General features: G+C 65.3%; 50 protein-coding genes and 1 pseudogene (1 of these 51 running past the window's edge). 20 read left to right on the top strand and 31 right to left on the bottom strand.

Going from position 1 to position 57530, the window contains the following annotated elements:
- Together BM118_RS14360 and BM118_RS14355 are read left to right on the top strand one after the other, a co-directional pair.
- On the top strand, positions 1 to 151 hold the final stretch of the coding sequence (locus tag BM118_RS14360) for a polyprenyl synthetase family protein (RefSeq protein ID WP_027542175.1). Its footprint begins 773 nt before the window's first position; only the last 151 of its 924 coding nucleotides appear in the window; the start codon falls outside the window, past its left edge; it ends in the stop codon at positions 149 to 151.
- A 7-nt stretch (positions 152 to 158) separates the two neighbouring features.
- A complete protein-coding gene (locus BM118_RS14355) occupies positions 159 to 845 on the top strand; it encodes a DUF1345 domain-containing protein (RefSeq protein WP_092186225.1) in 687 nt (228 codons plus the stop codon).
- Between the two features lie 54 nt (positions 846 to 899).
- Here the strand turns inward: BM118_RS14355 and BM118_RS14350 are convergent, their stop codons facing one another.
- Together BM118_RS14350 and BM118_RS14345 are read right to left on the bottom strand one after the other, a co-directional pair.
- Positions 900 to 2717 carry a caspase family protein gene (locus BM118_RS14350; protein WP_092186224.1) on the bottom strand — a complete coding sequence of 606 codons (1818 nt, stop codon included), beginning with the start codon at positions 2715 to 2717 and terminating at the stop codon, positions 900 to 902.
- 175 nt (positions 2718 to 2892) lie between these two features.
- Positions 2893 to 3321, bottom strand: coding sequence for a GFA family protein (locus tag BM118_RS14345; protein ID WP_177234314.1), 429 nt, complete (start codon positions 3319 to 3321; stop codon positions 2893 to 2895).
- A 93-nt stretch (positions 3322 to 3414) separates the two neighbouring features.
- On the opposite strand from BM118_RS14345, the gene BM118_RS14340 reads away from it, so the two are divergent.
- From BM118_RS14340 to BM118_RS14330, 3 genes are all read left to right on the top strand, one after another.
- A complete protein-coding gene (locus tag BM118_RS14340; protein ID WP_092186222.1) occupies positions 3415 to 3789 on the top strand; it encodes a nuclear transport factor 2 family protein in 375 nt (124 codons plus the stop codon).
- Positions 3790 to 4016: 227 nt separating this feature from the next.
- The gene (bla, locus tag BM118_RS14335; RefSeq protein WP_092186221.1) at positions 4017 to 4898 is read left to right on the top strand and encodes a class A beta-lactamase; all 882 of its coding nucleotides are present in this window, start codon (positions 4017 to 4019) and stop codon (positions 4896 to 4898) included.
- A 45-nt stretch (positions 4899 to 4943) separates the two neighbouring features.
- Positions 4944 to 6554 (top strand): Na+/H+ antiporter, encoded by a 1611-nt coding sequence (locus BM118_RS14330; protein ID WP_092186220.1) that lies wholly within the window; start codon positions 4944 to 4946, stop codon positions 6552 to 6554.
- Positions 6555 to 6660: 106 nt separating this feature from the next.
- On the opposite strand, the gene BM118_RS14325 is transcribed toward BM118_RS14330, so the two are convergent.
- The 6 genes from BM118_RS14325 to BM118_RS14300 all read right to left on the bottom strand — a co-directional run bounded on the left by BM118_RS14325 (position 6661) and on the right by BM118_RS14300 (position 13004).
- Positions 6661 to 7488, bottom strand: coding sequence for an N-acetylmuramoyl-L-alanine amidase (locus BM118_RS14325; protein ID WP_177234313.1), 828 nt, complete (start codon positions 7486 to 7488; stop codon positions 6661 to 6663).
- A gap of 3 nt (positions 7489 to 7491) precedes the next feature.
- On the bottom strand, positions 7492 to 8829 hold the full coding sequence (locus BM118_RS14320; protein ID WP_092186219.1) for a Rieske 2Fe-2S domain-containing protein: 1338 nt from the start codon (positions 8827 to 8829) through the stop codon (positions 7492 to 7494).
- A 73-nt stretch (positions 8830 to 8902) separates the two neighbouring features.
- Positions 8903 to 9799: a TauD/TfdA dioxygenase family protein gene (locus BM118_RS14315; protein ID WP_177234312.1), complete on the bottom strand. Its 897-nt coding sequence runs from the start codon at positions 9797 to 9799 to the stop codon at positions 8903 to 8905.
- A gap of 264 nt (positions 9800 to 10063) precedes the next feature.
- Positions 10064 to 11347, bottom strand: a complete 1284-nt coding sequence (ispG, locus tag BM118_RS14310) for a flavodoxin-dependent (E)-4-hydroxy-3-methylbut-2-enyl-diphosphate synthase (RefSeq protein ID WP_092186217.1) — start codon at positions 11345 to 11347, stop codon at positions 10064 to 10066.
- 143 nt (positions 11348 to 11490) lie between these two features.
- The gene (locus tag BM118_RS14305) at positions 11491 to 12474 is read right to left on the bottom strand and encodes a DMT family transporter (protein ID WP_244550155.1); all 984 of its coding nucleotides are present in this window, start codon (positions 12472 to 12474) and stop codon (positions 11491 to 11493) included.
- Between the two features lie 35 nt (positions 12475 to 12509).
- Positions 12510 to 13004 carry a Fur family transcriptional regulator gene (locus BM118_RS14300; RefSeq protein WP_092186216.1) on the bottom strand — a complete coding sequence of 165 codons (495 nt, stop codon included), beginning with the start codon at positions 13002 to 13004 and terminating at the stop codon, positions 12510 to 12512.
- A gap of 155 nt (positions 13005 to 13159) precedes the next feature.
- Here BM118_RS14300 and BM118_RS14295 point away from each other — a divergent pair, with 155 nt between their 5' ends.
- The 3 genes from BM118_RS14295 to BM118_RS14285 are packed head-to-tail and all read left to right on the top strand — an operon-like array spanning position 13160 to position 16377.
- On the top strand, positions 13160 to 13642 hold the full coding sequence (locus BM118_RS14295; protein WP_092187000.1) for a MarR family winged helix-turn-helix transcriptional regulator: 483 nt from the start codon (positions 13160 to 13162) through the stop codon (positions 13640 to 13642).
- Positions 13635 to 14798, top strand: coding sequence for an HlyD family secretion protein (locus BM118_RS14290; RefSeq protein WP_092186215.1), 1164 nt, complete (start codon positions 13635 to 13637; stop codon positions 14796 to 14798). The genes BM118_RS14295 and BM118_RS14290 overlap by 8 nt, the downstream gene beginning before the upstream one ends.
- 22 nt (positions 14799 to 14820) lie before the next feature.
- Positions 14821 to 16377, top strand: coding sequence for an MDR family MFS transporter (locus tag BM118_RS14285; RefSeq protein ID WP_092186214.1), 1557 nt, complete (start codon positions 14821 to 14823; stop codon positions 16375 to 16377).
- 222 nt (positions 16378 to 16599) lie between these two features.
- Here the strand turns inward: BM118_RS14285 and BM118_RS14280 are convergent, their stop codons facing one another.
- From BM118_RS14280 to pcaF, 6 genes are all read right to left on the bottom strand, one after another.
- Complete coding sequence (locus BM118_RS14280) at positions 16600 to 17691, bottom strand: phosphotransferase (protein ID WP_092186213.1); 1092 nt, start codon at positions 17689 to 17691, stop codon at positions 16600 to 16602.
- Between the two features lie 49 nt (positions 17692 to 17740).
- Positions 17741 to 19432 (bottom strand): methyl-accepting chemotaxis protein, encoded by a 1692-nt coding sequence (locus BM118_RS14275; protein ID WP_092186212.1) that lies wholly within the window; start codon positions 19430 to 19432, stop codon positions 17741 to 17743.
- Between the two features lie 261 nt (positions 19433 to 19693).
- Positions 19694 to 20296 (bottom strand): protocatechuate 3,4-dioxygenase subunit alpha, encoded by a 603-nt coding sequence (pcaG, locus tag BM118_RS14270; RefSeq protein WP_092186211.1) that lies wholly within the window; start codon positions 20294 to 20296, stop codon positions 19694 to 19696.
- Positions 20297 to 20998, bottom strand: a complete 702-nt coding sequence (gene pcaH / locus BM118_RS14265) for a protocatechuate 3,4-dioxygenase subunit beta (protein WP_092186210.1) — start codon at positions 20996 to 20998, stop codon at positions 20297 to 20299.
- Between the two features lie 128 nt (positions 20999 to 21126).
- On the bottom strand, positions 21127 to 22020 hold the full coding sequence (locus BM118_RS14260) for a dioxygenase family protein (protein WP_092186209.1): 894 nt from the start codon (positions 22018 to 22020) through the stop codon (positions 21127 to 21129).
- Between the two features lie 116 nt (positions 22021 to 22136).
- Complete coding sequence (gene pcaF, locus BM118_RS14255) at positions 22137 to 23345, bottom strand: 3-oxoadipyl-CoA thiolase (protein ID WP_092186208.1); 1209 nt, start codon at positions 23343 to 23345, stop codon at positions 22137 to 22139.
- A gap of 322 nt (positions 23346 to 23667) precedes the next feature.
- Here pcaF and mutS point away from each other — a divergent pair, with 322 nt between their 5' ends.
- Positions 23668 to 26406 (top strand): DNA mismatch repair protein MutS, encoded by a 2739-nt coding sequence (gene mutS / locus BM118_RS14250; protein WP_092186207.1) that lies wholly within the window; start codon positions 23668 to 23670, stop codon positions 26404 to 26406.
- Between the two features lie 143 nt (positions 26407 to 26549).
- Here the strand turns inward: mutS and BM118_RS14245 are convergent, their stop codons facing one another.
- From BM118_RS14245 to BM118_RS14215, 6 genes are all read right to left on the bottom strand, one after another.
- Entirely contained in the window at positions 26550 to 28226 is a 1677-nt protein-coding gene (locus BM118_RS14245) for a methyl-accepting chemotaxis protein (protein WP_092186206.1), read from the bottom strand.
- Between the two features lie 370 nt (positions 28227 to 28596).
- Entirely contained in the window at positions 28597 to 29427 is an 831-nt protein-coding gene (locus tag BM118_RS14235) for a hypothetical protein (RefSeq protein ID WP_092186205.1), read from the bottom strand.
- Between the two features lie 176 nt (positions 29428 to 29603).
- Positions 29604 to 30113: an OsmC family protein gene (locus BM118_RS14230; protein WP_177234311.1), complete on the bottom strand. Its 510-nt coding sequence runs from the start codon at positions 30111 to 30113 to the stop codon at positions 29604 to 29606.
- A 55-nt stretch (positions 30114 to 30168) separates the two neighbouring features.
- Positions 30169 to 30954 (bottom strand): ABC transporter ATP-binding protein, encoded by a 786-nt coding sequence (locus BM118_RS14225; protein WP_092186203.1) that lies wholly within the window; start codon positions 30952 to 30954, stop codon positions 30169 to 30171.
- Positions 30955 to 30958: 4 nt separating this feature from the next.
- Positions 30959 to 31804, bottom strand: coding sequence for an ABC transporter permease (locus BM118_RS14220; protein WP_092186202.1), 846 nt, complete (start codon positions 31802 to 31804; stop codon positions 30959 to 30961).
- Between the two features lie 140 nt (positions 31805 to 31944).
- Positions 31945 to 32916, bottom strand: coding sequence for an aliphatic sulfonate ABC transporter substrate-binding protein (locus BM118_RS14215; protein ID WP_177234310.1), 972 nt, complete (start codon positions 32914 to 32916; stop codon positions 31945 to 31947).
- Positions 32917 to 33104: 188 nt separating this feature from the next.
- On the opposite strand from BM118_RS14215, the gene BM118_RS14210 reads away from it, so the two are divergent.
- Complete coding sequence (locus BM118_RS14210) at positions 33105 to 35894, top strand: [protein-PII] uridylyltransferase (RefSeq protein WP_092186200.1); 2790 nt, start codon at positions 33105 to 33107, stop codon at positions 35892 to 35894.
- Between the two features lie 151 nt (positions 35895 to 36045).
- On the opposite strand, the gene BM118_RS14205 is transcribed toward BM118_RS14210, so the two are convergent.
- Entirely contained in the window at positions 36046 to 36582 is a 537-nt protein-coding gene (locus tag BM118_RS14205) for a methylated-DNA--[protein]-cysteine S-methyltransferase (protein WP_092186199.1), read from the bottom strand.
- 39 nt (positions 36583 to 36621) lie between these two features.
- Between BM118_RS14205 and BM118_RS14200 the strand changes: the two genes are divergently transcribed.
- Positions 36622 to 37035 carry a DUF1304 domain-containing protein gene (locus BM118_RS14200; RefSeq protein ID WP_177234309.1) on the top strand — a complete coding sequence of 138 codons (414 nt, stop codon included), beginning with the start codon at positions 36622 to 36624 and terminating at the stop codon, positions 37033 to 37035.
- A 204-nt stretch (positions 37036 to 37239) separates the two neighbouring features.
- On the top strand, positions 37240 to 38466 hold the full coding sequence (locus tag BM118_RS14195) for an ABC transporter substrate-binding protein (RefSeq protein ID WP_092186198.1): 1227 nt from the start codon (positions 37240 to 37242) through the stop codon (positions 38464 to 38466).
- Between the two features lie 137 nt (positions 38467 to 38603).
- Here BM118_RS14195 and BM118_RS14190 read toward each other — a convergent pair whose 3' ends face one another.
- On the bottom strand, positions 38604 to 39029 hold the full coding sequence (locus BM118_RS14190) for a DUF1330 domain-containing protein (protein WP_092186197.1): 426 nt from the start codon (positions 39027 to 39029) through the stop codon (positions 38604 to 38606).
- Positions 39030 to 39197: 168 nt separating this feature from the next.
- Between BM118_RS14190 and BM118_RS14185 the strand changes: the two genes are divergently transcribed.
- The gene (locus BM118_RS14185; protein WP_092186196.1) at positions 39198 to 41411 is read left to right on the top strand and encodes a transglycosylase domain-containing protein; all 2214 of its coding nucleotides are present in this window, start codon (positions 39198 to 39200) and stop codon (positions 41409 to 41411) included.
- 202 nt (positions 41412 to 41613) lie between these two features.
- A pseudogene (locus tag BM118_RS14180) lies at positions 41614 to 41880 on the top strand (hypothetical protein); the annotation flags it as partial.
- A gap of 161 nt (positions 41881 to 42041) precedes the next feature.
- Here BM118_RS14180 and BM118_RS14175 read toward each other — a convergent pair.
- The 4 genes from BM118_RS14175 to BM118_RS14160 all read right to left on the bottom strand — a co-directional run bounded on the left by BM118_RS14175 (position 42042) and on the right by BM118_RS14160 (position 46316).
- Positions 42042 to 42881: a M48 family metallopeptidase gene (locus BM118_RS14175; protein WP_092186195.1), complete on the bottom strand. Its 840-nt coding sequence runs from the start codon at positions 42879 to 42881 to the stop codon at positions 42042 to 42044.
- A 217-nt stretch (positions 42882 to 43098) separates the two neighbouring features.
- Entirely contained in the window at positions 43099 to 44427 is a 1329-nt protein-coding gene (locus tag BM118_RS14170; protein WP_092186194.1) for a polyhydroxyalkanoate depolymerase, read from the bottom strand.
- A gap of 121 nt (positions 44428 to 44548) precedes the next feature.
- Positions 44549 to 45367, bottom strand: coding sequence for an ABC transporter permease (locus tag BM118_RS14165; protein ID WP_092186193.1), 819 nt, complete (start codon positions 45365 to 45367; stop codon positions 44549 to 44551).
- Between the two features lie 145 nt (positions 45368 to 45512).
- The gene (locus tag BM118_RS14160) at positions 45513 to 46316 is read right to left on the bottom strand and encodes an ABC transporter ATP-binding protein (RefSeq protein WP_092186192.1); all 804 of its coding nucleotides are present in this window, start codon (positions 46314 to 46316) and stop codon (positions 45513 to 45515) included.
- Positions 46317 to 46421: 105 nt separating this feature from the next.
- On the opposite strand from BM118_RS14160, the gene BM118_RS14155 reads away from it, so the two are divergent.
- Both BM118_RS14155 and BM118_RS14150 read left to right on the top strand, forming a co-directional pair.
- Complete coding sequence (locus BM118_RS14155; protein ID WP_092186998.1) at positions 46422 to 47744, top strand: ActS/PrrB/RegB family redox-sensitive histidine kinase; 1323 nt, start codon at positions 46422 to 46424, stop codon at positions 47742 to 47744.
- Positions 47745 to 47847: 103 nt separating this feature from the next.
- The gene (locus tag BM118_RS14150; protein WP_177234308.1) at positions 47848 to 48402 is read left to right on the top strand and encodes an ActR/PrrA/RegA family redox response regulator transcription factor; all 555 of its coding nucleotides are present in this window, start codon (positions 47848 to 47850) and stop codon (positions 48400 to 48402) included.
- A gap of 182 nt (positions 48403 to 48584) precedes the next feature.
- Here the strand turns inward: BM118_RS14150 and BM118_RS14145 are convergent, their stop codons facing one another.
- Positions 48585 to 49076: an MmcB family DNA repair protein gene (locus BM118_RS14145; RefSeq protein WP_092186190.1), complete on the bottom strand. Its 492-nt coding sequence runs from the start codon at positions 49074 to 49076 to the stop codon at positions 48585 to 48587.
- Positions 49077 to 49245: 169 nt separating this feature from the next.
- Positions 49246 to 50847, bottom strand: a complete 1602-nt coding sequence (locus BM118_RS14140; RefSeq protein ID WP_092186189.1) for an alpha-amylase family glycosyl hydrolase — start codon at positions 50845 to 50847, stop codon at positions 49246 to 49248.
- Between the two features lie 172 nt (positions 50848 to 51019).
- Here BM118_RS14140 and BM118_RS14135 point away from each other — a divergent pair, with 172 nt between their 5' ends.
- Positions 51020 to 51712, top strand: a complete 693-nt coding sequence (locus BM118_RS14135) for an MBL fold metallo-hydrolase (protein ID WP_092186188.1) — start codon at positions 51020 to 51022, stop codon at positions 51710 to 51712.
- Positions 51713 to 51716: 4 nt separating this feature from the next.
- Here the strand turns inward: BM118_RS14135 and BM118_RS14130 are convergent, their stop codons facing one another.
- On the bottom strand, positions 51717 to 52085 hold the full coding sequence (locus BM118_RS14130) for a winged helix-turn-helix transcriptional regulator (RefSeq protein ID WP_092186187.1): 369 nt from the start codon (positions 52083 to 52085) through the stop codon (positions 51717 to 51719).
- A 194-nt stretch (positions 52086 to 52279) separates the two neighbouring features.
- Here BM118_RS14130 and BM118_RS14125 point away from each other — a divergent pair, with 194 nt between their 5' ends.
- Positions 52280 to 52582: a hypothetical protein gene (locus tag BM118_RS14125; RefSeq protein ID WP_244550154.1), complete on the top strand. Its 303-nt coding sequence runs from the start codon at positions 52280 to 52282 to the stop codon at positions 52580 to 52582.
- Between the two features lie 198 nt (positions 52583 to 52780).
- Here BM118_RS14125 and BM118_RS14120 read toward each other — a convergent pair whose 3' ends face one another.
- Together BM118_RS14120 and BM118_RS14115 are read right to left on the bottom strand one after the other, a co-directional pair.
- Positions 52781 to 53953 (bottom strand): extracellular catalytic domain type 1 short-chain-length polyhydroxyalkanoate depolymerase, encoded by a 1173-nt coding sequence (locus BM118_RS14120; protein ID WP_177234307.1) that lies wholly within the window; start codon positions 53951 to 53953, stop codon positions 52781 to 52783.
- Positions 53954 to 54082: 129 nt separating this feature from the next.
- A complete protein-coding gene (locus BM118_RS14115) occupies positions 54083 to 55495 on the bottom strand; it encodes an MFS transporter (protein ID WP_092186184.1) in 1413 nt (470 codons plus the stop codon).
- Positions 55496 to 55653: 158 nt separating this feature from the next.
- Here BM118_RS14115 and sthA point away from each other — a divergent pair, with 158 nt between their 5' ends.
- Both sthA and BM118_RS14105 read left to right on the top strand, forming a co-directional pair.
- On the top strand, positions 55654 to 57045 hold the full coding sequence (gene sthA / locus BM118_RS14110; RefSeq protein ID WP_092186183.1) for a Si-specific NAD(P)(+) transhydrogenase: 1392 nt from the start codon (positions 55654 to 55656) through the stop codon (positions 57043 to 57045).
- A gap of 259 nt (positions 57046 to 57304) precedes the next feature.
- On the top strand, positions 57305 to 57530 hold a 226-nt coding region (locus BM118_RS14105; protein ID WP_143099468.1), incomplete at its 3' end, for a DUF4372 domain-containing protein.

Below are 57530 nucleotides of genomic sequence, written 5' to 3'. Positions count from 1 at the left end.
GACCACCTTCGTCACTCAGCTCGGCATCGAAGGCGCCAAGCAGCGCGTGCGCGACCTGCTCGCGCGGGCCGACAGCGCAGTCTCGATCTTCGGCGATCGCGCCGCCGTGCTGCAAGCCGCCGCGCGGTTTGTCGCCGAGCGCAAGAACTGACAGTGCGATGACGGGCATCGACAAAGACGATCCCGTCCTCGCGCGCTTCCAAAAAATGTCGCGGCCGATGCGCGTGATCTACGCGCGGCCGCGGACATTCATATCACTCGGCTTCGGCATTCTGGTCTTTCTGTTGCTGCCCGGCTCGCTGCGGCTGGCGACGCGGCTCGTGCTCGGCTGGGATGCGCTGATCGCGGTCTATCTGGTGCTGGTCTACGTGATGATGCTGAACAACGACCACCAGCAGATCCGCCGCAACGCTGCGATGCAGGACGACGGCCGCTTCGTGATCCTGCTGGTGACGGCGATCGGCGCGTTCGCGAGCATCGCGGCGATCGTCGCCGAGCTCGGCGCCCATCGCGGCGCCGCGGAGCTGACGATCGCGATCACCACCATCGCACTGTCATGGGCCGCCGTGCACACCACCTTCGCGCTGCATTACGCCCACGACTATTACCGTCACCCGCCGGGCGGCTTGCAGTTTCCGAGCGGCGACAAGGAAGACCACGCCGACTATTGGGACTTCGTCTATTTCTCCTTCGTGATCGGCATGACCGCGCAGGTCTCCGACGTCGGCATCACCGACAAGACCATCCGCCGCACGGCGACGGCGCACGGCATCGTGTCCTTCATCTACAACACGGCGTTGCTGGCGCTGACGGTGAACATCGCGGCAAGCGCGATTGCGACGTGATCTCCCGACATTGCCCCGGCTAAGCCAGGACGATGTCGGGAAGCAGTAGCCTTCTCAGTTGCAGACCTCGGCATTGGCATCGACGTGAGGGCCGCCGCCACCGCGATATACGAGGTGGCAGCCGGGCCTGACCGGCCGGCAGAGGAGATCGTTGCAAAAAATCCGACCGCCGCCGCCCGAGGCGCGACCCGCGCCGGCCGCCGCAGCGGCACCATAGCCGCCCGCCGCACCAGCAGCCGCGCCGCCGGACTGACGACCCTGCCGTGCGGGACGCTCATCGCCGTCGTCGCGCTTGGCCGTCGTCGGCTTGGCCGTTGCGGGCTTGGCGGCACGCTGCTTCTCGCACTCATTGTCGTCGTTGACCGCATAGCCGTCTCGACAGACGATCTTGCTGCATTTGTCGCCATCGGCCTTGAAGCCGTGCTCGCAGACCAGCGGACAGACGCGCGACGGTTTCGACTTGACCGCATCGAGCGCATCGGTGCTCGCCACCTTCACGTCGAGCTTGGTGCCGGCATAGCGATTGAACTGCGACAGCGACCGCTGCGAGGACGTATTCCAATTGCCGTCGGCCTGCCCGGAGAAGCAGCCGACGCGGCCGAGTTCGGTCTGCACCGAGCGGCTGAGATCGGCCGGCGCAGTCGCGGGCGTCAATGACGCGACGTTGGTGCCGGCCGGGCTCGCCGTGCTGGCCGGCGCAGCGTCCGGGGCCGTGGCGGCAAGGTTGACGCGCTGCTGCTCGGCAGCGGCCGCCTGCTGCTGCGCCTGCTCCTTCGCCTTCTGGGCGGCAAGCTGCGCCTGCTCGGCGGCCTTCGCGTCGGCCGCCGCCTTGGCCTGCGCATCCTTCTGCGCACCGAGGGCGGCAAGACGATCGCGCTCGGCCTCGGCCTGCTTGGCCTTCTCGATCGCGGCCACATGGGCCTGCTCGGCGCCGATCTTCTCGAGCTGGAGCTTGGCGAGGCTGGAATAGAAGCCGTCGGGATGCTGGGCGAGGAAGGCGTCCCATGCCGCCCTGTTGCCGACCTGGAGCGCGAGCTCGTAGTCGCGGCGGATGTCGGCCTGCGGGTTCGCCACGGGCGACGCTGCAGCCGCCACCTTGACAGGCACCAGCGGGACGTCGTCGCCGCCAAGCGAGCCATAGACGAACGGCTCCTGCTTGTTGCCGGTCGACTTGAGCACGTCGTCGCGCACGAAGCCGAAGGCGCGCCGGACATCGAGGCCCGGCGTCGTCAGGTGCTTCGACAACGCAACGGTAAACGGGCTGTTGGCACCGTCGCCGTCCTGGGCCGTGAAGCCGGCCTTGGCCGAATAGGCAATCAGCGTGTTGGGACTGGTCGGCTCGACCTGGGCGAGGCCCCGGCCGATGCCGCGCGAGGCCACCGTGCGCTTCATGGTCTTGCCGAACGGGTTGTCGCGGCAGGCATCCAGGATCACCAGGCGGAGCAGCTTGGCGGGTTCGACGGCGACCAGGACGCGGTCGAGCGAGAGTGCTTCGTCATAGACGTCGGTATCGCGCTCGAGCTTGGCGTCAACGGGGATCAGATAATTGGAGCCTTCGACCTCGATGCCGTGACCGGCGTAGTAGACCACGGCGATGTCGGCATCGCGGGTCGCGTCCGCGAAGTCGCGCAGCGCGCGCCGCGTATCCAGGGCCGACAAATCGTGCCGGTAATCGACAGCGTCGAAACCGGCATCCTTCAGCGTCTTCGCCATCACCGAACCGTCATTGACAGGGTTGGTGAGTGACGGCGCATGCTGATAGGCCGAATTGGCCAGCACCAGCGCCACGCGCTTTCCGGCAAAAGCAGGTTCGGCGCCGAACAGCAGCGCGAGGGCGAGGAGAAGCGGGCAGAGTCTGAGCAAATTGCGCATGACACGACTTCCGAAAGTTCAGGGCCGTTCGCGCCCTTTGGGATCGTTCTAGCAGGCTCCAGCGCTGGTGCTTGGGATGGAGGTCACGAAGGCGGCGCCGACGACAGACCCGATGCCTCCTTTGATTTGTCGCGCCAGCGCCGTCGCGGTTCGCTGAGGCGCAGGCCGGGTTCCCTCATCCATCCCCGACGTGCCCCCGATATTGCGGCAGATTGTCCGTAATCTCATGCCAGGGTGCCTTCGAGCCGACGAAAATATGGGCGCTCGGCCGGATCGAGGGGGCATCGACCAGGGTTCCCATGGCGACATGGACCCATTTTCCGGCGCGCACCCGGGAATAAAGCAGCGAGCCGCAACGGGCGCAGTGGGCATCATGGGTGGTGTCGTCCCCGAAAATGATCCGCTGGTCGTCGCCTTGGACGATGCGGAGCTTCTCTTGCGCAATGCCGGCGAACGGCTTGAAAGCGGAGCCGGTGGTGCGACGGCAGTTCGAACAGTGGCAGTTCATTGCGTAAGAGAATTGGTCCGCTACCTCGTAGCGCACGGCGCGGCAGTAGCATTCGCCGGTGAGGATACGAGCGTTCGAGTTTTCTGATCCGGTCATGGCAACGCCTGCGCGCAAATGGCTGACACACCCATAGCGCATTTTGATGCGTACGACTAAATTCCCCCAAGCCATCATGCAAAGGGATGACCCATGAGCCAGAATCGTTCGAGCGTCGAAGCCGTCGTGCAATCCTATTTTGACGGGCTCTACGAGGGCGATGCCGAAAAGCTCGGCGCCATATTCCATCCCTCCGCCGATCTTCGCTGGGTCGAGAAGGGCGAGCTTCAGGTACTGACCGTGCTTGATTGGCTCGACCGCGTGCGCAAGCGTCCCTCCGGCAAGGCCGAAGGCAAGCCGCGCGAGGATTTCATCGTCACCATCGACCGTTCGGACGACAAGACCGCCTTCATCAAGGTCCGGTGCCAGCTGCCGCCACGGTTTTTCACCGACTACCTGGTGGCGATGAAGCTCGCCGACGGCTGGCAGATCGTGTCGAAATCGTACCGGTATGACCTGAGGGAGTGAGATCTCAACCTTCCGCTGCCCGAAATCGGCACATTCGCTTCCCATCGTCCGTCATTACGAGCGCAGCGAAGCAATCCAGAATCTTTCGGCAGAGACAGGCTGGATTGCTTCGCTGAGCCTGTCATCGGGCCGCGCTTTGCGCGGACCCGTTGGCTCGCAATGACGGCGTGGGAACATCCAGCGCGACATTCCCCTTCCTCTTATTCCATCTTGTCCATAGGTCCCCCATGCATCTCGACCGCCGCTCCCTGCTCGCCTCGCTGTGCTGGATGGCCGCTTCTCCCGCGCTTGCCGCCGCCGCGCCGCCTGAGCTCGAAGCCTATGAGCGCGAAAGCGGCGGACGGATCGGGCTCTATGCGGAGAACCTTGCAACCGGCGCGAAGATCGCCTGGCGCGCCGACGAGCGGTTCGTCATGTGCTCGACATTCAAGGCCTCGCTTGCGGCCTGCGTGCTGGCGCGGGTCGATCGCGGCCAGGAGCAACTCGCGGCCATGATCCCTTACGGCCAGGCCGACCTGCTGAGCTACGCGCCTGCTGCCAAGCAAAATCTCGCGGCCGGCAAGATGTCGGTCGCCGAGATGTGCAAGGCAATCGTCGAGCTCAGCGACAACACCTGCGCCAATCTGCTGCTGGCGCGGATCGGCGGGCCGGCCGCCCTCACCGCGTTCTGGCGATCGCTTGGCGACACCACCTCACGGATCGACCACAACGAGCCTGAGGTCAACCGCTCCCCGCCCGGCGATCCCCATGACACCACGACGCCGGCGGCGATGGCCGGCAATCTGCGGCGGCTGGTGACCGGCGAGGCGCTGTCGCCGGCATCGCGTGCCCAGCTCATCGAGTGGATGGTGGGCTGCAAGACCGGTGCGAACCGGCTGCGCGGCGGTCTGCCGGCGCGCTGGACCATCGGAGACAAGACCGGCAACAACGGCAAGGACGCATCGGGCGATATCGCGGTCGTCTGGCCCAAGTCCGATATTAAGCCCGACACTAAGTCCGATGCGCCGATCCTGATCGCGGCCTATACCCAGGGCGGCAGGCCGAGCGCGGCGCAGATCGAGGCCGCGTTCGCGCGCATCGGACGCATGGTGGCAGGGCGCCTGGCGTAAGGCCACCGCATTGACCTCTTGGCCGCTTCCGGGCGAAGACAGGCCATGATCGCAGCGAAATTCCAGACCTTCCTGATCCTGCTCGCCGTGCTGGCGGGCACCGCGCTCGTCGCCCGCCGTTTCAACATCGCGCCTGCGATCTTGCTGATGCTGTCCGGCGTCGGCCTCGCCTTCGTGCCGGGCATGCCGCCGGTGGAACTGCCGCCGGAGCTGGTGCTGCTGATGGTGCTGCCGCCGCTGATCTACTCGGCGAGCGTCGCCATGAGCTGGCGCGAGTTCCGGAACAATCTGCGCCCGATCGTGCTGCTCGCGGTCGGCGCGGTGATCTTCACCGCGGCGATGGTGGCGGCCGCCACACACTATTTGATCGGCCTCCCATGGACCATCGGCTTCCTGCTCGGGGCCATCGTCGCGCCGCCCGACGTGGTGGCACCGCTCGCGATCGCGCGACGGCTCAACATACCGCGCCGCCTCCTGGTCATACTCGAAGGCGAAGGGCTCGCGAATGACGCCACCGCGCTGATCCTCTACCGCTTCGCGCTCGCCGCCATCATGGTCGGCCATTTATCGCTGCCGCTGGCTGCCGGCGAGTTTGTCCTCATCGTCGCCGGCGAGATCGCCTTCGGCATCGGTGTCGGCTGGCTCTCCCTCCGCTTCCGCAAATGGTCCCGGGATCCGCAGGTCGAGCTGACGCTGTCGCTGATCACGCCTTACGTCTCCTACTGGCTGCCCGAGCATGTCGGCGGCTCCGGCGTGATCGCCACCGTCGCCTGCGGGCTCTATGTGAGCTGGAACGGCCCGCTCCTGATCTCCTCGGCGACGCGCCTGCAAGGCATCTTCTTCTGGGACCTCATCATCTATCTGATCGAGGGCTTGCTGTTCCTGCTCACCGGCTTCCAGATGCGCGCGCTCTACGAGAAATCGAAGGCGTTCCCGCTCGACGACATCCTCATCGCGACCGCCGTCGTGCTGACGATCATTGTGACCGCGCGCTTCGCCTGGCTCTATCCCGCGACCTATCTGCCGCGGATCTTCTCCAAATCATTGCGCAAGCGCGACCCGTCGCCGCCATGGCAATGGCCGTTCGTGCTCGCCTTCACCGGCGTGCGCGGCGCGGTGTCGCTGGCGGCGGCGCTGGCGCTCCCGTTCACGCTGCCGGGCGGCGAGGCCTTTCCGTATCGCGACCTGATCCTGTTCGTCGCCTTCGGCGTCATCTTCGTCACGCTGATCGGCGTCGGCCTGACGCTGCCGCCGGTGGTGCGCTGGCTCGGCGTCGCCGAGGCCGGCCGCCACGAGTATGTCAGCGAGCATGAGGCCGAGATCACGGCGCGGCGCCAGGCGCTCGACGCCGCGCTGAAGTCGCTCGACGCGCTGGCCGAGGGGAAGGAGGTCTCGGACGAGGTGATGCGGCTCCTGCGCGCCCGCCACGAGATCCGCGCCAACCAGCTTCCCGACTCCCTCGATCCCGCGCACCACGACGTCTCCGCCGCCGGCACCGCGCTGACCCGCGAGCTGATCGTCGCCGAACGCAAATTCATCCACGACCTCCTGCGGGACGGCCAGATCACCGACGAGACGCGGCGCCGGATCGAGCGCGATCTGGATCTGGAAGAGGCGGGTCTGGCGAACCGGGAGTATCGGAGCGTGCCGCTGTAGCTTCTTCGTCATTGCGAGCGCAGCGAAGCAATCCAGCCTGCCGCCGCGGAAAGACTCTGGATTGCTTCGCTGCGCTCGCAATGACGGGCTGATACACCGGGGCCTGCTACCGCCTCTCGCAAAACTCCCCCATCGCCGCCGCGACGGCTCCCGCGATCAGCTCCTGTCGCTCCGAGGAGTTCATCGCCATCTCCTCGTCGCGGTTGATGATCGAGCCGGCTTCGAGCAGCACCGCGGCGCTGTTCGTTCGCGACAGCACGACGAGCCCGTCATAGCGGTAGACACCGAGATCCTTGTCGAGCAATTGGCGCCGGTAGCGGCCCATCACCGGCAATGTGTATTGGCTGGCATAGTGCAGGCCCTGCTCCTTCAACTGCCGGCCGATCATCCGGGCCAGCAACAGGCTGGTGGTAAAGTGCGAATTGCGTTCGGATACGAACAGCGAATGGCCTGAAAACCGATCGCTGAAATAACTCATCGCGCCGTCGAATTCCCAGGTCTCGAGCAGCTTGTCCGGCACCGAGTCGTGATGGATCGACAGCAGCAGATCGGCCCGGCCGTCATTCGCGGCGCTGACGCGCTTGAACAGGCTCGGCCGCGCCTTGCCGTCCGTGACGAGCAGGCGGGTTGCGGCAAAGCCCTGGTCCCTGAGTTTCGCCGTGATCAGCCTTCCGAGCCGGAAGTTGAAGCCGAACTCCGGATCATTACGCGCGCTCAGCGCGCCGTAGGAGTCCGGGGTGTGCCCGACATCCACGACGATCCGGAATTTCGGCATCTCACATCTGGCCGATGACGCCGGCGGCTTCGGCTTGGACTTGGGCCCGGGCTTCGCCATCGTTCGCGCGGCAGCGGCGTGGCCACGCTCAACAGGGGCTAGCGGCGACAGCAGGGTCGAGGCGACCAATCCGGCGATGATGCTGCGCAATTGCCCCAAGTGCTACTCCGCTGCTGCGATCCTGGGATGGCCGACGAAGCCCGCGACATCGCCAAAACGTTCCAGCATCACCGCCGGCAGGTCCTTGGCCCTGCTGGTGACGCAGGCGCCGGAGCGCACCGCGTAGCGATCCTGGTGTGCGGCTTGCGGCGGCGGTTCGCCCTGCTGAAGCGCGCGCGCCAGCTCCATCACGACTTTCCGGAAATGCATGATGCCGAGATCGGTCGGGCCGAGATGCTCCCGGGTGCGGTCGGCGATCGGGCCCTGGCTGTCCTGCACGGCGGCGTCCTGCTCGGAGACGCCCTTGATGCCGGTGTAGCTCCTCGTCTTCTGGAGCTTGCGGTCGATCAGGTAGTCGTTGCCCTTGTGGCGCAGCGGCACGTAATTGTCGTCGACCTCCGCGATCACGCCGTTGCCGCGATCGAACGCGTCGCGTTCGGCTTGCGTCAACGGCCGCTCCGGATTCCAGGCATAGGTGTAGATCCAGCAATTGGTGTCGGTGACGGGCACGAAGGTCTGGCCGAAGATGTTCTCACCCGGCATCGCGCTCGGCGCATAGGCGTGGAACGGCATCAGGAACTGCGCGATCCGCCAATAGATGCTGTCGCTGCCGGTGAGCCGGCCGCCGGCGATCGTCAGCCCCGCCTCGTGCGGACTGACCTTGATCACGGGGCGCGGATCCTCGGCGATCCAGCGCATGTGATCGGTGCTGACGCGGACAAGCGGATTCACAAAATGCTTCTTGATGTCCAGAATCTCGTTCTCTTCCTTGTCGAAGGAGAGATGGGCGAAGGTGAAATGCGCGGTGTCGATCGAGCCCTCCAGCGCCTGCACCCAGTTGCAGTCCTGCCATTTCTTGCTGACGTAACGATGCGAGGCCGGCAGCAGCGCCATTTCGAGATCGGGCAGCTCGGGCATGGCGTCCACCGGGCCCATATAGGCCCAGATCATCTCGCCCCATTCGCGCACCGGATAGGACTTGATGCGGATGAGATCCTTGGCGTTGAGATCGGGATAGGAGGTCGGCATGTCGACGCAGGCGCCGTCGGTATCGAACTTCCAGCCGTGATAGACGCAGCGAATGCCGCACTCCTCAACGCGCCCGAGCCAGAGATTGGCGCCGCGGTGCGGGCAGTATTGATCGACGATTCCGACGACGCCGCGCGAGTCGCGGAAGGCGAGCAGCTCCTCGCCGAGCACGGTGATCTTCTTGGGCTCGCTGTCGGGCTCGGGCAGTTCTTCGGACAGCAGGACGGGAATCCAGAAGCGGCGCAACAGCTCGCCCATGCCCGTTCCCGGGCCGGCCTCGGTCAGGAACTTGTTGTCCTCGGCGCGGAGCATTGCGGATCCTCCCGATTTGTTTTTCGGGAAGATTGGCGCGGGAGCGGGAGGACGTCAACGCAAGAAGCGGCGCCTACACCGGCCGCTCCCCCTTCACCGTCACCCGCGTGCCCGAGCGCGTATGCGGCCAGTAGTCCCACATCGCGCGGTGCTGGGTGCAGCGGTTGTCCCAGAAGGCGATGGCGTTCTCGGTCCAGCGGAAGCGGCACTGGAACAGCGGGTTCTCGGCGTGCTGGTAGAGATAGGCGAGCATCGCGTCGCTCTCGTCGCGCGGGATGCCGTTGATGTGGCGGGTGAAGCCGCGGTTGACGTAGAGCGCTTTCTTAGCCGTGACCGGATGCGTGCGCACCACGGGGTGCTCGGCATGCGGATAGGACGGACGGTCGGCGACGCCATAGTTGGCATAGAGGCCGCGATAGATCGGCTCGCCGTCATGCAGCGCGGTCAGGCCGTCGAGATAGGCCATCATGCGATCCGACAGCGCCTCATAGGCCGCATACATGTTGGCGAACAGTGTGTCGCCGCCGCGCGGCGGGCACTGCTTGATGTAGAGGATCGAGCCCATCGGCGGCTCGAGGTCGCAGGACACGTCGGAGTGCCAGCCTTCGCCGTTAGCACGCGGCGAGTTCTTGTCGGCGTAGATCTTCATCAGCGCCGGGTCTTCGTCCTCGTGGGGAGCTGCGGGATGGAAATGCAGCTCGCCGAACTTGCGGCCGAAGGCGAGATGCTGCTGTGGCGTGATGTGCTGGTCGCGGAAGAAGATGACGAGGTTTTCCGCGAGCGCGCGGTGAACCTCGTCCATTTGCCGGTTGGAACGGCCATCGCCATCGACGAGCTTGCCGATGTCGACGCCGGATATTTCAGCGCCGATGATCGGTGTGAGCTTTTCGACCGCGATAGTTTCGTAAGGCGCGCCGTCCTCGGCCGTGTGGCGATAGCGCGGACCTTGCTTGCCGGCGAGTGAGCTCATGGCATGTCTCCCGATCGTTTTGATTGGAAGCATGGTAGCGCGCGGTTAGGGATGTGCAATGCGCGCTGCAAACATCGGTGTCGCCCCGGCGAAGGCCGGGACCCATAGCCACCGAACTAGATTTGGCAAAGACTCGGAACTACGATCTCGCGCCATAACCACGGCCTGTGGTTATGGGTCCCGGCCCCCGTGCGCAATTGCGCACTAGGCCGGGACGACAGCCGAGTACGTAGCGCAAGCGGAGCAAATCACTCCGCCGCAGCTTTACTCCGCCGCGGTCACCGGCACCTTGGCGCCCTGGCCGTAGCGCTGGTCGATGTAGTCGATCACCAGCGCCTTGAAGTCGGCGGAGATGGTCGGGCCGCGCAGCGTGCGGAACTTCTTGCCGTCGACGAAGACAGGCGCGGCCGGCGCTTCACCGGTGCCGGGCAAGGAGATGCCGATATTGGCGTGCTTGGATTCGCCGGGGCCGTTGACGATGCAGCCCATCACCGCGACGTTGAGCTCTTCCACACCCGGATATTTCGTCTTCCAGGCCGGCATCTCGTCGCGGATGAAATCCTGGATCGAGCGCGCCAGCTCCTGGAACGTGGTCGAGGTGGTGCGGCCGCAGCCGGGGCACGCCGCAACCAGCGGCACGAAGGTGCGGAAGCCCATGGTCTGCAGGAGCTCCTGGCCGACCTGCACCTCACGGGTGCGGTCGCCGCCGGGCTCCGGCGTCAGCGAAATGCGGATGGTGTCGCCGATGCCCTGCTGCAGCAGGATGCCGAGCGCGGCCGAGGAGGCGACGATGCCCTTCGAGCCCATGCCGGCCTCGGTGAGACCGAGATGGATGGCGTAGTCGGAGCGCGACGCGAGATCCTGGTAGACCGCGATGAGATCCTGCACCGCCGAGACCTTTGCGGAGAGGATAATGCGGTCCTTGGGCATGCCGAGCTCTTCGGCGCGCGCGGCCGAGAGCAACGCCGACTGCACCATGGCCTCGCGCGTCACCGCGCGCACGTCGCGCGGATTGGCGGACGCGGCGTTCTCGTCCATCAGCTTGGTCAGCAGCTCCTGGTCGAGCGAGCCCCAATTGGCGCCGATGCGGACCGGCTTGTTGTTCTTGTTCGCGATCTCGATGATGTCGGCGAACTGGGTGTCGCGCTTGTCCTTGAAGCCGACATTGCCGGGATTGATGCGGTACTTGGCGAGCGCCTCGGCGCAGGCTGGATAGGCCGCGAGCAGCTTGTGGCCGATATAATGGAAGTCGCCGATCAAGGGCGTGGTGATGCCGCGCTTGGCGAGACCGTCACGGATGTGCGGGACGGCGGCTGCGGCCTCCTCGCGGTCCACGGTGATGCGGACCATTTCGGAGCCGGCGCGCGCGAGCGCTGCGACCTGGGCGATGGTGCCGTCGATATCGGCGGTGTCGGTGTTGGTCATCGACTGCACGACGATCGGCGCTCCGCCGCCCACGGCGACGTCTCCGACCTTGACCTGGGTGGTCCGGTGCCGGGGCGCCGGGCCCGCGATGTCTGAATCGATGGTGTTTTCGAGCTTGTTCATGGGGTCCAAATATCAGGTTTTGGTGACGTTCAGCAATGCATCGCGCGGCGCCGCAGCCGTTTGGCGGTATCCCTTTGAATTCGAAGTTCGCCTCCCTCGCGGCGCCTCTGAGCGAACTTCGAATTCAAAGGGATACCAAGAACTTATGAATCGAGTGCGGCCTCCGGTTCAGGAGCTCCCTTACGAGCTTGCGGCACCGGGAGAGGGAGCTCCTGAACGGCCGCACTCGGACGGTTAACCAGAAAAAGCCCAGCAATTACAAGGACCGCGGCGGCCCCGAATGTCAGGCTCAAGGTGTCGTGCATGATGAAATAGCTACCCACCACGCCAAACAAAGGGGTGATGAAGGTAAAAGCGGACAATTTGCTGGCCGAATAGGCCTTCACCAGCGCGAACCAAAGCGTGAACGTGGTTCCCACCACCCAGATCGCCTGGAAGGCCATCAGGGCGAGGGACAGCGGCGCCGGCGTGTGGGTGATGGATTCGCCGAACAGCCAGGCCACCAGGCCCAGGATCGGGATCGAGGTCGCAACCTGATAGCCCAGCGCCTTCTCCGGCGCGGCGAAGCGCAGCCGCGTGCCCTTGGCAACCAGGGTGGTTGCCGCCCACAGCGCGGCACCGCCGACGATCATGAGATCGCCGAGCAGCACCTTGGCATCGACATCCGGCTGCGGCACGCCAATGGCGAGCGCGACGCCGGCAAAGCTCACCGCGAGTCCCAGCCATTGCGTGCCGCCGAGCCGTTCGCCGAGCACCTGGTAAGAGCCGAGCGCGACGAAGAACGGTGCGGTGTAAAGAAACACCACGGCCCGGGACGCCGGCGTGAGGCGCAGGCCCTGGAAGATCAGCACGAACTCGATGCCGAACATCAGCCCGGCGATCAGGCCGGGCTTCCAGGTCCCGTCCTTCTCGAAGAATCTGACGCCGCGCAGCGTGCCGATGATGAACAGCACCGGCAGCGCGCCCATCGAGCGGATCATCGCCTGGAGCATCGGCGGGATGTCCGGCAGCACCAGCTTCACCGCGATCTGGTTGAAGCCCCAGGTCAGGCACAGCATCAGCATCAGGGCGATGGCGCCGGCACTGAGGGGGCGCCCGGCGGACGGTATGGCTTGAGGTGAGGACATTTCTTCCCGAAAACCGGCTTGGTGCCGTTGTTGCTTTATGCAGCTCTCTGACAATGGGTGCAGATGCCCGTGATCTCCACCACAGACAATTTGGGGGCAAAGCCCGAGCTGCGCGCGGCGGCGTTGATATCCTTGGCGAAGGACGCCGACGGGATCTCGCCGACCAGGCCGCAGCGCTCGCAGATCAGGAATGCCACCGCCGAGGTCGCATCGTGGTCGTGGGCGGCGCAGGCGAGATAGGCGTTGCGGCTCTCGATGCGGTGCACGAGGCCGTTCGCCATCAAGAAATCGAGAGCACGGTAGACCGTGATCGGCGCCGGCCGCGGCATCGACTTGGCGAGTTCGTCGATCACCTCATAGGCCCCGAGCGGGCGGTGGCTGGAGAGCAGCGCCCCGAGCACCTGGCGGCGAATCGGCGTGAATTTCTGCGCGCGCTGCTCGCAGACCTCCTCGGCATGCGCCAGCGCGTCCGCAGTGCAGCGGCCGTGATCGTGGTCGGGCGCGGGAAATGTCGGCTTTGCGAGGGTCATTGCCCTGCTTTCTAGCATTTCGGCTGGGGAACCCAAAGGCCGGGCCACGCGCGGCTGTCAGCCATGCTTTTCCTGCGGGACAGCGTCGCATTAACCCGCCATGAAATAATCATAAGCTTGCTTATAGTATCTCAAGCTTATTGGAGACCAAGCTCATGAGCCGCGGGCCCGTGGACCAGAACTTCCTGTTTACGCTCGCCGAACTCTATCGCCTGCTGCGCGTCTACGCCGACAAGGAGGCGTCGCGCTTCGGCATCACCCGTGCGCAATGGGCGGTGCTGGCCAAGGTCGAGCGCAGCGAAGGCATGAAGCAGTCGGAACTCGCCGAGCTCCTCGAGGTGCAGCCGATCACGCTGACGCGCCTGATCGACAAGCTCTGCGACAATGACTGGCTCGAGCGCCGCAATGACGCCTCGGACCGCCGCGTTAAACGCCTCTACCTGAAGAAGGCCGGTCGGACGCTGCTCGGCCGGATGAGCGGGCTGCGGTCCGAAATCACCGCCAACGCGCTCGACGGCATCAATCCGGCGGACGCTCACCGTCTCCTCACCCAACTCGAATCCATCAAGGAAAACGTGCGTAACGCGATCCAGACCAGCGGAGCGGAACAAGCGCGTAAGGAGCAACGCTATGGCTGATCAGGTCCTGAAGTTCCAGCCGGAGCAGAAGAGCGACGGCGGCAAGCCCACCAAGAAGGCCGGCACCGATCCGCGCCGCCGGCTGGTGGCCGGCCTGCGCCGCTATCGCCGCTTCCTGCTCCTGGTCGTGCTGCCGATCGTCGTCGCCGTTGCCGGCTTGGCCTTCTATCTGAATGGCGGCCGCTATGTCGGCACCGATGACGCCTATGTCGGCGCGCAGAAGGTGCTGGTTACGCCCGACATCTCCGGCAAGATCGAGAAGGTCGTCGTGAGGGAAGGTCAGCTCGTCAAGCAGGGCGATGAGCTGTTCGAGATCGATCCCGTGCCGTTCCGCCTCGCGGTGGACGAGGCCAGGGCGCAGCTCGCGCAGGCGCAGTCGACCTACGATAATCTCCGCGCCAACATCAAGATCTACGGCGACATGCTTAATCTCGCCCAGCAGGGCGTCGACCTCAAGCAGCGCGACGTCGAGCGCAAGCAGGCGCTGGTCAAGAACAGCTACGGCTCGCAGCTCGACCTCGACAACGCGGCGAACGCGCTGGTCACATCAGGCTCGATCGCGCAATACGTCAAGCAGCAGATCTCGACGGCCAAGACGCAGCTGCTCGGCGATACCGACCTGCCGCTGGAGAAATTCCCGCCCTACGCGCAGGCCAAGTCCAAGCTCGACAACGCCGAGCGCAATCTCGATCACGCCGTGGTGCGCGCGCCGATGGGCGGCGTCGCGACGCAGGTCGAGCAGATTCAGCTCGGCCGCTACGTCACGGCCGGCACGCCGGTGTTCTCCATCATCGACGTCGCCCATCCCTGGGTCGACGCCAATCCGAAGGAAAGCGACCTCACCTACGTCACCGAAGGCCAGCCGGTCACGCTCGAGGTCGACGCGTTCCCGAACCACGTCTTCAAGGGCAAGATCGGCTCGCTCTCGCCCGGCACCGGCGCGCAATTCGCGATCCTGCCGCCGCAGAACGCCACCGGCAATTTCGTCAAGGTGGTGCAGCGCGTGCCGATCCGCATCTATTTCGACGAGACCGACAAATATGTGCGGAAGCTGAAGGCCGGCATGAGCGTCTACGCTACCATCGACACCGGACATCGGCGCTCGCTCGCCGGCCTCCTCGGCCTGTCGGCGACCGCGGGCCAGGATAAAGACTAAGCCAAAGACAAGGACTGATCCGATGTCCGGCCCCAATGCCAGCCTGATGGTCCCCGGCCTGCGCCGGAACATGGTGACGATCTGCGCCATGACCGCGACCATCATGCAGGCGCTGGACACCACCATCGCCAACGTCGCCCTGCCCTACATGCAGGGCACGCTGTCGGCCTCGCAGGACCAGATCAACTGGGTCTTGACCTCCTACATCGTCGCCGCCGCGATCATGACGGCGCCGGTGGGCTGGATCGCCAACCGCTTCGGCCGCAAGCGCATCTTCATCATCTGCTCGGCCGGCTTCACCATGGCGTCGGTGCTGTGCGGCCTCGCGCAGGATATCAACCAGATGGTGCTGTTCCGCCTGCTGCAAGGCGTGTTCGGCGCGGCGCTGGTGCCGCTGTCGCAGTCGGTGATGCTCGACTATTACACGCTCCAGGAACGCGCCAAGGCGATGTCGATCTGGGGCATGGGCGTGATGATGGGCCCGATCATGGGTCCCTCGCTAGGGGCCTGGCTCACCGAGACCTATTCCTGGCACTGGGTGTTCTTCGTCAATCTGCCGTTCGGCGCCATCACCGTGCTCGGGCTGATCATCTTCATGGACGAGACCAGGAAGGATATCAGCCTCAAATTCGACTGGTTCGGCTTCGCCGCGCTGGCGGTCGCGATCGGCTCGCTTCAGCTCGCGCTCGACCGCGGCGAGCAATTGGGCTGGCTCGAATCCAACGAGATCGTCGCGGAGTTCATCGTCTCCGCCGTCGCCTTCTACTTCTTCATCGCGCACTCCTTCACGACCTCGACGCCGTTCATCCGCTTCGCGCTGTTCAAGGATCGCAATTTCGTCACCGGCTGCATGTTCATGGTCGTGATGGGGCTGGTGCTGTTCTCGACCATGGCGCTGGCCTCGCCCTACATGCAGAACGTGATCGGCTACCCCATCATCACCGCCGGCCTGCTGCTGGCGAGCCGCGGCTTCGGCACCTTCTTCGCCATGATGCTGGTCGGCCGCATGATGCGTTATTTCGAGGCGCGCACCCTGATCATCTCAGGCCTGACGCTGACCGCGGGCTCGCTCTTCCAGATGACCGGCTGGACCGACCTCACCCAGGTGCCGGAGATCGTGACGGTCAGCGTCATCCAGGGCTTTGGCTTCGGCCTCGTCTTCGTGCCGCTCTCGACCGTTGCGTTCCTGACGCTGTCGAACGAGCTGCGGACCGACGGCACCGCGATGCTGACCCTGATGCGCAACGTCGCGAGTTCGGTCGGCATTTCCGTCGTCATCGCCCAGCTGACGCAGGGAACGCGGCGGACCTATGCGATCCTGTCCGAGCACGTCAACCCGTTCAACCACGCGCTCCAGATGCCCAGCGTCAGCGGCATGATCAACCTCTCCACCGACGCGGGCCGCGCCATGGCCGACAGGATGGTCAGCGTGCAGGCGCAGATCATCGCCTTCGCGCACGACTATATGCTGGTGATGGTCTTCATCCTCTGCACCATCCCGCTCGCTTTGTTGATCGGCTCGACCAAGGCCACGCTGCGCAAGCAGGCCGCGGGGCCGGAGCACGCGGTGATGGAATAGGTGGCTCTGCGGCGCACGCTACGCTGTCGTTGGGAGCCGGAGCATCAATCTCCGCCGTCGTCCCAGCCTAGTGCGCAATTGCGCACGGGGGCCGGGACCCATACCGCGTGATCTCTCGGACTGCGGAACGTGGAAGTACCGAACGACTAGTCTTCGCCAAACCACTCTCTGTGGTTATGGGTCCCGGCCTTCGCCGGGACGACACCGAATTTGTGGGGCGAGTTACCCCAACAATTCCTCGCAGCCCAAATCCTCGACCGCAATCATCACCCGCTCCAAATTGTTCCACCAGATCAACGGCGGGATGTTGATGCTCCACTGCCAGACCGGCCTGGTGATGTGCCAGAGCACCGACCAGCGGTAGTCGCGATCAAGCGCACCGCGCGTGTAGCCGGTGATGCCGCTCTCAATCAGCGTGTCGTGGTAGAGATTGAGCAGCGAGCGTTCGAGCGCCTGCCGGCGCTCCGGATACCATTGCATCGCCATCATATAGGCGAGGTCGTTGGTCGGAACGTTGATACTCCACAGATCGAAGTCGAAGATGCGCACGGTGTCGGCGACGCCGGCGCGCGGCAGCATGAAATTCCAGATATGGGCGTCGCCATGGGTGATGCTGAGGTGCCGGCGTGAATGGTAGCGCTGGGACAGCCGGTCCGACTGATCGATGAGACGACGATAGAGGATGCGCCGCTCCTCGCTGAGGCGATCCCCGAGCAGGTCGGCGAAGCGGTCATAATGGCCCGCAAACGTCTCCATGCGTTGCGCGCTGTCCTCGGTGCTCGCCCAGGTGCCAGCGGTGTCGCCAAGTCCGGGATGGTCCCACCACGCCGCATGCCAGCGTGCGAGGGTCGTGACGATCGCAACCGCCTGATCGCGCGATGGCGGCAGCGGCCAAGCCGTCGCGATTTCGTGGCTGTCGGTGAGATCCTCGAGCAGAAGGTGCCAAGTGAGGCTGTCCTCGTCGAAATGTCCGTCGAAGCAGCGGGGCACGAGTCCCGGCGGCATTTTCGGTGCGAGCTGGGTGTAGAAGGCCACTTCGTGCCGGCCGCCATGTGCCAGCGTCTGCGCGAATGCGGAATTGGCAGTCTTCAGGATCAGCGATTGCGGGGCACCGGCGGATTCTCCGACATAACGCAGGCCAAGGCGGATGATGTGTGACACGACGGTGTCACGCTGCTGCAGCACCTTCACCTCGCGGACTGCGCCAGCATCCAGCACGCCGCCCCTGCGTAGCGCGGCCGTCAGTTGGGCGGGCTCAACGACCGCCGGCAGTTGTGGAGGTGTCATAACCACGATGCCCCTGCCCCGCGCCATCCTGCACGATCACAACCCCGGGCACCAGCGGGGGACCTGGCGCCCGACTTTAAGCCGCAGCCGTCGAGTCGCGCACGGTCCGGACCACGACCGACCGCAGCTGTTCGAGATTGGACGCCATGCCGGCGATCGCCTGCCTGACCTCCGCGGCGCGCTCGTTCACGGAGGCGGCGTCGCGGCTGACATTGCCGATCTTGGCCGAGACCTCCTTCGCGGCGGACGCCGATTCGGAAATCGACCGCGCGATCTCCCGCGTCGCGGCGTCCTGCTGTTCCATCGCGGCAGCAACCGAGGTCGCCACACCGTCGATCTCGACGATGTGGCCGCCCATCGTCTCGACGGCATCGACCGCGGCCTGCGTCGAGGCCTGGATCTCGGCGATCAGCCGCCCGATCTCCTCGGTGGACTTGGCGGTCTGGTCGGACAGGGATTTCACTTCGGCGGCGACCACCGCGAAGCCGCGGCCGGCCTCGCCGGCACGTGCCGCCTCGATCGTGGCGTTGAGTGCCAGCAGGTTGGTCTGGCCGGCGATGCCGCCGATGAGGTCGGAGACCTCGGCAATCTTCTTCACCGATCCCGCCAGCGCCTGAATGGTCGAACGCGCCTGCTCGCGGCCGGCAACGGCCGATCGGGTGACCGTGCTGGTCCGCGCGACCTGGCCCGCGATCTCGCGGATCGAGGCGCTCAGTTCTTCGGCCGCGGCCGAAACGGTCTGGGAACTGCCGAGCGCCTGGGTGGAGGCGGCGGCCACCGCCTGCGACTCCGAGGACAGCGATCGCGCGATCTCGGACAGGCTGGAGACGGCCCGCTCGACGCCCTGGCTCGCCGCGCTCGCGGTGTCGACCGAGCGCCCGGTCTCGCGCTCGACGGTCTCGGCCATCTGGTGCAGGGCGCCGCGCTTGGCGAGCGCGGCCTCCTGCTCCTTCTGCAACTGCTCCTCGCGCAGCCGCGAATTCTCGACCGCGGCCTGCTTGAACACCAGAAGCGCGCCCGCCATCGAGCCGACCTCGTCCTGGCGGTGGGCAAACGGAATGTCGGCGGCGATATCGCCGGTCGCGAGCTTTTGCATCGTATCCGTCATGCGCACGATCGGGCGCACCACGCCGAGGGCAACGCCGAGCAGCCCGGCGGCAATGAAGGCCAGGACGGCGGCGGTCACGCCGAGGAGGATGTAGAGGATCGAGCTGTCGCGCTCCGCGGCCAGCTTCTCCATGTCGGCATTCTGCTTGTTGGCGCTCTCGACGATGCTGTCGATGACGGCGCGATGCGCGGTGTAGGCGTCCTTGAGCTGAGCGTAGGCGCGTTCGGCGGCAGCCATGTCCTTGGCTTTGAGGGCCGGCAGGAGCTGGTCCAACAGGAGCTTCCAGAACTTCTGCACCTCGGCATCGGACTTCGACACCAGCGCCGTCTTCAGGTCGGCCGAGAGGCTGGAGGCGACCCAGAACGCCTTGCGCTCGTCGTAATCCTTGCGGAGCTGGACCAGGCGCTCGCCATGGGCCGCCAGCTGGTCCGGCTCGCGCATGGCGAGGGTCGCCTCGAGATAGGCCTCGATGACATATTCCGGGGGCGGCAGGATGTCCGCGATGAGGTCGTTGCCGAGCTTGATCTCGGAATAGAGGGGGCCGCCGACCTTGAGCTCCTTCAAGGCGTAAAGGCTGGTGGAGACCACGGCCGTGAAACCGATGGCCAGGACGATGCCGAAAGCAATGATCGCGGAGGAAAGCGACAGACGAATTTTCATGAAACAATCCGGGGCATGCGTCAAAACCGCAGCGACCGTAGACGAATACGGTAAATACGGGATTGCTTCGCGCCGAAATTGTATCGCGCGCGCTCCGCACAACTACGGAGTTGGGCATCAAACCATCGGTTTTTGAGTCAGCGAGGCTGACACACAAACGTGGACGAGAGTGATTTCAGGCCCGATGCAACGCAGCGCCCATCTTGATGCAGGGAATGAGAAACGCGTGCCGGCGGAGCAGGCCTCCCGGCACGCGTTGCCTCACACGTCGAAGAACACCGTCTCGTCGTCGCCCTGCAAACGCAGGTCGAGGCGATAGACCGCCTTGCCGGCCTCGCGGGTCGCGATCAGCGTGGCGCGGCGCTCGGCGGGCACCAGCGCCAGCACGGGATCGGCGGCGTTGCCGGCCTCGTCGCTGAAATAGATCCGGGTGTAGAGATGCCGCAGCATGCCGCGGCCGAACACTGCAAGAAGGATATGCGGCGCCTGCGGCTTGCCGTCGGGATCGGGCACCACGCCCGGCTTGACGGCGTCGAAGGCATAATTGCCGTCCTTGTCGGTGCCGCAGCGGGCGAAGCCGCGGAAGCTGGCATTCGGCAGGGCGCGCTTGTCCTGCGGGTCGGCGAAGCGCCCTTGAGCATCCGCCTGCCAGATCTCCAGCATGCAATCCGGCACGGCGACACCGTCGCCGTCGAACACGCGGCCCTCGATGCGGACACGATCGCCCGTGACGTCGGGCGTCAGCGTCGAGTTGGTGAACGCGTCGTTCCACGCATAGTCGCCGGTCGGCGTCAGCCCGTATTTGAAGAACGGACCGACCGTCTGCGATGGCGTGATCCCGTTGTCCTTCACGTTGTCCTGCACTTAATGGTTCTCCATTGGCGTGGCGTTCTTGCCGCGCAGCACGATGTTGAAGCGGTAGCACAGCGCCCATTCGGGCTGGGTGTTCTCGAGATCGAACGACGAGACCATCCGCGCGCGCGCTTTCTCGTCCGGCACCGAATTGAAGATCGGATCGAACGGGAACAGCGGATCGGCCGGGAAGTACATCTGCGTCACCAGCCGCGTGACGAAGGAATGGCCGAACACCGAGAGATGGATGTGCGCGGGACGCCAGGCGTTGTGGTGATTGCCCCACGGATAGGCGCCGGGCTTGATGGTGACGAAGCGGTAGTAGCCGGAGGCATCGCTCTGGGTGCGGCCTGCCCCGGTGAAGTTCGGATCGAGCGGCGCCGGATGCTGGTCGCGGACATGGACGTAGCGACCGCAGGAATTGGCCTGCCAGATCTCGACCAGCGAATTGGGCACGCCGCGACCGTCCTCGTCGAGCACATGGCCGTGCACGATGATGCGCTCGCCGATTGGCTCGCCACTGTGCTGGGTGGTGAGATCGTTGTCGCCCTCGCGCACGGTTTCGTGGCCGTAGACCGGGCCGGTCAATTCCGACAGCGTATGGCGCATCGGGATCAGTGGCTTGTTCGGCGCGCGCTTGATCGAGCTCTTGTAGTCGGGCGACAGCGGCAGCGGATGCGCCTTGTTGCTATCGACGGGATAGATGAATGTCATTGGCGAACTCCTCCCCGGCCATTTTTGGTCCGGCCGGTCAACGCTTCCGCCAATCATTATAGGATATAACTAATTGGGGGAAGCGGGTTTAGCAGCCTCTCTGCGTCGGCACATGGCACAGGCGCGCCCTACTTGATCGGCGGACGCGGCAGCACGGCCTCGCCGGCCTCGAGCCGGTAGGTGTGGTCGAGCGAATACCAGGGCGTCGCGACGTCGCGCGCGGCCGGATGCGGCGTATCGTGGCGCAGGAACTTGCCGATCAGCGCCTGTGTCACCCCGAACTGCACATCGCTGTCGATATGCGGATCGGCGGGGTCGTAGACCTGCGAGATCAGCACCTTGAATCCGGGCTTGAAGATCAGCGCGTGCAGATGCGCGGGACGATAGGGGTGCCGGCTCTGCGCCTTCAGCAGGCGGCCGACCACGCCATTGGTCGGAATCGGATAGCCCACCATCATCACCGAACGGAAGGCGAAGCGTCCGTCCTGGTCGGTCGTGAACTTGCCGCGCAGGTTCATGTCCGCCTGCTCGGGGTCCTGGTTCTCGTAGAGACCGACCGGCGAGGCGTGCCAGACATCGACCTCCGCGCCCGCGACCGGACGGTCGTCCTTGTCCACGACGCGGCCGCTGACGAACAGCGGCGCCCCCGGTGTCTCGGAGCGGACGATCGATCCGCCATTCTCGACCCGCGGCGAATTCAACCGCCAGAACGGTCCGAGCAGCGACTGGTCGGTTTCCGTATTGCCCTGATCGCCATTGTTGAGCAGGCACACCAGCGGCGAGACGCCGAGCGAGCCCGCCATCAGCACGACTTCATTGTGCGTGTCGGTCGTCAGTTTGCCGAGCTCGGCCAGGATCGCGGTGGCGTCGCGGAACTCTGCCTCGGTCAATCGAACATCGCGAACGAAGCCGTGCAGGTGCTTGACCAGGGAGACCATGATCTGGCGAAGCCGCGGATCGGATGTCCGCTCCATCACCGCCAGTGCCGCGGCCGTGACGTCCTGTTCGCGCTCGATGATCATGGCGCCACCCTTCTCCCTGTCATTCCGGGGCAGCCCGCAGGGCTGAACCGGAATCTCGAGATCCCGGGTTCAGCCCTATCGGGCTGCCCCGGGATGACGGTCCACTGCGTGGACCGTCAGTTCAGCTTCTCGATCGCAACGGCAACGCCCTGACCGACGCCGACGCACATGGTGGCGAGCGCGAGCTTGCCGCCGCGCTTCTCCATGCCGTGCACGGCGGTGAGCGCCAGGCGCGCGCCGCTCATGCCGAGGGGATGGCCGAGCGCGATGGCGCCGCCATGCGGATTGACGAAATCGGCATCGTCGGCAACGCCGAGCTGGCGCATGCAGGCGATGCCCTGCGAGGCGAAGGCCTCGTTGAGCTCGATCAGGTCGAAATCGCTGATCTTCTTGCCGAGCCGCTCCATCAGCTTGCGGGTCGCCGGCACGGGACCGATGCCCATGATGCGCGGCGGCACGCCGGCCGAGGCGAGGCCGAGGATGCGGGCGCGCGGCGTCAGGCCGTGCTTCTTCACGGCGGCTTCGGACGCCAGGATCATCGCGGCGGCGCCGTCATTGACGCCGGAGGCGTTGCCGGCGGTCACCGTACCGGGATTGCGCACGATCGGCTTCAGCTTGGCGAGGCCTTCCAGCGTGGTCTCGGGACGCGGATGCTCGTCCTTGTCCACCGTGATCGGACCGGCCTTGCCGCCGGGAATGATGATCGGCGTGATTTCTTCGGCGAAATAGCCGGACGCGATCGCGGCACCCGCGCGCTGCTGCGAGCGGATGGCGAAGGCGTCCTGGTCAGCACGCGAGACCTGGAATTCCTCGGCGACGTTCTCGCCGGTCTCAGGCATCGCATCGACGCCGTACTGCGCCTTCAGCAGCGGATTGATGAAGCGCCAGCCGATGGTGGTGTCGAAGATCTCGGCCGAGCGAGAGAAGGCTTCCTGCGCCTTGCCCATCACGAACGGCGCGCGGGTCATGGATTCAACACCGCCGGCAATCGCAAGCTCGATCTCGCCGGAGCGGATGGCGCGGCCGGCCGCACCGACCGCATCGAGGCCGGAGGCGCAGAGCCGGTTCAGGGTCTGGCCGGGAACCGAGTCCGGGAGACCCGCGAGCAGCAGCGCCATGCGCGCGACGTTGCGGTTGTCCTCACCGGCCTGGTTGGCGCAGCCGAAGAACACTTCGTCCACCTGCGCCCAATCGAGATTGGGGTGCTTGGCCATCAGCGCCTTGATCGGCGCGGCGGCCAGATCGTCGGCGCGCACCTTGGCGAGTGAGCCGCCGAAACGGCCGATCGGGGTCCGCACGGCATCGCAGATAAAGACGTCACGCATCGTTGTTCTCCCTGAATGCCGCGATCCGGCCCAAATTCTTCAATGTCGGCGGAGTTTTAGGAGGGCGCCCGCGGCAGGTCAATTGACGGTTTCGCGGGCGGCACCGTCATTCCGGGGCGCGCCACTTGGCGCGAGCCCGGAATCCATTTGTCCGCGTGACGCGTGGCCCGATGGATTCCGGGCCTGCGCCTATCGGCGCATCCCGGAATGACGGCCGAGAATGTGGCAGCACCTCGCTCCCACTGCGGACAACGTGGAAAACCTCCCTTCCCCGGCCAAAGCGATAGGAGCGTGAGACGAAATTTTGTAGGTTGCGCCGCCCATGACGATGCAACAGCCCATTCCCGCGCCAGACCCTGAACCCACGCCCGCGCCGCAGGCGGAAGCCGCCGCGCGCGTCACGCCGATGATGGAACAGTATCTGGAGATCAAGGCGGCGCATCAGGGCCTGCTGCTGTTCTACCGGATGGGCGATTTCTACGAGCTGTTCTTCGAGGACGCCGAGATCGCCTCCAAGACGCTCGGCATCGTGCTGACCAAGCGCGGCAAGCACCAGGGCGCTGATATCCCGATGTGCGGCGTGCCGGTCGAGCGCTCCGAGGATTACCTGCACCGCCTGATCTCGGCCGGCCACCGGGTCGCAGTCTGCGAGCAGACCGAGGATCCCGCCGCCGCGAAAGCGCGCGGCAACAAGAGCGTGGTGCGCCGCGGCGTGGTGCGGCTGGTGACGCCGGGCACGCTGACCGAGGACACGCTGCTCGATGCGCGAGCCAACAATTACCTGCTGGCGATCGCGCGCGCCCGCTCCTCCGCCGGCGGCGACCGTTTTGGCCTCGCCTGGATCGACATCTCGACCGCCGAATTCATGGTGACGGAATGTTCGGGCGGCGAGCTCGCCGCGACGCTGGCGCGGATCAATCCGAACGAGGCGATCGTCACCGACGCGCTCTACAACGACAACGAGCTCGGGCAGACCCTGCGCGAACTGCCGGCGGTGACGCCGCTGACCCGCGACGTCTTCGACGGCGCCACCGCCGAGAAGCGCCTGTGCGACTACTTTGCGGTCGCGACCATGGACGGACTGGCGCAGCTGACCCGGCTCGAAGCCACCGCCGCGGCCGCCGCCGTCACCTATGTCGACCGCACCCAGGTCGGCAAGCACCCGCCGCTGTCGCCGCCCGCGCGCGAAGCCTCGGGCGCGACCATGGCGATCGATCCCGCCACGCGCGCCAATCTCGAACTGACGCGGACGCTCGCCGGCGAGCGCCGCGGCTCGCTGCTCGATGCGATCGACTGCACCGTGACCTCGGCGGGTTCGCGCCTGCTGGCGCAGCGTCTGGCCGCGCCGCTGACGGATGCGCCGGCGATCGCGCGGCGGCTCGATGCGGTCGGCGCCTTCGTTGCCGATTCCGCCGCGCGCGAAGACATCCGCAGCATCCTGCGCGGCGCACCCGACATGTCGCGGGCGCTGGCCCGTCTCTCGGTCGGCCGCGGCGGACCGCGCGACCTCGCCGGCCTGCGCGATGGCATCATCGCCGCCGATCAGGTGCTGGCGCGGCTCGGCGAACTCGACCAGCCGCCGCAGGAGATCGCGGCGGTGATGGCGGCCTTGACGCGACCATCGCGCGAGCTCGCGGCCGAGTTTGCGACGGCGCTCGACGAGCAACTGCCGCTGATCAAGCGCGACGGCGGCTTCGTTCGCCAGGGTTACGAGCCTGCCCTCGACGAGGCACGAAACCTGCGCGACGCCTCGCGCCTGGTGGTGGCCTCGATGCAGGCCCGCTATGCCGACGACACCGGCGTCAAGGGCCTCAAGATCCGCCACAACAACGTGCTTGGCTATTTCGTCGAGGTCACCGCGCAACACGGCGACAAGCTGATGTCGGCGCCGCTGAACGCGACCTTCATCCATCGCCAGACGCTGGCGGGCCAGGTGCGCTTCACGACGTCGGAGCTCGGAGAGATCGAGGCCAAGATCGCCAATGCCGGCGACCGCGCGCTCGGGCTCGAGCTCGAGATTTTCGAGCGGCTCTGCGCCAAGGCGCTCGATATCAGCGACGACTTGCGCGCCGCGGCGCAGGGTTTTGCGCTGCTCGATGTCGCAACGTCGCTGGCGAAGCTCGCTGTCGACGAGAACTATGTGCGCCCCGAAGTGGATTCGTCGCTCGGCTTCGCCATCGAGGCCGGCCGTCATCCCGTGGTGGAGCAGGCGCTCAAGCGCAACGGCGAGCCGTTCATCGCCAATGCCTGCGACCTGTCGCCGGGACCTGCGCAAAAGTCCGGCCAGCTCTGGCTGCTCACCGGTCCCAACATGGCCGGTAAATCGACCTTCCTGCGCCAGAACGCGCTGATCGCCCTGCTCGCGCAGATCGGCAGCTTCGTGCCGGCCACGCGCGCCCGCATCGGCATCATCGACCGCCTGTTCTCGCGCGTCGGCGCCGCCGACGATCTCGCGCGCGGCCGCTCCACCTTCATGGTGGAGATGGTCGAGACCGCGGCGATCCTCAACCAGGCCGGCGAGCGCGCGCTCGTGATCCTCGACGAGATCGGCCGTGGCACGGCAACCTTCGACGGCCTTTCGATCGCCTGGGCCGCGATCGAGCATCTGCACGAGAGCAACCGCTGCCGCACGCTGTTCGCGACGCATTACCACGAGCTGACCGCGCTCTCCGCCAAGCTGCCGCGGATGTTCAACGCCACCGTGCGGGTGAAGGAGTGGCAGGGCAACGTCGTGTTCCTGCACGAGGTGCTGCCGGGCTCGGCCGACCGCTCCTACGGCATCCAGGTGGCGAAACTCGCCGGCCTGCCGCCGGCCGTGATCACGCGCGCCAAATCGGTGCTGGCGAAGCTCGAGGCGCAGGATCGTGGCCAGACCGCCCGCGCCCTCGCCGACGATCTGCCGTTGTTCGCCGTGCCCTCACGCGCCGCGGCTGAAGCCGCGCCGCCGAGCGAGGCCGAGCTGCTGATGGACGCGGTGAAGGCGCTGCATCCGGACGAGATGTCCCCGCGCGAGGCCCTCGATGCGCTGTATGCGTTGAAGGCCAAGCTGCCGAAGCAGTGACGGTGCCGTAGCCCGGATGAGCGAAGCGACATCCGGGACCACGAATCCCGCATATCGCTGCGCTCATGCGGGCTACGATACTTTTTCTACCGAGAGAGAAGTGGTGGGGGACGCCAGCGGACTGCGCTTCGCGTAGCCGCGGCCTACGCCCGCGCCGCGATCGCCGCCGCTTCCGCCGCGGCGCGCTGCATGCTGGTCGACATCTCGTTCGTGACCGTGCTCTGCTCCTCGACGGCGGCGGCGGTCGATGTCACGTATTCGCTGACATTGTTGATCGCCTGCTTGATCGAGCCGAGCGCGCTGACGACGTCGCCGGAGATGCCGTTGAGGCTGCCGATCTCCTGGCCGATCTTGTCGGTGGCCTGCTTGGCCTGGTTGGCGAGGCTCTTCACTTCGGAGGCGACCACGGCAAAGCCGCGGCCGGCTTCGCCGGCGCGGGCGGATTCGATCGTGGCGTTGAGCGCGAGCAGGTTGATCTGCCCGGTGATGCTGTTGATCATCTCGACGATGCCGCTCATCGCCTGCGCGGCCTCGGTGAGGCGCTGCGCCTGGGCGTCGGCGGCGGCGACCTGGTCCACCGCGCTCATCGCGGTTTCGCGCGATTTGGTCATCGCCTCGGAAATCTCCCGCACCGAGGCGTTCAGCTCCTCCGAACCCGCGGCGACCGACTCCATCATGCCGCGGACGCGCTCGTTGCCCATGCGGACGAGCACCTGCCGCGTGGTGTCGGTGGCATATTTCACGACCTTGAACGGCTTGCCGTTGAGATCGAGGATCGGGTTGTAGGAGGCCTGGATATAGACCTCCTTGCCGCCCTTGCCGATGCGCTTGTATTCCGCCGCCTGGTATTGGCCGCGGTTGAGCGCGGCCCAGAACTCGCGATAGGCCGCACCGTCGCGCTCCGACGGGTCGACGAACATGCTGTGATGCTTGCCCTTGATCTCGGCGAGCGAATAGCCGAGCGCCCCGAGGAAGTTGGCGTTGGCGGTGATGATCGTGCCGTCCATGTTGAACTCGATCACCGCCTGGGCCTTGTCGATCGCCGCGATCTGACCGGCGAGATCGGCGTTCTTCAGCTTCTCCGCGGTGACGTCGGTTGCGAACTTGACGACGCCGAACGGCTTGCCGTTCTCGTCGAGCAGGGGATTGTAGGAGGCGAGGATCCAGACCTCGCGGCCGCCCTTGCCGATGCGCTTGAACTCGCCGGCCTGGTATTCGCCGCGGTTGAGCGCGGCCCAGAATTCGCGATAGCCGCCGCCGTCACGCTCGGACTGAGCCACGAACAGGCTGTGGTGCTTGCCCTCGATCTCGGCCAGCGAATAGCCGAGCGCCTTGCAGAAATTCTCGTTGGCCGTGACGACGGTGCCGTCGAGCTTGAACTCGATCACGGCCTGGGCGCGGCTGATGGCGGACACCTTGGAGGTCTCCGTCATGGCGTGGACCTTCTTGGCAGTGATGTCGGTCGCGATCTTCACGACCTTGACCGGCTTGCCGGCGTTGTCGAGAACCGGATTGTAGGACGCCTCGATCCAGACCTCGCGGCCGCCCTTGGCAATTCGCTTGAACTCGGCGGCCTGCGGTTCACCGCGGTTGAGCTGCGCCCAGAACGCCTGGTAGCCGGCACCGTCGCGCTGATCGGCCGGCACGAACATGGCGTGCTTCTTCCCCTTGATCTCGTCGAGGGAATAGCCGAGCGCCTTCAGGAAGTTCTGGTTGGCCGTAAGGATCGTACCATCCATCGCAAACTCGATCACGGCCTGCGAGCGGCCGATGGCGGCGAGCTGTGCGTCTGCATCACTGCGGGAGTTACGACCAAACATCTAAAGACTCTCCATCTCGAAATAAACCGGCGGGAACGTGCCCGTCGGAACCAGGGGATATGACCGCGCGGCAGGAATGCCGTATTTCAATCAGCGGCTCCCGCGGGTCCGATCACCCTGAATGGAGATCCGCCAAAATCTGCGCGGACGGCATCGGAAGCGGGCATGCAATTTGATTCGTACGGGAAAAGCTCGAATAAAGTTCTAATAGAATTGTCGGAAATCAGCAGCTCCGGAAAGTCACCGGGTGCACACGGCGCTGGGCGGCGGTCTCGGCACGATTTGAAATGAGATTTGTCATTCAACGGCTTGACCGGGACGCCGCGCTGATTGCGCGAATGAATTCGCGCCAGACAAGTCTTTCGCGACGTCACGTCGCGTCCGTAGTCTCACGGCGCTTATTGTGCACCTTGTGCATCGCACGCCGGCCGATCCCCCACAGCGTCAGGTTCCAGGTGACGCAGGTGCCGAGCGCAAGGCTCAAGCCGACGGCCGAGCCGAACTGCACCACCGCGACGTGCATGACGGCGATCGCCATGCCGAATCCGAGCAGGCCCCAGGCGGAGTTGGCGAGCACGGCGGCGGTCGGCGGACCGCCGATACGCGGATGCAGGATCAGCATGATGCTGGAGAACACCACCGGATACAGCGCGATGATGCCGCTGATGCGGGGGCCGACCCAGCCCGACGTCGAAACCACGATGGCGACGAGGGTCGCGACCAGCGCAGCACGCATGGGGACGTCGTACCAGCGCCGCGTCACCAGCGGCATCTTCGCGTGGCGATAGCCTGCGAGCAGCGGAATGCAGAGGCCGAATGCGATCAGATTGGCGGCAAGCCCGGCGGTGAGCGACCAATCGAACTGGCGGATGATCGAGGCCAGCACGATCCACACCGCGACGGCGCTTGTGCAACTCACCGCGAGATTGTGCCGCTGCGACAGCACGACATAGGTGAGGCACATGAAGATGGTCGCCGCGTTCACCGGCAGGCTCGCCAGCGCGCCCTGCGCGATGAAGCCGGCGTCATGGTCGATTGCGAGAAAGACGTAGGACGGACCGGCCGAAACCGGCAGGGTCGCGATCAGTGCGCCGATCACCGGCCCCGACCGTTCGGTGATGATCGAGGCCGTCACGACGAACGCCGCCGCGATCGCCATGCGCAGGAGGAGGAAGAGGATGAAGTGGAGGTCGGGGGACATTTTCTTCTTCGTCGTCCTGGACAAGCGAACGAAGTGAGCGCCGATCCAGGACCCATAACCACAGGCTTCGCTGTGTTGGACGTCGTAGTTGCAGGTATCGCGACACAATCGGCGTCGGGGTCATGGGTCCTGGCTTGCGCCAGGACGACACCGATTGTTGGGCTGCGGCTCGCGCCTCACATCCGCTGCATCGACACCGAAACCTTCGGGCCGTTCTTGATGGTCTGGTAGACCACGCAATAGCGCTCGGTGAGCTTGAGCAGGAGATCGAGCTTGTCCTGCGGCGCCGGCGTGTCGACCTCGAAGCGGAGACGGATCTCGGCGAAGCCGACCGGCGTCTCCTTGTCGACGCCGAGCGTGCCGCGGAAATCGAGATCGCCCTCGGCATAGACGTTGCCGGTCTTGAGCGGCACCTCGATCGCGGTCGCGACCGATTTCAGCGTGACGCCGGCGCAGGCGACCAGCGCCTCGAGCAGCATGTCGCCGGAGCAGAGTTCGAGGCCGGAGCCGCCGGTGGCCGGATGCAGGCCGGCATGCGCGATGGCGCGGCCGGTCTCGACCTTGCAGGCGATGCCGTCGCTGTCGGTCGAGCCCTTGGCCTTCAACGTGATCAGCGCGGTCTTGGGATCGGTCTTGTAGCGTTCCTTGATCGGAGCCTGCATCTGGCGCAGTTGGGCAGCGTCCATCTTCGTTCTCTCCCGGAAAAATCGCCTCTCGATGTACCGGCTTGGGGAGAGATTGTCACCACCACATGGCCTGGCCGGGACCCTGGGTTGCGTCACGGTCGGGCACGCTGCGGTCGAGCGAACGGTCGAGTGACGTCAGCACACTTCGCTTGAAGTTCTCGAACAACGGCGAATTGCGGTCGCGCGGCCGGCCGAGGTTGATCTCGATCTGGTCGAACAAGCGGCCCGGCCGCGGCCGCATCACCAGCACGCGATCTGCCAGCACCACGGCTTCGTCGACGTCATGTGTGACGAGGATCAAGGTCGGGCGCGTGTCGGCCCAGAGATCGAGCAGATGATCCTGGAGATCCCGGCGGGTGAAAGCGTCGAGCGCGGAGAACGGCTCGTCGAGCAGCAGCACCTCGGGCTGCGGCACCAGCGCGCGGGCGATCGCGACGCGCTGCGCCTGCCCGCCGGAGAGCTCGCGCGGCCAGGCCTGCGCCTTGTCGGCGAGCCCGACGCGCTCGAGCGCGCGCGCCACCTTCCCGCGCCGCTCAGCCGCGGGCAGATCGGCAAGTCCAAAGCCGATATTGTCGGCGACGCTGAGCCAGGGCAAAAGCCGCGGCTCTTGGAAGATGATGCCGATCTTGGCGTGCGGCGAACTGATCGCCTCGTCGTCGAGCGTCACCGTGCCTGAGCTGGCGCGGTCGAGGCCGGCGATGGCGCGCAGCAGCGTGGACTTGCCGCAGCCGGAGCCGCCGATGATGGCGACGATCTCGCCCTGCCTGATCTCGGCGGAGAAGCGCGCCAGCGCCTGGACGCCGTTGGGATAGGTCTTGCCGACCCGGTCGAGCGCCAGCATCGCGTTATGCTCCCCTGGCGCGCCCGAAGCCGTCCTGCCAGCGCAGGAAGGGCGCGGACCCGATCTCGATCAGCCAGTCCGTGAGCTTGCCGAGCATGGCGAAGATCACGATCGCAGCGAGGATCTGGGCGGGCTTGCCGAGTTGCTGGCCGTCGAGCAGGAGATAGCCGAGGCCTTCGGAGGCGCCGATCAATTCGGCCGCCACCACGAACATCCAGCCGAGACCGAGGCCGACGCGCAAGGAGACGACATAGGCCGGCAGCACCGCGGGCAGCAGGATGCGGCGGATCATCGCCGGCCCGGACAGGCGGAAGGTGCGGCCGACCTCGACGATCTTGCGATCGACCGAGAGGATCGCGCCCATGACGCCGAGATAGACCGGGAAGAACACCCCGACCGCGATCAGCGCGATCTTCGAGGTCTCGAAGATGCCGAGCCAGAGGATGAACAGCGGCACCCAGGCCAGCGAGGGTATCACGCGCAGCGCCTGCACGGTCGGATCGAGCAGCCGGCGCGCCCGCGACCAATAGCCTGAGATCGCCCCGAGCAGCGTGCCCGCGACGACGCCGAACGCGAAGCCGAGGCCGACGCGCCACAGCGTCGCGGCGATGTGGCGGACAAGTTCGCCGGAGCGGGCGAGATCAGCGATGGTGACAAAGACGCGCGAGGGCGGTGGCACCAGCCGGCCGTTGGACCAGCCAGACCACACCACGAGCTCCCAGCCGAGCGCGAGCGCGAACGGCAACAGCAACCCCAGCACCGGCCGCGCGTAACGCGCAACGCGCGAGGGCGCAGCGGCGCTCTCGGCCGCATCAGAGGATTGCTGCAAGGCAGGCGCGTCGGAGATCATGGCCGGTAGGAAGCGCGTCTGGCGAGGGAATGCAACACTACTATTGCCGCGCTTTCTTGCGTCGTCGCCGCGAAGGCGGGGACCCATAACCACAGGGAGACGTGGTTACGGGGACTCGGAGTTACCGCTTTCGCGCCAAACTAATTCGTCGGCAGCGGGACCTGGTCGTCGATCAGCGCATCCAACGTCGCCTTCACGTCGACCTTGGCGTCGACGACGCCTGCCTGCTGCAATGCGAGGCCCGCGGCGAGGATCGACTCGCGCTGGGGCGCGCCGATGCGGCTATGTGTCAGCTCGGTGCGTTCCTTGAGCTGCTTGTCGACGACGGCCTCGGGAAGCTTGGTCACGGCGATGAAGGTCTTCTTCAGCTCATCATAGTTCGCCAGCGAATATTTGCGCGCTTCTTCGTAAACCGCGAGCACGCGGCGGGCGATGTCCGGATAGTCCTTCAGGAACTGCTCGCGCACATTGAGGATGCCCCAGGTGTTGGCGTCGGCCTTGCGGTAGAACAGCTTGGCGCCCTCCTCCACCTCGGCCTGCGCCATCATCGGATCGAGCCCGGCCCAGGCATCGACATCGCCGCGGATCAGCGCGGTCTTGCCGTCGGCGTGCTGGAGCAGCACCGGCGTGATGTCCTTCTCGGTGAGGCCGGCACCAAGCAGCGCGCGCACCAGGAAGATGTGCGGATCGGTGCCGCGCGTCACCGCGACGCGCTTGCCCTTGAGATCGGCAACGCTCGCGATCCTGGACTCCTTGCCCGTCACCAGCGCGGTCCATTCGGGACGCGAATAGACGTAGATCGACTTGATCGGGTTGCCGTTGATCTTCGCCACCAGCGCCGCCGAGCCCGCGGTCGAGCCGAAATCGATCGAGCCGGCATTGAGGAATTCCAGCGCCTTGTTGGAGCCGGCCGACTGCACCCAGGTGATGGTGATGCCGTCCTTGGCGAACTCCTTCTCCAGCAGCCCCTTCTGCTTCAGCACCAGCGACACCGGGTTGTAGGTCGCCCAGTCGATGCGGATTTCCTTGAGCGGATCGGCCGCCCGCGCGGCGGGGGTCATGGCGAGCGCCATTGCTGCCGCCAACAGAATGCGTCGTGTAACCTTGGTCATGCCCGGCCCCCTCAAAAACTTCATTGTTTTTCAATGAGTTATATCTAGAGGTCAACGAGAAAATCCCACCCTTGAAAGCGGGTCGCCCGAGAACAAGTTTGCCCGATGCCGGGCTTTTCAAGCATGGAACGACTATTGCCAGCGAATGGCGGGTGACAGCGCCTGTCACCTCTTATATCCGGTGAGGCATGGACAGCGTCGCGACAGAGCACAAGCAAGAGGTGGACGATCGCTTCGACACCGCGCGGATCACCGCCGCGGTCGATGCGCTTGCCGAAAAGCACCACGGACGCGAGGACGCGTTCCGCACGGCCATGGCGCAATTGCTCAAGGCCGAGCTGATCGCGGCGCGCGCCGCCGCACAGGCGATCCTGCTGAAGGACCGCCACGGCCGTCGCTGCGCCGAGCGGCTGTGCCATGTGCAGGACGAGATCATCCGCATCCTGTATTCGGCGGCGACCCGCCATCTCTACCGCTCTCCGATCCCGAGCGGCGCCGAGCGCATGGCGGTGGTGGCGACCGGCGGCTATGGCCGCGGCCTGATGGCGCCCGAGTCGGACATCGATCTGCTCTTCATCCTACCCTACAAGCAGACCGCCTGGGGCGAGCAGGTCGCCGAGGCGATCCTCTATTGCCTCTGGGACATGGGGCTGAAGGTCGGACACGCCACGCGCTCGGTCGACGAATCGATCCGGCAGGCGCGCGGCGACATGACGATCCGCACCGCGATCCTGGAGACGCGCTTCCTGACCGGCGACCAGCCGCTCTACGACGAGCTGGTCGAACGCTTCGACAAGGAAGTGGTTCAAGGCACCGCGTCCGAATTCGTCACCGCAAAGCTCGCCGAGCGCGAGGAGCGGCACCGCCGCGGCGGCCAGTCGCGCTACCTGGTCGAGCCCAACGTCAAGGACGGCAAGGGCGCCTTGCGCGACCTGCACACGCTGTTCTGGATCGCCAAATACGTCTACCGCGTCCGCGACACCGACGAATTGGTCGAGCGCGGCGTGTTCGACGCGCAGGAATACCGCACGTTCCGCCGCTGCGCCGATTTCCTCTGGTCGGTGCGCTGCAATCTGCACTTCTACAGCGGCCGCGCCGAGGAGCGCCTCTCCTTCGACCTCCAGCGCGAGATCGCGATCCGGCTCGGCTATACCTCGCATCCCGGCATGCAGGACGTCGAGCGATTCATGAAGCACTACTTCCTGGTCGCCAAGGAAGTCGGCAACCTCACCGCCATTCTCTGCGCCAAGCTCGAGGACCAGCAGGCCAAGCCCGCGCCGGTCTTGAGCCGGATGATGGCGCGGCTGCGCCCGACCCAGGTCAAGCGACGCGTCCCCGACAGTGACGACTTCATCGTCGACAACAACCGCATCAACGTCGCCGCACCCGACGTCTTCAAGCACGATCCGGTCAACCTGATCCGCATCTTCCGCCTGGCGCAGAAGAACAACCTCGCCTTCCATCCCGACGCGATGCGCGACGTGACGCGCTCGCTCGGCCTGATCAACGCGCAGCTTCGCGAGAATCCCGAAGCCAACCGGCTGTTCATGGAGATCCTGACCTCCGACAACGCGGAGATCGTGCTGCGGCGGATGAACGAGACCGGCGTGCTCGGCCATTTCATCCGGGCCTTCGGCAAGATCGTCTCGATGATGCAGTTCAACATGTATCATCACTACACCGTCGACGAGCATTTGATCCGCTGCATCGGATTCCTTCAGGACATCGAGCGCGGCGGCATCGAGGAGTTTGCGCTGGCGAGCGACCTGATGCGCAAGTCCCGGCCCGAGCACCGCTCCGTAATCTACATCGCCACGCTGCTGCACGACGTCGCCAAGGGCCGGCCGGAGGATCACTCGATCGCCGGCGCCAAGGTCGCGCGGCGGCTGTGCCCGCGGCTCGGCTTCAGCCCGGCCGACACCGAGCTCGTGGCCTGGCTGATCGAGGAGCATCTGACCATGTCCACGGTCGCGCAGTCGCGCGACCTGTCGGACCGCAAGACCATCGAGAATTTCGCGGCCGTGGTGCAGTCGGTCGAGCAGATGAAGCTGCTGACGATCCTCACCACCGCCGACATCCGCGGCGTCGGTCCCGGCGTGTGGAACGGCTGGAAGGCGCAGCTGTTGCGCTCGCTTTATTATGAAACCGAGCCGGTGCTGACCGGCGGCTTCTCGGAGGTCGATCGGGGAAAACGCCTCGTGGCCGCACATGCCGAATTCCGCATGGCCTTCGCCGAATGGCCGGCGGACGAGCTCGATGCCTATATCGCCCGGCACTATCCGGCCTACTGGCTCAAGGTCGAGCTGCCGCGCAAGATCCGCCATGCGCGCTTCGTCCGCTCCAGCGAGCAGGCCGGCCACAAGCTCGCGATCAATGTCGGCTTCGACGAGGTGCGCGGCGTCACCGAGCTGACCATCTTCGCCGCCGACCATCCCTGGCTGCTGTCGATCATCGCGGGCGCCTGCGCCTCCGCCGGCGCCAACATCGTCGACGCCCAGATCTACACCACGACCGACGGCCGCGCGCTCGACACGATCTCGATCTCCCGGGAATACGACCGCGACGAGGACGAGGGACGGCGCGCCACCCGGATCGGCGAGATGATCGAGGACGTGCTCGAAGGCAAGCTGCGCCTGCCCGAGGTGGTGGCGCGGCGCACCGTGCGCAGCAAGGCACGGCCCTTCGTGATCGAGCCGGAAGTGACCATCAACAACCAGTGGTCCGACCGCTACACCGTGATCGAGGTGTCCGGCCTCGACCGGCCCGGCCTGCTCTACGAGCTCACCACCGCGATCTCGAAGCTCAATCTCAACATCGCCTCCGCCCACGTCGCGACCTTCGGCGAGCGCGCGCGCGACGTGTTCTACGTCACCGACCTGCTCGGCGCACAGATCAACGCGCCGACCCGCCAGTCCGCGATCAAGAGCGCGCTGACCCATGTGATGGCCGGCGACAAGGCGGTTCAGCCGGCGGCGTGACGGCAGTCGCGCACACCTCTCCCTCGTCATTCCGGGGCGCGCATAGCGCGAACCCGGAATCCATTCATCCGCGGAGTCGGTGGCGCGATGGATTCCGGGCTCGCCGCTGCGCGGCGCCCCGGAATGACGAAGAGGGAGAGGCTGGCGCGCGCTACGCCTTAACCTCCACCCCCTCATGCCGCAGCAGCCAGCGCTTGCGCTCCAGCCCGCCGCCATACTTCACCAGCGAGCCGTCGGCGCCGATCAGGCGGTGACAGGGCAGCACGACGCTGATCGGGTTGGAGCCGTTGGCATGGCCGACGGCGCGAATCGCTTTGGGCATGTCGATCCTTGCGGCGAGCGCGCCGTAGCTCATCGTGGTGCCGGCGGGGATCCTGGCAAGCGCGGTCCAGACCTTTTGCTGGAACGGTGTGCCGGCGATGCGCCATGCGATGGCCGAAAGCCTTCCGAGATCGCCGGCGAAGTAATCCGACAGCGCGGCCTTCATCGCTGCCGGCGCGGAGCGCTCGCTCAGATCGACCGCGCCGTAATGCAGGCGCAGCAGCTCGCGCATGCGGTGCTCGTAGTCGTCCCAGTCGAGCGCGCGCAGGGCGCCCTCGGCATCGGTGACGAGCAGAGCGGTTCCGATCGGCGTCGCCAGACGATCGAGGCCGAAGCGTTCCGGCAGGTTGGTTGATCGAGCGGCCATTGCGACTCCATCACTTCAAAACATGGGATCGCACTTGCCATGCCGGACGTGCTAGCGTCCACCCGAAAGCTGACGCTGGGGGAGCTCAACTTGAATCTGATTGCCAATGTCCTGGTGGCGCTGGTCGCCGCACTGCACGCCTACTTCCTGATCCTGGAGATGTTTCTCTGGGAGAAGCCGCAGGGCTTGAAGGTTTTCCGCAATACGCCGGAGAAGGCCGCGATCACCAAGGTGATGGCCGCCAATCAGGGCCTCTATAACGGCTTCCTCGCCGCCGGCCTGATCTGGGGCTTGCTTCACGGCAACCCGGCCTTCGCATTCCAGATCAAGGCGTTCTTCCTGCTCTGCGTGATCGTGGCCGGCGCCTATGGCGCGGCGACCGTCAGCACGCGCATCCTGATCGTGCAGGCGCTGCCGGCGGCAATCGCGCTGGTGGCATTGTTCCTGGCCTAGAACTGCTGGCCTGAGATCCTTGGCCCAGGATCCTTCGCTTAAGGTCCTTGGCTTAAGATCCTTGGCCTGAGACGCTACGGCGCAGCGCCGCGATCCTTGCGCGGCGGCGAACGTTCCTCCACACTCCTCGGCAGCGATGGCGACCGTTGCAATCAACGGAAATAGACCGTCGGCCGGAAATTCCGTCAGGAGGAACAACCCAATATGAGCAATCGCAGAGCCTTCATAACTGCCACGGCGGCACTCGCCTTCGCGTTCTCCGCCAGCCAAGCCCTCGCACAGAAGAAATATGACACCGGTGCGAACGACACCGAGATCAAGATCGGCCAGACCGTGCCGTTCTCCGGCGCCTATTCCGTCTATGCCAATATCGGCAAGACCCAGGCCGCCTACATGAAGATGATCAACGATCAGGGCGGCATCAACGGCCGCAAGATCAACCTGATCCAATATGACGACGCCTATTCGCCGCCGAAGACGGTCGAGCAGGTCCGCAAGCTGGTCGAAGGCGACGAGGTGCTCTTCACCTTCCAGCTCATCGGCACCGCGGCCAACGCCGCCGTGCAGAAATATCTCAACGGCAAGAAGGTGCCGCAGCTGCTGGCCTCGACCGGTGCGGCGCGTTTCAACGATCCGCAGAACTATCCCTGGACCATCGCCTACAATCCGAACTACGTGTCCGAGGGACGCATCTACGCCAAGTACATTCTCGCCAATCACCCCAACGCCAAGATCGGCGTGCTCTACCAGAACGACGATATGGGCCGCGACTATCTCGCGGGGCTCAAGAGCGGCCTCGGCGACAAGGCCGCCGGCATGATCGTCGGCGAAGTGTCCTACGAGGTCACCGACCCGACGGTCGACTCGCAGGTGGTCAAGCTGAAGTCGATGGGTGCGGACCTGTTCTATGACGCCTCGACGCCAAAGTTCGCGGCACAGGCGATCAAGAAGCTTGCCGACCTCGGCTGGAGCCCGGTGCACATCCTCGACATCAATGCGAGCCCGGTGTCGGCGACGCTGAAGCCGGCCGGCCTCGACATCTCCAAGGGCATCATCTCGACCAATTACGGCAAGGACCCCGGCGATCCCCAGTGGAAGGACGATCCGGGCGTGAAGGCCTACTTCGCTTTCATGGACAAGTATTTCCCCGAAGGCGACAAGCTCAACACCGTCAACACCTATGCCTATTCGGTCGCCGAGCTACTGGTGCAGGTCTTGAAGCAATCCGGCGACGACCTGACGCGCGAGAACGTGATGAAGCAGGTCGCCGGCATCAAGGGCTATACGCCGAGCCTGGCGCTGCCCGGCATCAAGATCAACACCGGGCCGAACGACTACCGCGTCAACAAGCAGATGCAGATGATGAAGTTCAACGGCGAGCGCTGGGAGCTGTTCGGACCGATCATCGAGGACAACGGCCCGTCGGGCTAGCGATAGGAAACAACTGCTTCAACGACGTCATGCCCGGGCTTGTCCCGGGCATCCACGTTCTTGGAGCGACAAAGGGAGACGTGGATGGCCGGGTCAAGCCCGGCCATGACGATGGAGAGAGAATTGCCCCACGGCGTTCAAGTCGGTATCTCGCCAAAGTTCTTCCCCACCGGCAGCACCGCGTGCCGGATCAGCCGCGAATCCTCCACGGCGGCCTGACGGTGCTTCACCGCCTCGCGATAGACGGGATCGCGGATCATCTCGACGAAGGCGGCGACGCTTGGGTATTCGGCGATGAAGCAATGGTCCCAGCGCTCCTCCTGCGGGCCGATCAGCATCAGCTCGAACCTGCCCTGCCAGACGATGCGGCCGCCGAGGCGTTCGAACACCGGGCCGCTCTCGCGGCCATAGGCCGCATAGGCCTCCGCGCCGCTCGCCTTGCGGCCGTCCGGATAGGCGGCGTCCTTGCGCAAGCGCACCAGATTGAGCATGTGGATCGGGCCCGGGCGGTCGTTGTCCCGGAATTGCGCAAAAATCTCCTTGGTCGGATCGATGTGGCCCATGCGTGTTCCCTCTTGTTCTGTGGCGACGATCCTAGCTTCGCCGTCCGATGAGCGGAACTGCGGCGGGCGAATGCCGCACCTCCTAATCGCGCGTTAACGTCCGGGTAACCGGGCCTTAAACAGCGACGGCTAGCGTGCGGCGGGGCGGACTGACCGGGCGTTTTGCGTATGGCGTGGGGAAAGAAAAAGGGTGGGCGGAAGGAGCCGCTGTTCGGCTTGCCCGCGGCGCTCGCCGACCTGCGCCTGACGCCGGCCGACCGCGTCCCGGGCGGCGAAGACAAGCCGAAGAAGTCTGCGAAATCATCCGCCAAGCGCAAAGCTGAGGATTCCGGCGACGAGCCGCCGCGCGAGCGGAAGGCATCGGCCGGCCGCAGCGGCGCCAAGCGCCGGTCGAAGTCGCGCATCGGCGCCGGCATTGGCCGCCTGGTCTATTGGGGCGCGGTGCTGGGCTTGTGGGGCGCGATCGCCGTGATCGGCGTCGTGGTCTGGGTCGGCGCCCATCTGCCGCCGATCCAGTCGCTGGAGATTCCCAAGCGTCCGCCGACGATCCAGATCGTCGGCATGGACGGCAGCATGCTGGCGCAACGCGGCGAGATGGCCGGCGCCAATGTCGCGCTGAAGGATCTGCCGCCATACCTGCCCAAGGCCTTCATCGCCATCGAGGACCGCCGCTTCTATTCGCATTTCGGCATCGATCCCGTCGGCATCCTGCGCGCCCTCGTCACCAACGTGCTCCATCGCGGCGTGTCGCAGGGCGGCTCGACGCTGACGCAGCAGCTCGCGAAGAACCTGTTCCTGACCCAGGAGCGCACCATGCAGCGCAAGCTGCAGGAGGCGGAGCTAGCAATCTGGCTGGAGCGCAAGCATTCCAAGGACGAGATCCTGGAGCTCTATCTCAACCGCGTCTATTTCGGCTCGGGCGCCTACGGCGTCGAGGCCGCAGCGCAGCGCTATTTCGGCAAGTCGGCGAAGAACGTCACCATCGCAGAAGCCGCGATGCTGGCCGGCCTCGTCAAATCGCCGTCGCGGCTTGCGCCGAACCGCAACCCGGAAGGTGCGGAAGCGCGCGCGCAGATCGTGCTCACGGCGATGGCGGATGCAAAGTTCATCACCGAAGCGCAAGCGCAGGCCTCGATCGGCCATCCCTCCTACAACGTGAAGCCGGTCGGTGCCGGCACGGTCAATTACGTCGCCGACTGGATCGGCGAGGTGCTGGACGACCTCGTCGGCCAGATCGACGAGAGCATCAAGGTCGAGACCACGATCGACCCGAAGCTGCAGGGCGTGGCGGAAGCCGCCATCATCGACGAGCTCGCGGCCAAGAGCGTGAAGTTCAATGTCAGCCAGGGCGCGCTGGTGGCGATGACGCCCGACGGCGCCGTGCGCGCCTTGGTCGGCGGGCGGAACTATTCCGAGAGCCAGTACAACCGCGCGGTCACCGCCAAGCGCCAGCCGGGCTCCTCGTTCAAGCCGTTCGTGTACCTGACCGCGCTCGAGCAGGGCCTGACGCCGGACACTATGCGCCAGGACGCGCCGATCGAGGTCAAGGGCTGGAAGCCTGAAAACTACACCCATGAATATTTCGGCGCGGTGACGCTGACCCAGGCGCTGGCGATGTCGCTCAACACGGTCGCGATCCGTCTCGGCCTCGAGGTCGGGCCGAAGAACGTGGTGCGCACCGCGCACCGGCTCGGCATCTCCTCCAAGCTCGAGCCCAACGCCTCGATCGCGCTCGGCACCTCCGAGGTCTCGGTCGTGGAGCTGGTCGGCGCCTATGCCCCGTTCGCCAATGGCGGCTTCGCGGTGACGCCGCATGTCGTCACGCGGATCAAGACGCTCGGCGGCAAGCTGCTCTACATGCGCCAGGCGGACGAGCGCAACCAGGTGATCGACCCGCGCTATGTCGGCATGATGAACACGATGATGCGGGAGACGCTGATATCAGGCACCGCCAAGAAGGCGGAGATCCCGGGCTGGCCGGCGGCCGGCAAGACCGGCACCAGCCAGGATTACCGCGACGCCTGGTTCATCGGCTACACCGCCAACCTCGTCACCGGCGTCTGGCTCGGCAATGACGACAACTCGCCGACCAAGAAGGCGACCGGCGGCGGCCTGCCGGTGGAGGTCTGGTCGCGCTTCATGAAGACGGCGCACGAGGGCGTGCAGGTGGCAAACCTGCCGAGTTCGCCGGGTGGCTGGGGTCTGTCGAACCTCGCGCAGGCGGCCTCGCAGGTGTCACCGCCGACGGCGGCCGCGCCCGGACCGGCGCCGGCGAACAATGGCGGCTATCGCCCGCCTCCCACGCGCGCCAATGCGCGGCCAGAAGCCGCCGCAGGACTCGACGGCTGGCTGATGGACCGGCTGTTTGGCGGGAACCGATAGGTTCGTCGTGAGGTCTCCATGACCTCAAAACAAAAACTGCGAAAACAACCCCATGCACAGTAGCCGGTGATTGCCGGCGCGATGCGCGGTGGATTGGAAGAAGCGCTTGATGCAACGGGGCAAATCGAACGAGTCGCGCAATCGTCGCGAAGTGTGGCGAGAATCGAGCGGAATACCGAGAACGCGTTGCCCTCAGTGTCGTCCCGGCCTGAGTGGACGGGATCTGGCGCAATGGCGCGCCGACAGCTACGCCGAGCTGCTCGGTGGCACCGTCGAAAAGGCTCCCACCGCGATCACGCAATCGGCGTGGACGCCGCGCGACAGCAGCCCTTCGACCTACAGCCGCGAGCAGCTCGACGCGGCCTTCCAGGCGATGCTGGCCGAAGGGCAGAAGGCCACCGCGCAACGACAATCGTCGTATCTCGCGTCACGCGCCCAGGCGGGCACGAGCGCGGATATCAGTGCGTGAGCGGAAATGAATTGAGGACGCGGCCCATTCTCCGCTGTCATTCCCCGCGAAGGCGGGGAATCCAGTACTCCGAGACATCGAGATTTATAATTGCGGCCGCGGCGTACTGGATCGCCCGCCTTCGCGGGCGATGACACCCTTTGCTGAGCGAGCATCGCGGCCTAATCCTCGACCCCGTACCGGTGCAGGTCATTCCCGTACGTGTCGAGCCACTTCTTGGCGCGCTCCATCGAGGGGCAGACCTTGCCGCAGACGCGCCAGAACCGCGCCGAGTGGTTCATCTCGACGAGATGGGCGACTTCGTGCGCGGCGAGATAGTCGAGCACGAAGGGCGGCGCGAGGATCAGGCGCCAGGAGAACGACAGCGAGCCCGCCGAGGTGCAGGAACCCCAGCGGCTGGACTGGTCGCGGATCGACAGCCGCTTGACCCTGACACCGAGCTCGCCGGCATAGGCTTCGGCCGAACGCTGGAGATCGTGGCGCGCTTCGCGCTTGAGGAAGTCATGGACGCGGCGGTCGGCATGTTCGACCCCGCCGGCGACGCAGAGAATGCGTTCACCGCTGTCGCGCACCTCAGTCCACACCGTGCCGCGCGCACCGGCGCGATGAACGATGCGATGGGGAGCGCCGCGAAGCGGTATCACTGTGCCAGGCTGGAACGGCGCGGCCTTCGGCAAACGCCCGAGACGTGCCGCAATCCATGCACCGTGACGCTGCGCGAAGTCTTTTGCTTCGGCGAGCGTGCCGCGCGGCGGCATGGTGAGGATGGCTTCGCGATCGCTCGGATGAATTCTGAGCGTGTAGCGGCGCGCGCGCCTGTGCCGGCGCAGCCGAATCGCAAAGAATTGCGACCCATGGGTGATGACGAGGGTCTTCGGCTCGTGGGGCCGCCGATAAAGGAGTGCGCGAGTGGCCATGTCTGTCAGTCCGGGGAGCAGGAGTTCGCCCGGATTCTGCCATAACCGCCGCCAGGGAAAGCGCTCGGCGCAAAAACAAATCATTTGCCCAATATACAGGGGTCTGGCGTCCGGGAGACCCTACAGACTGGGGTTGGAACCCGCTTTTTTCGCCCCCGCTGAATGCATGCGGCACCCCCAAGGGGTGAGGGGGGACTCACTCCTATAAGGCTACCTAAATACCGCGAATCTGGATGGGAACGGGCCCTGCCGGAACCTCCGGCAGCACCCGAATTTTCGACGGGAAAGCCGAAATACGCGATTATTCGGCTGCGAGAGCCTGCAACGAGCTCGGATTCGCTGCGGAGACCATGAAGTCGTGAATCCGCGGCACGATTTCCGACTTGAAACGCGAGCCGTTGAACACGCCGTAATGTCCGACGCCCTTCTGGACGTAATGAACGCGGCGATGATCGGGGATCGAGCTGCACAATGTGTGCGTTGCTTCGGTCTGACCGAGACCGGAGATGTCGTCGTTCTCGCCTTCGACCGTCATCAACGCCACACGCTTGACCTTGGAGGGATCGACGCGGGTTCCACGATGGGTCATCTCGCCCTTCGGCAGCGCGTGCTTCACGAACACGGTATCGACCGTCTGCAGGTAATACTCGGCGGAGAGGTCCATCACCGCGAGATATTCGTCATAGAACTCACGATGCTTGTCGACGAGATCGCCGTCGCCCTTCACCAGATGGGCGAAGAGCTGCTTGTGGGCATCCATGTGCCGGTCGAGATTCATGCTGATGAACCCGTTGAGCTGCAAGAATCCCGGATAGACGTCGCGCATCATGCCCGGATGCGGGAACGGCACCTTGGTGATGACGTGGTTGCGGAACCAGTCGATGCCGCGCTGCTGGGCGAGGTCGTTCACGCCGGTCGGATTGCGGCGGGTGTCGATCGGGCCGCCCATCAGCGTCATCGAGGTCGGCACGAACGGATCGCGCTGCGCTTCCATGATCGAGACGGCGGCGACGACGGGCACCGAGGGCTGGCACACCGCCATGACATGGGTGTTGCCGCCGAGGACGTGCAGCATCTCGATGACGTAGTCGATGTAGTCGTCGAGATCGAAGCGGCCGTCGCTGAGCGGCACCATGCGGGCATCGGCCCAGTCGGTGATGTAGACCTCATGCGCGGGCAGGAAGGCCTCGACCGTACCGCGCAGCAGCGTCGCATAGTGGCCGGACATCGGGGCTACGATCAGCACGCGCGGCTGCGGGCTGCGCAGCGGACGGGTGAACTTGCGATCGAAATAGAGCAGCCGGCAGAACGGCTTTTCCCAGACCGAACGGATCTCGACGGGGACGCGGATGCCGTTGACCTCGGTGTCGTTGAGGCCCCATTCCGGCTTGCCGTAGCGGCGCGTGGTGCGCTCGAACAATTCGCAGGCCGCGGCGACCGACTTGCCGACCTCGGTGCGCGCCCAGGGATTGAGGGGATTCTGAAACAGGAGCTTGGTCGCGTCGGTGACCGCTCGTGCCGGATTGAGAGAGGCGTGCGCCATCTCGTACATCCAGTACATCGGCGTCGTCAGAACCGGACTGCCTTCTGCAGCCAGGGGCGGCGCGCCGCCAAACTCACCAATAGGCATCGCTATATCCCTCTTCGCATCGCAGCATACTGCCGAATGCGTAATATTGCGTCAATGCATGGTTCCGTACATCTACGTAGCGGAGGCGGTTAAATCAGCCTGAATCCACGGGAAAGTGAAACTATTCGCCGGCCGAGAGCAGCGAGCCGTTCTTTCTGGCGCTGCGCAAAAGGGCAAGGAATGCCCCAAAAGATGCAACCAGGAGGCCCGCATTGATGGCCAGCGCCTCCAGCATCAGGTCGGTACGGAAGGTGTTCTCGATCAGCAGCGCCCGCATCCCCTCGAACACATAGGTCGGCGGCAGCGTCCAGGCGACGACTTGCAGCCAGCCCGGCAGCACGCTGACGGGATAGTAGATGCAGGCGAGCGGCATGATCGCGAACATCAGGGTCCAGACGATGCTCTCGGCGCCAAGACCGTTTCGCAGCACGAGCCCCGAGACGAAGATGCCGACCGACCAGCTGGTGAAGATCAGATTGCAGAAGAACGCGATCAGCGGCAGGCCGAGGCTGTAGACGTTGAAGTGAAACAGGAACAGCGCGAGCAGCGTCATCGGGATCACGCCGATCGCGAGCCGGATCAGGCTCATGATCATCAGCGACAGCAGAAACTCGATCGGCCTCAAGGGGCTCATCATGAGGTTGCCGAGGTTGCGCGCCCACATCTCCTCCAGGAAGGAGATGGAGAAGCCGAGCTGTCCCCGGAACAGGATGTCCCAGAGGATGACGGCGCCGATCAGCGTGCCGCCGGCGCGCGCGAAGAAATTGGCGTTTTGCGCGATGTAGAGCTGGAGAAAGCCCCAGGTGATGACCTGGAGCGCCGGCCAGTAGAGCAGCTCGAGCAGCCGCGGCCAGGACGACATCAACAGGTACCAATAGCGCAGGATCATCGCGCCGATGCGCTGCATGGAGATACCGCGGTGAAGGGAAAGCTCGGTCATCGGCGCAACCCGTAGCCCGGATGAGCGCAGCGACATCCGGGACTTTGCCGGCGGCGTTCCCGGGTATCGCGGAGCCTGTCATCGGGCGGCGCTTCGCGCCGACCCGTTGGCTCACCCGGGCTACGGCCGAAACATGGGGGCTTGCTCATCGCGCCGCCTCCTGAGCTCCGTTCACCCGGCCGCGGGCGACGTCGAGGAACACCTCCTCCAGCGTGGTGCGGTTGTAGCGGGCCATGATGGCCTCCGGCGTGTCGTCGTCCTCGATGCGGCCGCGCTTCATGATGATGACGCGGTCGCAGAGACGCTCGACCTCGAGCATGTTGTGCGAGGCCAGCAGGACGGTGGCGTTGTTCTCCTTGCGATAGCGCTCCAGATGGCCTCGCACCCAATCGGCGGTGTCAGGGTCGAGCGAGGCGGTCGGCTCGTCCAGGAGCAGCAGCTCGGGCTGGTTGATCAGCGCCTTCGCCAGCGCGACGCGGGTCTTCTGGCCGGCGGAGAGCTTGCCGTTGGCGCGATCGATGAAATCGGTGAGGTCGAGATCGTCGGCGAGCCTGGCGATGCGGTCGGCGAGATTCTTCACCGCATAGAGCTTGCCAAAGATGGTGAGGTTCTGACGCACCGTGAGGCGCATCGGCATGTCGACATAGGGGCTCTCGAAATTCATCCGCCCCAGCACGGAAGCGCTCTCCTCGGGCATCCGATGACCGAGCACCTGCACGCGACCGGAGGTCGGCAGCACCAGGCCCATGATCATCGCGATGGTCGTGGTCTTGCCGGCGCCGTTGCCGCCGAGCAGCCCGGTGATGCTGCCGCGCGGCAGCGAAAACGAGATGTCGTCGACGGCGCGGGTCTGCTTGTAGACCTTGACGAGGTGATCGACCGCAATTGCCGCAGAGGAGCTGCGCTCCGCGACAGTCGGCGGACTTGAAGCTTTATCGTTCCCGGTCATGCTGGCCGTTCTTCTGCTATTGCAGCTGACAGCGCAAGGCTTGTAATCCGGGCGGTTCCACCCGCCGCGCGTTTGTGACCAGAAGGCACCGCCACATTGGCCGACATGACCGAAATCGCCGCTTCCGACTTTCGTCCCGCGCAGCGGCATATCCGCCTGGACACCATCCTGCGGCTGCGCTGGCTCGCGGTGCTGGGCCAGCTCGCCGCGATCTTCATCGTGGCGCAGGGGCTGGAGTTCAATGTCGAGATCGTCCCCTGCGTCAGCATCATCGCCCTGTCGGCCGCGCTCAATCTGGCGCTCCAGACCGTCTCCAATCCGCTGCAGCGGCTGGAGCCGATGCAGGCGGCCGGACTGCTTGCGCTGAACATCGTGGAGCTGGCCGGACTGTTGTTCTTCACCGGCGGGCTCCAGAACCCGTTCTCGTTCCTGTTCCTCGCGCCGGTGCTGATCTCGGCGACCGCGCTGCCGGCCCGCTACACCTTCGGGCTCGGCGTGCTGGCCGTCGCCTGCGCCTCGGTGCTGTTCTTCTTTCATCTGCCGCTGCCCTGGGATTCCGACGATCCGCTGGTGCTGCCGCCGATCTATCTCGTCGGCGTCTGGCTCTCGATCGTGCTCGCGATCGGGGTCACCAGCCTCTACTCGTTCCAGGTGACCGAGGAGGCGCGCAAGCTTGCCGATGCGCTGGCCGCGACCGAGCTGGTGCTGACGCGCGAGCAGCATCTGACCCAGCTCGACGGCCTCGCTGCCGCGGCCGCGCACGAGCTCGGCACGCCGCTTGCGACGATCTTCCTGATCTCGCGCGAGCTGGAAAAGACGGTGAAGGACCCGAGCTTTGCCGCCGATCTGAAGACCCTGCGCGAACAGACCCAGCGTTGCCGCGACATCCTCAGCAAGATCACCCAGCTCTCCTCCACCGGTGCGCCGTTCGACCGCATGAAGCTGTCGGAGCTGATCGAGGAGGTGGTGGCCCCGCACCGCGATTTCGGCGTCGACATCAAGGTGCGGATCGCGGTGGCCGCCTTCGCCGAGCCGGTCGGCTCGCGCAACCCGGCGATCCTCTACGGCGTCGGCAACATCGTCGAGAACGCGGTCGATTTCGCCCGTACCACCGTCGAGGTGAACGCGTGGTGGAACAATGACACGATCGAACTCCTGATCTCCGACGACGGCCCCGGCATTCCGCCGGATATCCTCAACCGGATCGGCGAGCCCTATCTGTCGCGGCGGCGCACCCAGGATGACGCCGGCGGCGAACGGCGCGGGCTCGGATTGGGCGTGTTCATCGCGCGTACCCTGCTCGAACGTACCGGCGCCAAGGTCTCGTTTACCAACCGGATCTTCCCGGAACACGGAGCGGTGGTCCAGATCACGTGGCCGCGACAGCGTTTTGAGGCTATCGAGACGCTTGAAGAAACAATAGGATAGGGCGCGACCTTGCGTCGCACAAACGGCCCGATCGACTATTGGCGGCCTTGGCGCCGGCCGATTGCGAGGCCATATGTGGACACGCAGGAGAGAGGACCAAACCTTGAACGCCATCGCCGAACTGAACGATCAGACCGACCGCTCGCTTCTCATCGTGGAGGACGACAAGCCGTTTCTGGAGCGGCTGTCGCGCGCCATGGAGACCCGCGGGTTTGCGGTGACGTCGTGTGACACCGTCTCGGACGGTCTTGCGCAGATCGGCAAGGCGGCGCCGGCCTTCGCCGTGGTCGACTTGCGACTCGGCGACGGCAACGGCCTCGACGTGGTCTCGGCGCTGAAGAAGAAGCGCCCGGATGCACGCGCGATCGTGCTGACCGGCTATGGCAACATCGCCACCGCGGTGACAGCGGTGAAGATGGGCGCGATCGATTATCTCTCCAAGCCCGCGGATGCCGACGACGTCGTCGCCGCGCTGCTGTCGACCAGCGCAGAGAAATCCGAGCTGCCGACCAACCCGATGTCCGCCGACCGCGTCCGCTGGGAACACATCCAGCGCATCTACGAGATGTGCAACCGCAACGTCTCGGAAACGGCGCGGCGGCTGAACATGCACCGCCGCACGTTGCAGCGGATTTTGGCCAAGCGCGCGCCAAGGTAAGTTCGGCAATCACCTATCTCTCACCGTCACCCTGAGGTGCTCGTCTTGCAAAGCAAGGCGAGCCTCGAAGGGCGACGGCCCCACTGCGTTCCGGCCGTTCATCCTTCGAGGCTCCCCACCCCGCGCTTTGCGCGGCATGGCTCGCACCTCAGGATGACGGAGAGGCAGTGTCCGCTTTCGTGCTACTCCCAGAAATCCGCGTGTCCCTGCGGATCGACCAGACGGTTGATCCGCAGCGCCGCCGCCATCGCAAAGCGCACCGTCATCTGCTTGCGCGTGGCGGCCGCGATCTTGTGCTCGGGCGCCTCGCAATGCAGGTGCGCGCCGTAGGCGTCGGCGATGATCAGGCCGGTGTCTTGCGGGAAGATCTCGCACGGCAGGTCCTGCGTGAAGGCGAAGAACAGCCGGTCGCAATGGGCGCGGTACTCGTGCCATTTCTGATCGGCGCGCAAATCTTCCACCGACGACTTGATCTCGACGATCCAGATCTCGCCGCGCTCGTTCAGCGCCACCAGATCGGCGCGCCGGCCCGAGGGCAGCGGCAATTCGCTGATGCAGGAGAAACCAAGCGAGCGCAGCAGCCGCGCCGTGCCGCGCGCGATCGCCAGCGCCGTCTCCGACTGGCGGCGATCCGGCGGCGGCACGAGAGCGATGTTGCGGGCGCTGCTGTCCATGGGGCGAGTTTAGCCGATTCCATTCTCAGTGTCGTCCCGGCGCAGGCCGGGACCCATACCCACAGGGAGACGTTTGACGAAGACTTGTGGTGGGCCAATCCGCGGTACGAATACCGCGATCCACCGATAGATCACGCGGTATGGGTCCCGGCCTGCGCCGGGACGACGGTTAGGCGGGCGGCTGCACCAACACCCCTTCATTCCCCCGCAAATCCAGCACGCCCTCCAGCCGCTCGCCCTCGCGATCCAGAAACGTCGACAGCAGGATCTCGCTGCCGAAGCGGATCGCGCTGGTGGTGACGGCGATCGGGTCGGGACCGAGATTGAGCGCCACGATCACCGCCCTGCCCTCGGCCTCACGGCGGTAGATCAAGAGATCGCCCTGCGCAGCGATCGGATGATAGCTGCCCGCCACCAGGGGTGGGCTGCTCTTTCGCAGCACGATGAGCCGCTTGTACAGGCTGAGGATCGAGCGCGTGTCGGCTTCGAGATTGACCACGTTCTCGTGGATATGATCCTCGGGCAGCGGCAGCCACGGCCGGACGTCCGAGAAGCCGGCGAAGTTCGAGGAATCCCACTGCATCGGCGTGCGACAGCCGTCGCGGCCGACGCCGATGCCGGGCACGTTCTTCTCGAAGGGATCGCGGATGTCCTCGGGCGCGATCGCGAGCTGATGCATGCCGATCTCGTCGCCGTAATAGAGCGTCGGCGTGCCGCGCAATGTCAGCAGCAGCATGGCGGCGACGCGGGCCTGCTCCGGCCCGACGCGGCTTGCCACGCGCGGACGGTCGTGATTGCCGAGCACCCAGTTCGGCCAGGCGCCTTTCGGCAGCGCCCTCTCGTAATCGTCGATGATGTTCTCGATCGAGCGCGCGCTCCAGAAGGTCGAGAGCAGCGCGAAGTTGAACGGCATCTGCGCGCCGGTGAGGTCGTTGCCGTAATAGGCCATCAGCCGGTGCAGCGGCAGATAGATCTCGCCGATCAGCACGCGGGCGCGATACGCATCGGTGACGCGCCGCATCTCGGCGATGACGCCATGCACCTCCGGCTGATCGGTGGAATATTGTGTCATGATCCTTTCGTGCGCCGGCCGGCCCTCGACATAATGCGGGTTCGGCGGATTGTCGCGGAATTCGGCGTCCTTGATCAGGTGCCAGATCACGTCGACGCGAAAGCCGTCGACGCCCTTCTCCAGCCAGAACCGCATCACGTCGTAGATCGCGGCGCGGACGTCCGGGTTGCGCCAGTTGAGGTCCGGCTGCTGGGCGAGGAAGGCGTGGTAGTAATATTGACCTGTCGTCTCGTCGAACTGCCACGCGCTGCCGCCGAACTCGGACACCCAGTTGTTCGGCACGCCGCCATCGGGTGCCGGATCGCGCCAGACGTACCAGTCACGCCTGGGATTGTCGCGCGAGGACCGGCTCTCGACAAACCAGGGATGCTGGTCGGAGGTGTGGTTGGGCACGAGGTCGAGGATCAGCTTCAGACCGTTCTCGTGCGCGGCAGTGAGCAGCGCGTCGAAATCCGACATCGTGCCGAACAGCGGATCGATGCCGGTATAGTCGGAGATGTCGTAGCCGAAATCGGCCATCGGCGAAGAGAAGATCGGCGACAGCCAGATCGCGTCGACGCCGAGCGACTTCACATAAGGCAGCCGCCGCAAGATGCCGGCGAGATCGCCGACGCCGTCACCGTCGCTGTCCTGAAACGAGCGCGGATAGACCTGATAGAAGATGCCGTCGCGCCACCAATTCCCGTCGCCCTGTGTCATGTCGGAGAACCCACCCGAAAATCTGCCTCGCGCGAGAGAACGCGGAAGCAACGCCCCCGGTTCAAACCAGCAGGCGAATTGGGACGGCCGTGTGACGGCCGAGGCGGCTGTTCCCGGGCCGGGCCACGAATCTTTTGCTTGGCGGCATGGCAAAAATCGGCATTGTGGCGCCATGACCGAGCAAAATGACACCCAAGAATCCTCGCAAGAGTCCTCGCAGGCCAAGGCCGGCGCGATCATCGTCCCCGTGACGCTGTTCGAGCAGAACTGCACCATCATCTGGGACGAGCCCGGCAAGAAGGCCGTGGTGATCGATCCCGGCGGCGACGTGCCGAAGATCCTGGACGCGATCAAGCAGACCGGCGTCACCGTGGAGAAGATCTGGCTGACCCACGGCCATATCGACCATGTCGGCGGCGCCGCGGAATTGCGCGACGCGCTGAAGGTGCCGATCGAGGGACCGCATGCCGCCGACAAATTCCTGCTCGACAATGTGGTGGAGAGCGGCGCGCGCTTCGGCATGACCGGCGTGCGCAATTTCGCGCCGGACCGCTGGTTAGAGGAGGGCGACACCGTGTCGATCGGCGGCTTGCAGTTCGACATTCTGCACTGCCCCGGCCATTCGCCCGGCAGCGTGGTGTTCTTCAACAAGGAATTACGTTTTGCCCATGTCGGCGACGTGCTGTTCGCAGGCTCGGTCGGCCGCACCGACCTGCCGGGCGGCAGTCACGCGACGCTGATCAATTCGATCAAGACCAAGCTGCTGCCGCTCGGCGACGACGTCGGCTTCATCTGCGGCCATGGCGCCGGCTCGAGCATCGGCCAGGAGCGGATGACCAATCCGTTCATCACCGGCGAGATGTGAGCGCTTATTCCGCGGCGTCTGCGAGGGCCGCGGGTTCGCTCAAGTTACGTTCGCCCCAGTCGCGGATCGCGGCGACCACAGGCACGAAACTCTTGCCCTTGCGGGTGAGGCGATACTCGACCTTCGGCGGCACCTCGCCGAAATCCTTGCGGTCGATCAGGCCGCTTTGCGTCAGCGCCTTCAATTCGCGGCTGAGCACGCGCGGGGTGATCTCCGCGCTGCCTTCCGTGCCGCGCAACAGGCCGCTCCTGATCTCGCCATAGCGGCGCGGACCGTCCTTGAGGTCCCAGACGATGCGCAGCTTGTACTTGCCGCTGATCATCTTCTGAAAGGCCGCGACCGGGCAGGTGCGCGCCGGAATTGCCTTTGCCATGTCGTCTCCTCCATGCGCAGGATTCTTGTTTTGACGCGTTTTCTTTACGCGAACCGGTATCCACTTCGCTTGAAAACGCTCTGGCTGAGGATAGGAGCGACGGCGAAAAAGTCCATACTATCAATTTTGTCCATACTTGCAGGATCGCGCGCAAGGCGCAGATGATGACGCACATGACGAACAGGGAGCGTCACATGAAGCACTTCATGATCCGATACGAATTCAGGAACGGCACCACGGAGGCCTGGCACCAGGAGATCAGCCGTTTCATCAAGGCGATCGACGGCGATCCGGAACTCAAGGGACGGATCGGCTATCGTGTCCTCAAGAACCGCGACGACGGCAGCTATTTCCACCTCGCCAGCGCCGCGGACGATGCCGCGCAAAAGACGCTGCAATCGCGCGACTTCTTCAAGGCCTATCAGGAGATGACGCGAAAGGTCGCCGGCGGCGAGGTGACGGTGACGCCGATCGAATGGATCGATCAGACGGCGTAGCCTTTGCAGGAGTGACGCGACGGCGTCGCCACAAATTCCGCAGTCGTCCCGGCGAAGGCCGGGACCCATAACCCCAGGATTAAGTTTGGCGAAGACAGGTAACTACGATCTCGCGCCCAACTTTGCCCTGTGGCTATGGTTCCCGGATCGGCGCGCGCTTGAGGCGCGCTTGTCCGGGACGACGCGCCGGGGTGACAGCTACTTCATCAACCCCGCGGCGGTCAGCGCGCGCGTGATGATCTGGCCGAGGTCGAAGCCGCGGGCTTCCTCGCGCTTCGGCTCGGCCGGTTCGGCGACCGCGGCGCGGATCGAGCGGGCCAGATGCGGCGCGGGCGTCAGCGCCGGCTTCGGCGTTGCAGGTTTTGTCTCCGCCTTCTTCGCCGCGTCCGGAATCCAGCCGGTCAGGCCGAAGAACTTTGCGATGTGATAGGACGAGGAGATCCCGGCCTCGATCAGGAACGCGCCCTCGACGCCATAGCGCTGGTCGTTGTCGGCAAGGCCGAGCGGCGTGCCATGCGCCATGTCGGTGATGGCGTAGGACTCGACCAGCGTCTCGCCGTCCTTGTTCCACCAGGCCTGGCGCGGATAGCCGTCGACATTGGTCTCGGCCATCGGCACGTCGGGCAGGTCATGCAGATCGAGCCACTGCTTGACGATCTCGTTGGCATTGCCGGGATTGACGGTGCGGTCGGCGCTGCCGTGCCACACCGACATCTTCGGCCAGGGGCCGCGATAATCGGAAGCGTTGCGCACGAGATCGCCGAGCTCGCGCGCGGGACGCGCCGGCGAATGGAACATGCCGTCCAGCGCCTCGCGCAAATTCGAGGCGATGCCATAGGGCAGGCCTGCGATCACCGCGCCGGCCGCAAAGACGTCCGGATAGGTCGCGAGCATCACCGACGTCATGCCGCCGCCGGCGGAGAGGCCGGTGATGAAGACGCGCCTGGGATCGATGCGGTGCGCCTTGACCATATGCGCGATCATCTCGCGGATCGAGCGCGCCTCGCCGCTGTCGCGCGCAGTGTCTTCCGGATTGAACCAGTTGAAGCAGGTGTTGCCGTTGTTGACGCGCTGCTGCTCGGGCATCAGCAGCGCGAAGCCGTAGTGCCGTGCGAGCGTCGACCAGCCCGCGCCGAGATCATAAGCCGCTGCGGTCTGTCCGCAGCCATGCAGCACCACGACGAGCGCGCGCGGCATCTGCATCTGCGCCGGCGCGAATGCGAACATGCGAAGATTGCCGGGATTGTCGCCGAAGTCCGTGACTTCCGCCAACGGACTGGACGCATCCGCGCTGCGGCCGAAGTCGGCAAAGCGCAGACCATCCACCTTTGGCAGGCGTCTCAAGAGATCGATATTTCTGGCAAGCGACACGGCAACTCCTGGCAGGCGACTTTCAACGTCCACCCAAACCAGATAGTTGCTGCACTGCAAAATGAAAAGCGTGTGTGCTGTCAATTACCAGAAATTCACGGAGAATCCGCACGCATTAACCGCAATGCCTCAACTTCGTGCAGATGCGCGGCGCATCCACGCCAGAAATGCGGCGCAGATCATGATTAATGTCACAAACAGCGCGAGCGAGACGAGAAATCCTGCGCGCGGTGATTGCAATGATTCGATCGCGAAGAATACCGCGCCGATTGCGGCCACTCCGGCCGCATTTCCGATCTGCGCGATGGTGCCGTACATGCCGGACGCCGAGCCTGCGGCGACGGGCTTCACGCTCGAGAGCACCGCGCCGGACAACGGCGCCATCACCAGGCCCTGACCGTAGCCGAAGACGATCATGGTGAGCGCAAGCGCGATCGGCGCCGGCGCGTCGACATAGACCGCGACAAGCGCGAGCGCGGCGAGGCCGGCGATCTGAAGCGCGCATCCCTCGATCAACACCTTGGTGCCGCGATGGCGTGCCCGCGCGCCGCTGTGCCGCGAGGCCACGACGAAGGCGAGCGCAAGCGGAACGAAGGCCATGCCGGCTTCGAGCGGCGGGATCTTCAGGCCGCGCTGCATGAACAGCGTCATGACCAGATAGAACGAGAGATTGGCAAGGAAGAAAAAGAACGCGGCGCCGAGACCGCGCAGGAACGCCGCATCCGCCAGCAGCGTGAGATCGATCAGCGGCATGCCGCCGGCGCGCCCGACCGCGTGCTCGAGCTTCAGGAACACCGCAAGGATCACACCGCCGATCGCCATCACCGCCCACAGCCACGGCGCCCAGCCGACATCGTGGCCGAACAGCAGCGGACCGATCAGGCACAACAGCCCTGCGAACAGCACCACACTGCCCTTGATGTCGAGCTTTGTACCGGCCCGGCGCGGCACCGACGGCATGATGCGCCAGGCGGCAACCGCGATGACGAGGCCACAGGGCACGTTGACGAAGAACACCGAACGCCAACCGGTGCCGGCGAGATTGAGCGTAACGAGAAGCCCGCCGAGCAGGAAGCCCGCGGCGCCCGCAAGCCCCAGCACGATGCCGTAGACGGCAAAGGCGCGGTTGCGCTGGCCGTCGGTGAACAACAGATGCAGCGTCGCCAGCACCTGCGGCACCATCAGCGCGGCGGTGGCGCCCTGCGCCAGCCGCGCGATGATCAACTCCGCGCCTGACAGCGCCAGCCCGCACCACAGCGAGGTCAGGGTGAAGCCGAGCACGCCGGCCAGGAACACGTTCTTCGTGCCGTGGATGTCGCCGAGGCGGCCGCCGGTGACGACAAGCGTGGCATAGGCGATCAGATAGATCGCGATGACGGATTCGATCTGCGCCGGCGTTGCGTGCAGATCGACGGCGATGGTCGGAATGGCGACGTTGACCACGAAGGCGTCGACGCCGAACATGAACTGGGCGGCGACGACGATGGCGAGCGCCCACCAGCGGCGCGACGAATCGATCTGCTTTGTGACGGTTTGATGCATCGGCGCGCGGCCCTTCCGGAATTTATTTCGCGCAATGCTCTCAGATCGGCGTCATCCACGCGATTACCTCCGAGGTAGGACTTGCCGCCTTCTTGCCGCTTTGGCCCGATTGCTGCATGTCGGTTCCCGCTGGTCCCGCGGGGTTCGGAAGTCTTCCGATGTACGACTACGACATGGTGGTGATCGGCTCGGGCCCGTCGGGGCGCCGGGCCGCGGTGCAATGCGCCAAGCTCGGCAAGGCCGTGCTGGTGGTGGAGAAGGGCCGGCGGGTCGGCGGCGTCTCCGTCCACACCGGCACCATTCCCTCCAAGACGCTGCGCGAGACCGTGCTCAATTTGTCCGGCTGGCGCGAGCGCGGCTTCTACGGCCGCTCCTACCGGGTGAAGCAGGACATCGCGGCCAGCGACCTGATGACCCGGCTGCAGAAAACCCTCGATCACGAGGTCGAGGTTCTCGAGCATCAGTTCAGCCGCAACCTGGTGCGCACCGCCAATGGCGAGGCGCGCTTCGTCGCGCCGCATCAAGTCGAGATCACGAGCGCGATCGGCGAGGTCAAGGTGGTGTCGGCCGCCTTTATCCTGATCGCCTGCGGCACGCGCCCATTCCGGCCCGACTACGTGCCGTTCGACGGCACCACCGTGCTCGACAGCGACGAGATCATCGAGCTGCCGAAGCTGCCGCGCAGCCTTGCCGTGATCGGCGCCGGCGTGATCGGCGTCGAATATGCCACCATCTTCAGCACGCTCGACGTGCCCGTGACCCTGATCGAGCCGCGGCCGACCTTCCTCGACTTCATCGACAAGGAGTTGATCGACGAGTTCATGCATGAACTTCGCGACCGCAATGTCGCGCTGCGGCTCGGCGCCAAGGTCAATTCGATCGAGAAGAATGCGCAGGGCAACATCGTCACGCATTTGTCGGACGGGCGGCACGTCACCACGGAAATGCTGCTGTTCGCCGCCGGCCGGGTCGGCGCCACCGACCGCCTCAACCTCGAGGCCGCCGGCATCGCGGTTGACCATCGTGGCCGCATCACGGTCGACCCTGTCACCTTGCAGACCAGCGTGCCGCACATCTACGCGGCCGGCGACGTGATCGGCTTTCCGAGCCTGGCCTCGACCTCGATGGAGCAGGGCCGCGTCGCGGCCTGCCACGCGCTCGGCATGGAGCCGTTGGCACCGCCGGAGTTCTTTCCCTACGGGATCTATTCGGTGCCGGAGATCTCGACTGCCGGCCTCACCGAAGAAGAGGTGCGCACGCGCGGCATCCCCTACGAGGTCGGCATCGCCCGCTTCCGCGAGACCTCGCGCGGCCACATCATGGGGCTGAACAGCGGCATGATGAAGATGATCTTCTCCACCAAGACGCGCCGCCTGCTCGGCGTGCACATCCTCGGCGAAGGCGCCACCGAGCTGATCCATATCGGCCAGGCCGTGCTCAACCTCAAAGGCGGCATCGACTATTTCATCCAGAACACGTTCAACTATCCGACGCTGGCGGAGGCATACAAGATCGCCGGCCTCGATGCGTGGAACAGGATGACAAGGTGATTTCTCTTACCTCTCCCCGCTTGCGGGGAGAGGTCGGATCGCCTCGGCGATGCGAAGCATCGTCCGGTGCGATCCGGGGTGAGGGGGGGTACAGGTCTCACGACGATTTCATCTGCGGAGAGAGGCCCCTCACCCCGCACTCTCCCCGTAAGAACGCAGGGCTGTCCGGGGAATGATTCACTGTGTCGCGGAGCATGCCCGGTTTAACCGGCGTGAAGCAGGTACTTTCTGGTTGTCGAGACTCAGAAGGTGACCGGGCATGCGGTTTAGCGATAGCATTTTTGGAAGGCTCCTTGAACCGATCAATCGGCGGCAATTTCAGGCTGCTGTGGATCGTGTGGACGGGGATGCCTACGACAAGTCGTTCAAGAGCTGGGATCATTTGGTCGCGCTGATCTATGCGCAACTGAGCGGTCACGCCAGTTTGCGTGCCGTGGTGACGGGCTTCAACGCCAACCCTCAGCACCACTATCATCTGGGAACGG

It is taken from the genome of Bradyrhizobium sp. cf659 (assembly GCF_900113725.1).
Taxonomy (GTDB): domain Bacteria; phylum Pseudomonadota; class Alphaproteobacteria; order Rhizobiales; family Xanthobacteraceae; genus Bradyrhizobium.
The sequence above is the reverse complement of the archived record's forward strand: the minus strand, read 5'-3'. Positions and strand labels throughout refer to the sequence as shown.

Bases quoted from the DNA above. Each gene is read 5' to 3' on its own strand.
- BM118_RS14190 (WP_092186197.1), bottom strand. From the start codon at position 39,029: ATGGGCCACATCGATCCGACCAAGGAGATTTTTGCGCAATTCCGGGAC.
- BM118_RS14275 (WP_092186212.1), bottom strand. From the start codon at position 19,432: ATGAAAATTCGTCTGTCGCTTTCCTCCGCGATCATTGCTTTCGGCATC.
- BM118_RS14165 (WP_092186193.1), bottom strand. From the start codon at position 45,367: ATGACCGAGCTTTCCCTTCACCGCGGTATCTCCATGCAGCGCATCGGC.
- sthA (WP_092186183.1), top strand. From the start codon at position 55,654: ATGTACGACTACGACATGGTGGTGATCGGCTCGGGCCCGTCGGGGCGC.
- BM118_RS14260 (WP_092186209.1), bottom strand. From the start codon at position 22,020: ATGATCATCGAGCGCGAACAGGACGTCACGGCCGCGGCACTGGCGGTG.
- BM118_RS14320 (WP_092186219.1), bottom strand. From the start codon at position 8,829: ATGCTCCGCGCCGAGGACAACAAGTTCCTGACCGAGGCCGGCCCGGGA.
- mutS (WP_092186207.1), top strand. From the start codon at position 23,668: ATGACGATGCAACAGCCCATTCCCGCGCCAGACCCTGAACCCACGCCC.
- BM118_RS14175 (WP_092186195.1), bottom strand. From the start codon at position 42,881: ATGATTTGTTTTTGCGCCGAGCGCTTTCCCTGGCGGCGGTTATGGCAG.
- BM118_RS14245 (WP_092186206.1), bottom strand. From the start codon at position 28,226: ATGTTTGGTCGTAACTCCCGCAGTGATGCAGACGCACAGCTCGCCGCC.
- BM118_RS14160 (WP_092186192.1), bottom strand. From the start codon at position 46,316: ATGACCGGGAACGATAAAGCTTCAAGTCCGCCGACTGTCGCGGAGCGC.
- BM118_RS14230 (WP_177234311.1), bottom strand. From the start codon at position 30,113: ATGGACGCTGCCCAACTGCGCCAGATGCAGGCTCCGATCAAGGAACGC.
- BM118_RS14125 (WP_244550154.1), top strand. From the start codon at position 52,280: ATGAAGCACTTCATGATCCGATACGAATTCAGGAACGGCACCACGGAG.
- BM118_RS14155 (WP_092186998.1), top strand. From the start codon at position 46,422: ATGACCGAAATCGCCGCTTCCGACTTTCGTCCCGCGCAGCGGCATATC.
- BM118_RS14200 (WP_177234309.1), top strand. From the start codon at position 36,622: ATGCCGGACGTGCTAGCGTCCACCCGAAAGCTGACGCTGGGGGAGCTC.
- BM118_RS14195 (WP_092186198.1), top strand. From the start codon at position 37,240: ATGAGCAATCGCAGAGCCTTCATAACTGCCACGGCGGCACTCGCCTTC.
- BM118_RS14280 (WP_092186213.1), bottom strand. From the start codon at position 17,691: ATGGCGCGGGGCAGGGGCATCGTGGTTATGACACCTCCACAACTGCCG.
- BM118_RS14115 (WP_092186184.1), bottom strand. From the start codon at position 55,495: ATGCATCAAACCGTCACAAAGCAGATCGATTCGTCGCGCCGCTGGTGG.
- BM118_RS14210 (WP_092186200.1), top strand. From the start codon at position 33,105: ATGGACAGCGTCGCGACAGAGCACAAGCAAGAGGTGGACGATCGCTTC.
- BM118_RS14355 (WP_092186225.1), top strand. From the start codon at position 159: ATGACGGGCATCGACAAAGACGATCCCGTCCTCGCGCGCTTCCAAAAA.
- BM118_RS14130 (WP_092186187.1), bottom strand. From the start codon at position 52,085: ATGGCAAAGGCAATTCCGGCGCGCACCTGCCCGGTCGCGGCCTTTCAG.
- BM118_RS14330 (WP_092186220.1), top strand. From the start codon at position 4,944: ATGATCGCAGCGAAATTCCAGACCTTCCTGATCCTGCTCGCCGTGCTG.
- BM118_RS14350 (WP_092186224.1), bottom strand. From the start codon at position 2,717: ATGCGCAATTTGCTCAGACTCTGCCCGCTTCTCCTCGCCCTCGCGCTG.
- BM118_RS14140 (WP_092186189.1), bottom strand. From the start codon at position 50,847: ATGACACAGGGCGACGGGAATTGGTGGCGCGACGGCATCTTCTATCAG.
- BM118_RS14220 (WP_092186202.1), bottom strand. From the start codon at position 31,804: ATGATCTCCGACGCGCCTGCCTTGCAGCAATCCTCTGATGCGGCCGAG.
- BM118_RS14340 (WP_092186222.1), top strand. From the start codon at position 3,415: ATGAGCCAGAATCGTTCGAGCGTCGAAGCCGTCGTGCAATCCTATTTT.
- BM118_RS14170 (WP_092186194.1), bottom strand. From the start codon at position 44,427: ATGCCTATTGGTGAGTTTGGCGGCGCGCCGCCCCTGGCTGCAGAAGGC.
- BM118_RS14305 (WP_244550155.1), bottom strand. From the start codon at position 12,474: ATGTCCTCACCTCAAGCCATACCGTCCGCCGGGCGCCCCCTCAGTGCC.
- bla (WP_092186221.1), top strand. From the start codon at position 4,017: ATGCATCTCGACCGCCGCTCCCTGCTCGCCTCGCTGTGCTGGATGGCC.
- pcaF (WP_092186208.1), bottom strand. From the start codon at position 23,345: ATGCGTGACGTCTTTATCTGCGATGCCGTGCGGACCCCGATCGGCCGT.
- BM118_RS14285 (WP_092186214.1), top strand. From the start codon at position 14,821: ATGTCCGGCCCCAATGCCAGCCTGATGGTCCCCGGCCTGCGCCGGAAC.
- BM118_RS14215 (WP_177234310.1), bottom strand. From the start codon at position 32,916: ATGACCAAGGTTACACGACGCATTCTGTTGGCGGCAGCAATGGCGCTC.
- BM118_RS14135 (WP_092186188.1), top strand. From the start codon at position 51,020: ATGACCGAGCAAAATGACACCCAAGAATCCTCGCAAGAGTCCTCGCAG.
- BM118_RS14290 (WP_092186215.1), top strand. From the start codon at position 13,635: ATGGCTGATCAGGTCCTGAAGTTCCAGCCGGAGCAGAAGAGCGACGGC.
- BM118_RS14315 (WP_177234312.1), bottom strand. From the start codon at position 9,799: ATGAGCTCACTCGCCGGCAAGCAAGGTCCGCGCTATCGCCACACGGCC.
- ispG (WP_092186217.1), bottom strand. From the start codon at position 11,347: ATGAACAAGCTCGAAAACACCATCGATTCAGACATCGCGGGCCCGGCG.
- BM118_RS14225 (WP_092186203.1), bottom strand. From the start codon at position 30,954: ATGCTGGCGCTCGACCGGGTCGGCAAGACCTATCCCAACGGCGTCCAG.
- BM118_RS14185 (WP_092186196.1), top strand. From the start codon at position 39,198: ATGGCGTGGGGAAAGAAAAAGGGTGGGCGGAAGGAGCCGCTGTTCGGC.
- BM118_RS14145 (WP_092186190.1), bottom strand. From the start codon at position 49,076: ATGGACAGCAGCGCCCGCAACATCGCTCTCGTGCCGCCGCCGGATCGC.
- BM118_RS14300 (WP_092186216.1), bottom strand. From the start codon at position 13,004: ATGACCCTCGCAAAGCCGACATTTCCCGCGCCCGACCACGATCACGGC.
- BM118_RS14345 (WP_177234314.1), bottom strand. From the start codon at position 3,321: ATGACCGGATCAGAAAACTCGAACGCTCGTATCCTCACCGGCGAATGC.
- BM118_RS14205 (WP_092186199.1), bottom strand. From the start codon at position 36,582: ATGGCCGCTCGATCAACCAACCTGCCGGAACGCTTCGGCCTCGATCGT.
- pcaH (WP_092186210.1), bottom strand. From the start codon at position 20,998: ATGACATTCATCTATCCCGTCGATAGCAACAAGGCGCATCCGCTGCCG.
- BM118_RS14235 (WP_092186205.1), bottom strand. From the start codon at position 29,427: ATGTCCCCCGACCTCCACTTCATCCTCTTCCTCCTCCTGCGCATGGCG.
- BM118_RS14295 (WP_092187000.1), top strand. From the start codon at position 13,160: ATGAGCCGCGGGCCCGTGGACCAGAACTTCCTGTTTACGCTCGCCGAA.